The sequence below is a fragment of the Proteiniphilum sp. genome (genome assembly GCF_040307845.1).
GTDB lineage: Bacteria > Bacteroidota > Bacteroidia > Bacteroidales > Dysgonomonadaceae > Proteiniphilum.
Genome location: NZ_JAWRIS010000039.1, coordinates 57,672 through 115,342, shown reverse-complemented (window position 1 = coordinate 115,342; position 57,671 = coordinate 57,672). Strand labels below are relative to the sequence as shown.

Sequence of the window (57,671 nt, the reverse complement as noted above, 5' to 3'; positions counted from 1 at the left end):
GCCCATATCAAGAACTTAAAATCCAAATTGGCAGATGCCGGGTGCGCCAATTGTATTAAAACAATCTACGCAACAGGATACCAATGGCTCGATTAAAATCACTTACCACCAAAAGCCTTTTCAGGTTTTTTATTTTTACGGTAGTCATCCTGCTGTGCTGCTTTCCTTTGTTGTATAAGTTAATGGAAAATAAATATGCGGAGGATCTTGACGAACTGATACAATTCCGGGCGGAAGAATTTAAGAAAGAGAAACTTCCTTCGTTTACCGCCAATGATATCGGGCTATGGAATGAATATAATGAAGACCTCTATATACTTCCGCACAGCGAGAAATACTCTCGCGAAATAGTCAGACTAGAAGAATATTTTAATAAATCGGAAGGACATGCAATTGATTACCGGATATTCTATACTGATATTTTTATTGAAGGTGAGCCTTATACATTGGTATCGAGGGTACCGATGATTGAATTCCACGATCTTTTTAATATGCTCCTTACCCAATATGGAGTGGTATTCATTATATTGATTATTTCTTTATCGATAGTGTATGTTTTTGTCTCGAAACGGCTCTGGAAGCCTTTTTATAATACACTTCAAAAAATTGAACAGTTTAACCTTGCGTTGGGCAAAGAACCGGAATTTAAATCTACTGATATCAGAGAGTTTGTCAGCTTGAATGAGCAATTGAGCCGGTTGATCAAGGAGAACTTGAAAATATACAAACAACAAAAGGAGTTTGTGGAAAATGCTTCGCATGAGTTACAGACCCCTTTGGCGGTTTTTCAATCGCAACTCGATATGCTTCTTCAACAACCGGATTTGACGGAAACGGAGACTAATATCATTCAATCTCTTTATTCCACCTCCTCACGCATGACGAGATTAAATAAAAACCTGCTTCTACTGGCAAAAATGGATAATGAACAGTTTCAACAGCGGGAAACGGTCAATTTTCCCACAGTACTGTTCGACCAATTATCTCCGTTAAAAGAAATGGCAGAAAGCAATGGAATAGAGGTTATAGTTGAATCAATGAGTCCGCTTATGATAGATGCCAATTTAATACTCCTGGAAAGCCTTATCAATAACCTGATCGTGAATGCAATCAGGCATAATGTGAAAGGCAAGGGAATTATCCATATAGCATTGAAAGATAATATCTTCTCCATTTCGAATACTGGCCAACCCGAACCTTTAAATCCGGATAAAATTTTCAGGAGGTTTAGCCGTACTTCGGAAGAGAAAAAGGGAAATGGATTAGGCCTGTCGATAGTCCGGCAGATTTGCATTCTTCACAACTGGGAGATCATTTATGCATTCAGAGATAACAGGCATTGTTTCAGTGTTGTTTTCATAGAATTATAAAACTATAATGAGGTAAGGACCCGTTTTGTATTGCTCTTTGCCCGATATGACAGATTGTATCGGGGTGTCATTCAATACTGCCTTTTCGGGCAACAGTAGGAGTTGCCCGGATAGTGTGTCGCTTAGTATATCCTCTTCGGAAGCGACCATAACTTCTTTTCCGAGAAAAACATCCATACTTCCGGGTCGTGGAATTTTATACACATAATATTCGGTAGTGTCTTTTTCTTCTGCAATCCGCATTGCTTCCTTGCATAAGGTATTCCATCCCATATAAGGATTCAACCGGGGCAAGGCTAATCCGGCGATGAAGATGGCCGATAAAAGGGTGAAAGTCATTGCACGGATAGACTTACGGAGGGCTTTTTTCTTAAAAAGCAGATATAAAACCGTGAGTCCGCCAAGGGAGATGACAGCTGCCGCCGCATACACCAGCGGTACGGCTATATAAGAAATTCCGTCAATCCTTTTTATGTAGAAAAGGGCTGGCAGTGCAACTGCGAAAATAAGGGCCGGTACTGCTACCGAAAGCCGCAACCAGATATTTGTCTCATCGAATTTATCGAGCAACATGGCCGGGAGATAGATCAGAAAAGGTATGGCGGGAAGCAGATAGACAGTCAGTTTGGAGCTGACCAGCGACAACATGACGAAAGTTGCCAGTATGATGGTAAGGAAAAACTTCTCGGTTTCGGTTTGGATTTTTTTACGAACTACTCCGGTAATAATCAGTCCCACCGATAAAAGCATCCAGGGTGCCAATACATACCAGATAGCGATGGCATAGTAGTAGAACGGGGATTTATGATGGAAGGCATTCACTCCCCTTCCTACCGTCTGGTGTACCAGCAGGTTGTAGAGATAGGTGTCGCCACCTTCCAGGTAAACGCCTGTAAACCAGATGCCGCACCCCAGTAGCAGTACCAACCAGCTTTTCCATCCCCAGTACTGTTTCCACGTACGGATTTTACCCCGATAAATCAGGAATATTATTGTGGAGAGCAACGGAACCAGGATACCGACAGGTCCTTTTGAGAAAAGGGCAAGGAAAACATAGACCGGAAACAGGTAAGCGTCCCCTTTTGTTCCTTCACCATTGTATATTTTAAAGAAAGTATAGAGCGAAAGAGTGATAAACATCACCATCAACATATCCATACGGATAGTAATGGTCAAAGCCAGAAAGAAGCCGCCGGTCATCAGCATCAGCAAGCCATCGGGTTGGTAGGCGGAAGACTTTTCCCTTCTCATCCATTTTTCCATCATCATCAGTACTACCAGAGCCGGCAAAAACGATAAGAGCGACAAGAACCACATTTGATGGCTGCCGATCAACGTTTTCCCTGCCATCATCAACCAGAAACTCAGGGGTGGCTTATCTGCATAGATCTCGCCATCAAGCGTGAAAGTAAAGAAATTGCCCTGACGCAAAGCTTCATCGACAATGCTCAGGTAACGCAACTCATTATTGGGAGTATAATCCCGTAAAATCATCACCGGGAGCAGTGCTATGAGCCATAAAAGATAGAGATGCCTGGGTTTCATAAAATTACCAATTACTAATTACCAATTACCAATTACCAATTACTAATTACTAATTACCAATTACCAATTACTTTTCGCGCGAAGTGCACTATCAGCACACAGTGCGTTATCATCATCAACTTTCCCACTTTCCCACTTTCCTACTTTTCCACCTTTCCACTTTTTCACCTTCCCCTTAGCCTGTAAGCCGATCATAATATTACGGACATAAGCTACAAAACCGACAGATTGTCCCAATATGAGAATGGGGTCGTGGCGAATGATCCCGTAAGCGACAATGATGCCTGATCCCAACAGGCTGATGATCCAGAAACCAATGGGTAACACCGACCGATGAAGATGGATTGAATAGATCCATTGGTAGATGAAACGAAATGTAAAAAGCATCTGGCCGGCTGAACCGAAGATCACTAACCAGAGAGGTATATTTTTTTGCCGGAAGAAAAGAGTGGTAAAGGCATCCATGTCACGCATCAGAAAAATCGAAGCAACCACAGGTGTCAATATAAGGGTTGCTCTGAGAACGACAGGTATCCGCTTCCATATATTTTGCATATTGAGGTTCCATAGGTAAATATAATATGCGATGAATTGCCCGAATATAATGGCAAAGTCGTTCCTCAACACTCCGTAGATAAAGAGCAGGTAAGAGCCGAAAATACTCAGGACCCAGAATATAGGAGGCGAGACTATTTTCTTCGCTTTTTCGGTCACTATCCACTGGTAGAGTATTCGTGCCGAGAAGAAGAGTTGGGCTAAAAAGCCAATTCCATAAATCCAGATGCTTGTCCCCTGCATAAATCACTCCAAATTAATATCATTGATCCGGTAATTGATATAGCGTTTTTTTATCCACCGGTAAGCAAACAATACACAAATACAGCCATCGTTTAAGATTTGACTTAAACAGCCCAAAAGTATCCTCCAATTTTGTAGAAATACAGAATTTTCAATTACATTTATCTTAAATCTGGGTTGGGGTACAATTTATTTTGTGTAGAAAGTGGAAAAATGATATATTGTATCTGGAATGTTTGCTATTCAATAAAAAATCTTATTTTTGCAAATCTAAAATAAAAGAATGCTTTGGAAAGGTAAACGGTTAATCGCCTCTGTTCTATTTGTGGTCTTCACATTTTACTATGTGGATATCTGCTTCTTTTCCCATAGCCATACCATTAACGGCACCACCGTTGTCCACTCCCATCTTCACAATAAGGCGCATACCGAAACAGGAACGCACAGCGACAGTGAATTAAAACTGATCTCATCGTTGTCCGCTTTCCATACATTGGCAGCAGATATGTCTCCCGTAATTTTGGGAGTATTGATGTTGTTGGGGATGTTTATCCTGCCATTCTTTGAAGAAAAAATTTACTCCAAACCTGCCGCTTGTATCACCTTGCGGGCACCCCCTTCCTTATTCTAATCAAATCTTATCCTGATCATTTGGCACTGCCTTCCTGTTTATATTGAAAAATAGTTTTCTATTTTCTTCCAAAAGGGTTCAGTGTATCTACAGTTAGTCAAACACACCGCTGACAAACGGAGTGTATTCCATCATTTTATAGAAAAATCATTGTACCATATGAAATGAGCATCAAAACCAATATGGTAGGGCAAGTTTCATTAATACTTATTTTTAATTATATGAATAGATTATTCATACTTGCGGGCCTGTGCATTTTACTGGCTTCGTGCAAACAAAATAACAGTGCACAGGAAGGTGCTGAAGTACAATATAGGGGCGATACCATCGTCGTGAAAGAAGATTCGCCCATTCTGGGACAAATAGTGATAGAGAAAGTGGAGTCCCGCGATTTTTCGGCCGGCTTCAGGACCGTCGGTACCATCCGTCCCGTATCGGGTAAATATGCGGAGATCGCCCCTCCCTTTTCAGGACGTATCACAAAATCATTTGTCGAGTTGGGAAGAAGAGTGAATGCCGGATCACCGGTTTTCGAACTGAGTTCTTCCGAGTTCTTTGAAGCTGTGAAGGCATACTTTGCCGCCCAGTCGGCCAATGAGGTGGCCCAGACCAATTATAACCGCCAGAAAGAGTTGGAGGCCAACGGAGTGGCTTCGAAAAAAGAACTGGAGCTGGCACGCAATGAAGCAAATATTGCGGCTAAGGAGTGGGAACAGGCAAAAGCAACCATGCAGATTTTCAATATCGATGCTAATTCGCTCCAAATGGGACAGGCCCTGAAAATTGTATCGCCTATTGCAGGTGATGTGGTGAAGTATGATATCACCATCGGGAGTTATGTCAGAGAAGATGCGGAACCGCTGGCCATCGTGGCCGATTTGTCCACGGTTTGGGTTACCGCGTTGGTGAAGGAAAGGAATTTCGGCACCATCAAAAAAGGTGAACAGGTAGAGGTATTTACCGATGCTCGTCCCGACCAGGCTATCCCGGGCACTATTTACCATGTGGGTGAGATGCTGGACGTGGAAACCCGCTCGCTGGAAGTGATCATTGCCTGCGATAATGCCGACAGGCAACTGAAACCGGGGATGTTCTGCAAGGTACATTTCCTGAACGCTCCGGCAAAATCCATCGTCCTGCCTGCTACCGCCGTCATGCAGGAACAGGAGAATGATTATGTGCTGATAGAAGCATCGAAGGGCAAATATCTTCGTCGCAAGGTGCAAACCGAGACGGTCAGTATGGAAGAAGTGCTTGTCCTTAACGGTGTCGAAGAAGGAGAGAATGTAGTAGCCAAGGGTGGGATTTTTCTAAATATGTAAATCGATGGAAAAATTAATGAACACCCTGATCCAGCGCCGCTGGCTGATGCTGTCGATATTTATTATTTTGTCGGCCATCGGAATTTATGCCTGGCGGCAGCTCGCCATAGATGCCTATCCCGATATTGCAGACGTGTCAGTCGGCGTGGCCACGCAAGTGCCGGGATTGGCTGTCACCGAGATAGAACAGCAGATCACCATTCCCCTTGAACGTGAACTCAATGGTATTCCCCGCCTGAAGATCATGCGGAGTAAGAACTTTTTTGGCTTATCCAAAATCACACTTGTCTTTGAAGACGGAACAGATGAATACTGGGCGCGACAAAGAGTGCTGGAGCGGATCAACGATATTGACCTGCCTTTCGATGCCCAGCCCGGGCTCGACCCGCTGACATCGCCCACCGGGGAGATATACCGGTATGTGGTCAAGGGAAACAGGAGCCTGCGGGAACTGACCGAACTCAATCACTGGGTCATCATTCCCCGCCTGAGGCAGATACACGGCATTGCCGATGTATCCAACTTCGGCGGTATCACCACCCAGTTCCAGATAGAGATAGATCCCAATATGCTGACGAAATACAGTCTTTCGCTCGGAGAAGTGACCGAATCGATCGAGCGTAACAACTCCAATGCCGGGGGAAGTACCTTTACCCGCGGCGATTTGAGTTACGTCGTGCGTGGGGTAGGCCTTGTGCAGGATCTTCAGGATATGGGCAATATCGTGGTGAAAACCGTCTCAGGAGCACCTGTGTATCTAAAAGACCTGGGAGAACTGAAATACGGGAACCTCGAACGCAAGGGCATCATGGGCTATGTGGATAAAGAGATAGACTATGAAGACGGGGTACAGGGCATGGTGCAGCTGCTGCGGTATCAGAACCCCTCGTGGGTGCTCGAAGAGATACACCGTGCGGTGGATGACCTGAACGACAATATCCTACCCAAAGATGTGAAGATCCATACCTTCTACGACCGCACCGAGCTGGTGGATGCCACCCTGCACACCATTTCACACACCCTTTCGTTTGGAATCCTGCTGGTGATAGGGGTGTTGATCATCTTCCTCGGAAGTCCCAAAGGAGCACTGCTTGCCACCATCACCATTCCTGTCTCGTTGCTGATCGCTTTTATCCTGATGTTGCTGACCGATATTCCGGCCAACCTGCTCTCGCTGGGAGCGATCGATTTCGGTATTATCGTGGATGGCACCATTGTGATGATGGAGACCATCCTTAAGAAACGGGAGGATAATCCCGAGATGGAACTGGAGGAGTCGAGCATTGCGAAGCGGGCTGCGGAAGTCGCAAAGCCTATTTTGTTCGCAACACTGATCATCATCGTGGCTTACCTCCCGCTGTTCGCATTCGACCGGGTAGAACGAAAGCTTTTCACTCCCATGGCGTTCACGTTATGCTTTGCCCTGCTGGGAGCACTGGCCTCGGCGATGATATTGATCCCCGGATTGGCCTTCTCGGTCTATAGAAAGCCTCAGAAAGTATATCATAACCGCTGGCTCGAACGGCTCACGGAGATATACAAACAGCAGACGACAAAGGTTATTGCCGCACCGAAAAGACTGATAGCCCCTATCGCGGTTGTACTGGCAGCGGTGGTCAGCCTTTCTATCTTCGTGGGAAAGGACTTTTTGCCGGCCCTTGATGAGGGGAGCATCTGGATACAGGTGCAGTTGCCTCCCGGCATGTCGCTCGAGAAATCTTCCGAAATGGCTACCTTGCTCAGGGATAAACTCAAACATTTTGATGAGGTGACTTATGTGATGACGCAAACTGGCCGTGACGACGAAGGGGTTTGCCCGTTCTCTTTTTCACATATCGAAGTGATGATCGGGCTTACGCCTTATAAGACATGGAAGAATGGCCGTAAAAAGTCGGACCTGATCGATGATATGGCAGCGGTGATCGCCACGATGCCGGGCTATGGCGTAGGTTTCTCGCAACCGATCATCGACATGGTGATGGACCAGATTGCCGGTGCGCATAGTGATCTGGCAATCAAGGTCTATGGGGAGGACCTGACCGAAAGCCGGCGTATTGCCGAACATATAGTGGAAGTGATTGAAAAGGTGGATGGAGTGGCTGATGTGGGTATTATGGAAGAGCCTTTCCTTCCACAGTTGCAGATCGTGGCCGACCGCGACAGGATTGCACAGTACGGTTTGAATGTCTCCGACGTGGCTGAACTGATTGAGGTAGCTATCGGTGGAAAAGCTATCTCCCAGGTGTTTATCGACAGTCGTGTCTATGATGTAATTTGCCGCTATAACGAAGCGTCGCGCGACACGCCGGAAAAGATCGGGGAACTGATGCTTACCTCCGCATCCGGGGTGAGGGTACCCCTCTCCACCGTGGCAGAGGTGAAAACGACAACAGGTCCCAGTATGATCTCCCGTGAGATGAACCAGCGTTTCACTACTGTGCGTATGAACCTGAGGGGCAGGGATCTGACTTCATTCGTGAAGGAAGCCCGGTCCAGCATAGAAAAAGAGGTGCAATACGACCACACCCAATTCCATCTCCATTGGGCGGGACAATTGGAAAACCAGCACCGCGCATTCGGACGCCTGGCCGTCATCATGCCCATCACCTTGGCGGTGATGTTCCTGCTGTTATTCTTTGCCTTCGGGAAATTCCGCCAGGCCGGCTTGCTGATCGGGATGTTACCTCTCGCGGTTTTTGGGGGGATGTTGGCTTTGGTAGTCCGCGGGATGAGTTTTAACGTATCATCGGCCGTGGGCTTTATCGCCCTATTCGGGGTTTTTATCCAGAATGGCGTGATCATGATCTCCCATATCAATATCCTGCGGAAAAAAGGAGTCGAACTGAAAGAAGCCGTGATATCGGGTGCATCGCACAGGTTACGTCCGGTATTGATGACCGCCACTGTGGCTGTGCTGGGACTATTGCCGGCATCATTGTCGACCGGCATCGGTTCCGACGTGCAGCGCCCGCTGGCAACAGTGATTGTGTACGGATTACTTTTCGGAACTATCCTTATCCTCTATATATTGCCGGCACTCTATTATATTATGGAAAAAGGAAAAGCCACTCAAACTACGAACCAATGACAAATAAAATATATTTCCTGAAATCCTTCCTGCCGGCTGTATTGTGCCTGCTGGCTCTCACTGCGCATGCACAGGAAAAACATGAAGCGGGAAAACGGATCCTGACATTCAATGAATACATGGAGAACGTCAAGAAGTCCAATATCGACTATCTGGCTGAGAAGTATAATGTGGATATTGCCGATGCGGCGGTGAAAGCATCGAAAGTCTTTCCCGATCCCGAGTTGTCGGTCAGCTATGCCAACAACCAGAACTGGAATCTCGAAATGGGATACAGTGTGGATGCCGAGTTGAGCTATACCCTCGAACTGGGAGGCAAACGGAAAGCACGTATCCGGTTGGCACAAAGTGAGAAAGAGATGACCGAAGCGTTGCTGGAAGATTATTTCCGTAATTTGAGGGCAGACGCGACCATTGCATACTTCGAAGCGCTGAAGCAAAAATCACTGCTGGAAATCCAAAGGTCATCGTACCAGCAGATGGCTGGCTTGGCCCGTGCAGACAGCATACGGTTCCGGTTGGGAGATATCACCGAAGTCGATGCGCTTCAGTCCAGGCTCGAAGCTGCCACCATGCTGAATGATCTGTATGAGAGTGAAAGTCAATTACATGATGCTTTGGTTCAATTGGCATTATTACAAGGCAATGTAAATGTGGAACTGGCAGACTCCATAGGAGGCAATCTTGGTTATTATGAACGTCAGTTCGACCTGCCTGCACTGATTGTCGAAGCACAAAACAACCGAGCCGATTTGCAAGCCGCGTTGAAAAGCAATGAGGTGTCACAAAACAACCTGCGGCTGGCCAAAGCCAACCGTGCCATCGACCTTGGCATCAGCATAGGAGGGACGTATTCCTCTATCGTCCGGAATGAGATAGCGCCGGCACCCGCCTTCAAAGGTATTATGGCGGGGGTCAGTATCCCTTTGAAATTCTCCAATACCAACAAAGGAGAGTTAAGAGCCGCTCAATTTGCCGCGGAACAACAGGAAAGGCAATATGAAGCCATCCAGTTACAGATCAGCACGGAGGTGGTGCAGGCTTACCATCAATATTTAACCGCCCGTCGCCAGGTAGAGCAGTTTAATACCGGATTGTTGCAAGAGGCGGAGACCATCTTCCAGAAGAAGAAGTACAGTTATGAGCGGGGAGAAACCAGTATCCTCGAAGTACTGAATGCGCAGCGCACCCATAACGAGGTGCAGGTAAGCTACAACGAAACGCTTTTTACCTGCGCCGCCGCCCTGGTTGAGTTGGAACGCGCCTGTGGGATATGGGATATTGAAATGGACTAATTCACCAAGACCCTGCTAAAGCAAATGAAGATATTGATTACCTAAAATTTAGGGCTTGGGGTTAAATATTATTTTTTCTTTTACTATTAGCTTCATAGTATCAAATATGATATCAACAGCTTTGTTCATTTCTGTTTTATGTGAAGGATATATGTCTTCAAAGAAATTATGTTCTAAAACAATGGAGCAAGTAAGAAGTAGCTTTACCTCCATATCAGTTCTTTTATACATATCATATACATTTTGCTTGCTTTTGTGAATTAGTTTAGCAAACTCGACGTCTTTTATACCCTTTTCTCTAACAACGCCTTTTATCATTTGACCGATATGTAATTCTTTCGCTTCCATATTATGCTAATTTACAAAGTATTATCATTCCTTCCGTAATAATAAGTATCATTATTTCTTATTTTTATAAGAAATAATTTGTCTATTAGAGAAGTTTTATTTTACTTTGCAGATGTTGAGTTTTTAATGGACAAATGTACGTCTTAAACGTACAGGCATAAATGACATAAATTGACTATTTTTTATTATGATAAGCATTTTGTACAAAATCGAAGTCTGGCTATACCCATATGTTTTGATACACTCCCGGTAATTTTACCGTCCGTCAAGTTCCGGAGTCCTCTTATAAATTACTTAAAATAGACCTAATGATAAGGCATTATATTGATTAAGGAATAAAATAACTAATCAAATTAAAAGAAAAACAATGTTAACATGAGCACATAATTAACAAAACGACTGATATATGAATTACAACAAGCCAATCACCCGGCATACCTTCCGAAAAATGTGTATGCTGTTGTTCACATGCATGCTCATAATGCTATCGTGTGAAAAGAATAACGAAAACAAAAAAGATAACATTGATTATGATTCCAGGAAACCGATAGAACTTTCAGGGTTTTATCCGGATTCAGGCTGGTATCAGGAAAAAGTAATGTTAGAAGGGAAAAATTTTGGTACGGATCCGGCACAAATAAGGGTCTGGTTCAATCAGAAAAGGGCGCCTGTAATCGGCTCTACAGGCACACGTATGTATGTTCAAGCACCCCGCCTGCCGGGAGACACATGCACCATCTCCATAGCCATCGGGAAAGACTCGGTGGTATATGACCAAAAGTTCAGATACTTCGCTTCTGTTACGGTTACCACCGTTGCCGGAACCGGGGAAAGCGGCTACAGGGATGGCGATTTAACTCAAGCTATCGTGGCGCCGCGTTACGTCTGTGTGGACGGTGAGGGCAATATCTTTATTCAATGTCGCTACATGGACGACCAGGGGAACACAGATTATCGTGCCTTTGCCAGAGTTGACGAGGAGGCTAACGAACTGATAACCATAGACAGGACTATGACAGGCAACGTGCCTGTTGCAGACCCTATAACCGGAGTCATTACTTTCCCGACGGAGGCTACTGTGGGTCAGGTTTACTCCTGCGATCCCAGAGAATTTTGGGGACCGCGCAAAAAAGAACTCCGGTTTCCGGACGATTATCCGGGTAAACCCGCGAATGGCTATAAGCATGCTATGGCCTACAACCCTGAGGACGGATATCTTTACTGCCGTTATTATTACGGTGATATCATCAAGATCAACCCAAACACATATGAAGTGGAACGCATCTACAAAACGGTGCAGGGCGACAATTTCGGGCTGACCTTCAGCCCTCTTGAGCCTAATATCCTGTACATGTCGTTCCACAGCAATGCGGGAACATGCGCAAACAGCATATGCAGCATAGACGTTACCGACCCTGACAACACGTTCAAGAAACTCAGCGGCTCCACCGCCGGCGGTTTCCGCGACGGTCCGTTAGAAACAGCCCAGTTCAGAGAGCCAAATCAGATTATGTGCGACAACGACGGGAATATTTACGTGGCAGACAAATTGAACCATTGCATCCGCAGGATAACGCCCGAGAAGATGGTGGAAACTGTTTTGGGCTTTCCCCAAACTGCCGGCTTTAAAGACGGTACCAAAGATGAAGCTTTATTCAACAAACCTACGGGAATCGGCATCGCCAAGGACGGTACGGTATATGTAGGGGATAACGGCAACAAACGGCTACGGAAACTTTCCATTAATTAACCAACTTGGTAAATCATCAAAATATAAAAGCAGAATGAAACATACACTATGCATTTTATTCATCTTATCCACTCTGTTTGTCTCATTAAAGGCAGAGAATAAACAGGATAACAGGACTTTTGTCATCGAAGGTACTGTATATGACGATTTGGACATGCTACTGCCCGGAGTTACGGTTTACATCAGGGATAAAATCAGTGTGGGAACCACAACGAATACAAAAGGGGAATTCAGCATAAAGGCAAACAAAAACGATGTGATTATTTTTTCGTTCGTTGGTTATGAGAAAATTGAACTTCTGGTGACCGAAGAGAAAAAAGACCTCACTATAAAATTTAAAGAAACCTCCCAGGCATTGGACGAAGTGGTTGTGACGGGGTTGGGAACAACGCAACGAAAAATATCTTCCGTGGCAGCCGTCACCAGTATAGATGTGAAGGAACTCCAAGCGCCAGCATCATCCATCAGCAATTTGCTTGGCGGACGTGTCCCGGGGATCATATCCATGCAAACCAGCGGGGAGCCGGGCAGAAATATCTCCGAATTTTGGGTGCGCGGTATCGGAACATTCGGAGCGAACTCAAGCGCGTTGGTACTCATTGACGGACTGGAAGGCAACATCAACTCTATTGACCCGTCGGACATAGAGAGCTTTTCGGTATTAAAAGACGCTTCGGCTACCGCTGTTTACGGAGTTCGCGGCGCTAACGGCGTGGTACTGGTAACAACCAAAAGAGGCGAGGCGGGCAAATTATCCATTACTGGCAGGGTTAACTATCAAATCTCCCGACTCAACCGGACCCCGAATTATTTGAGGGCGTATGATTACGCCCTGCTTGCAAACGAAGCCCGTGTGGTAAGGAATGAATCACCCGTTTATACGGGAGTGGAGTTGGATATTATCCGCGACAATTCGGATCCGGACCTTTATCCCGACGTAAGTTGGCAAGATGAGATATTGAGAAATACAGGTTTCAGGCAATCGTATTATGTAAGCGCAAAAGGCGGTGCCCAGGTAGCTAAATATTTTATAAGCCTGGGGATGAGCAACGAAGCGGCAGCATATAATGTTGACAAAAAAAGTTCATATGCTGCAAATGTGGGATACAACACCTATTCTTACAGAACCAATTTAGACCTGGAACTTTCACCGTCAACCACCCTTTATTTTGGAACAGACGGATTCCTTTCCGAACAGAAAGATCCCGGAGTTGCCAGCACAGATTATATCTGGTACGCCCAATCGAACCTTAATCCACTGCTCCTGCCAACAATGTATTCAAACGGACAATTTCCCGCATCGGGTGAAGGTTCACTCACTTCGCCCATCGTGCAAATCAATTATATGGGCCGAAGGCTGAGTCAGGCGTTTAACGGAAAATTCACCCTCGCACTTAATCAAGATCTGTCCATGATCACCGACGGATTGTCAATAAAGGCGCAGGGAGCATACGACATTGACAGTTACTTCTCGGAGAGCCGTTTGTTAAACCCGCCCCTGTATCAAGCGATTGGCAGGGACAAAGACGGGAAGCTTATCACCGTTCAAAGAGTTTCGGAAGGCGCCATATCTTACAGCCGGAGTACGGATCAATACCGGAAATATCACTTTGAATCCACCTTAAATTACGAACACGTATTTAATACAGATCATCGGGTTTCGGGACTGGTGTATTACTACCTGAGCGATGAAAAGTGGGCGAGCCAATCCACCAATAACCTTACCGCCATTCCATTGCGGTATCAGGGTGTATCCAGCCGGTTGACTTATGGTTTTAAAGACACCTATATGGTCGATTTCAACTTCGGATATACTGGTTCGGAAAACTTTCAGCCGGGAAGGCAATATGGTTTTTTTCCCTCCATTGCTGCGGGATGGGTGCCTACGGGTTATGATTTTTTTCAAAAAACTTTTCCTTTCATCAACTTCTTAAAGTTCAGGGGATCTTATGGCACCGTAGGTAACGACAGGATAAGCTCTACCCGTTTCCCGTATTTGACAATGGTCAGTCTGGGAAGTGGCAATCCGTGGAGTACCTCTGCCGGATTTGAAACCATCGGAGAGACAAGAATAGGAGCCGATAACTTAGAGTGGGAAATAGCGAAGAAGACGAATCTTGGAATTGAAGCCCGTCTTTTCAATGAAAAGATATCGCTGACGGTTGATATATTCAACGACCGCCGCGACGGAATTTTCATGCAACGCGTCCAAGTTCCGGACTATGCCGGTTTGGTTACCAAACCTTACAGCAACATCGGTGAAATGAGCAGCTATGGTTCGGACGGGAATATCGCTTTTACGCAGGAGATAAATAAAGAGATGAGTTTTACCTTGAGGGCCAATTACACCTATTCGAAAAACAATGTGAAACATTGGGAAGAAGCGAATCCCGCATATCCGTACCAGGAGGTCTCGGGCTATCCTTATGGTACCATCCGCGGTTACCACGCCATAGGCTTGTTCAAAGATTGGGACGATGTGAACAATAGCCCCGCCCAGTTCGGCAAAGTCATGCCGGGAGATATTAAATACCGCGATGTCAACGGGGATGGAGTAATCAACACCGACGACCGTACGCCATTGTCTTACAGTAATTATCCGCTATTGATGTATGGATTCGGGGGTGAATTAAGGTACAAAAACATTACCATCGGTATACTTTTTAAAGGTACCGGCAAAACAGATTTCTTCCATGTTGGATATAATGGCAATGGAATAGGCTATGTTCCGTTCTTTAGAGGCGTAAACGGGAATGTGCTGACTATCGCCAATAACCCGTCCAACCGTTGGATCCCAAAAGAATACGCCATTGAACACGGCATTGACTTGAAATACGCGGAAAATCCCAACGCCCGTTTTCCAAGGCTTACTTATGGCTATAACGAAAACAACTCCCAAATATCGGACTTCTGGAAAGGAGATGCACGCTATTTACGGCTTCAGGAAGTAACCATCAATTACAATTTAAAAAATGACTTCCTTCGGAAAATGAAAGTAGCATCAATCGATCTTCAATTAGTAGGGAACAATCTCCTGTTATGGGACAAAGTAAAACTGTTTGATCCGGAACAGGCATACCGTAACGGGGAGGTTTATCCTATTCCCTCCACTTATGCTTTTCAACTATATATTAACTTATAAACAACAAACAAGAAATGAATATAGTGAATTTATATGAAAAGGGTTTAAGGGCGAAAGATATCAACCCGTTAAACCATAATAAATATTGGCCCGGAAAGGTGATCAAGAAAATTTCAGCATCATTCCTGTCATTATTGGGTCTTTTACTTCCATTTTTCTCCTGCAGCGATTATTTGAGCATAGATGATTATTTCAGCGACGAAATAAAGTTGGATTCTGTTTTTGCAAGCACCAGATACATCACGGCGTATATGTGGGGCGCAGCAACCCTGTTCCCGGATGAAGGGAATCTACTCCAGAACAATTACACTCCGGGGCCATTGGCTACCGATGAAGCATTCACCAGTTTCCTTTCCACTACCCATAATTACAATGGAATGGCTTATGTATTGGGGGAAGTTACGGCAAGCAGCATGCGTTCTTTTAATACTTGGGGAAACCTTTATAAAATCATCCGCAAATGCAACACCATTTTCAACAGGATCGACGAGGCCAAAGACATGACCACCAAAGAACGGTTTGAGATACTCGGCACTACCCGTTTTATCAGGGCATATGCCTACTATAATATTCTGGTTGATTTCGGATCCCCGATTCTCTTAGGGGATGAGATCATGGAATCGAACGAGCAACTACCTTATTACGATCGTGCAAGGAGTACCTATGACGAAGCAGTCGAATATATTTGCGACGAATTGGAAGAAGCAGCCCTTTATCTGCCCCTGACAACTTCGCTGATGGAGTTCGGCATTCCCACAAAAGGGGCTGCTTACGGATTGATCGCGCGTATTCGCCTGAACCATGCCAGTCCGTTATACAACGGAGGAGATGCCGCCCGCCGGACATTCGGAAACTGGAAGCGCTCCACAGACAAAGCTTTTTATGTACAACAGACCTATGACGAAGAACGCTGGGCCAAGGCAGCAGCGGCGGCAAAAAGAGTAATGGAAATGCAAAGCGCCGGTGGACAACTGTACAGGCTTCATACCGTAGCCGCAGATTCTGATACACCTCCGCTTCCAGAGGGAGTTACTTACGATCCGGACTATTACAAAGAATGGCCGGACGGTGCAGCCGGAATAGACCATTTTAAATCCTACTCCTATATGTTTACCGGAGAATCGGTTATCCCGGTCAATCCGGAATATGTGTGGGGTAAAAGAAGCGGTGCCATCAGAGAAAATACGCGAATGTCGTTTCCCCAAGGTCTGAGCGGATACAACGGTATGTGCGTTACCCAGAAAGTGATTGACACCTATTCAATGATTGACGGGCGCAGCATCGATAATTCCAGCCCGCAATATCCCTATTCCGAAAGCGGCTTCACAAACAACGTACAGACTTTTTCAGGATACCGGCTTAATTCAGGTGTCTATAACATGTATGACAATCGTGAAATGCGTTTCTACGCATCCATCGGTTTTAGCGAGTGTTTCTGGCCGATGCTTTCGACCACCTCTTCGGGTCAATACAACCAGACTATTTCCTATTATTATGATTCCCGCAACGGAAAGGGCGGAGTTAGTTCGGTAAACGACTATCCGATTACGGGATACGTGATAAAAAAATACATCCACACCGATGATGCCTGGGGCGGCGACAATGCGCGGAGAATGGATAAAGGATTCCCGATTATCCGATATGCCGAAATCCTGCTTTCTTATGCCGAAGCCTTGAATAATCTTGATGGGAACTACACGATTGAGCTTGATGGCCAACAGCAGACTTTTTCGAGAAATATGGATGAGATAAAAAGAGCTTTCAACCAAGTCCGCTATCGTGCCGGAATGCCCGGCTTAAACGGCAGTGAAGACAGGGCCACCGTGCAAAGCATGATCGAAAAGGAAAGGATGATAGAATTTCTCTTCGAAAATCGCCGCTATTACGACGTCAGGAGGTGGGGTATCTACGAAGAAACGGAAAGCGTTCCAATCAAAGGCATGAACGTTGAGGGGACAAAAGAGACTTTCTATTCCAAAGTCGTCCCGAATACATCCCGAATAGGCGCACGAATCGTAAACAAACGCTTGGTTTTGCTGCCCTTGCCGTTAAACGAAGTACGGATAGTGTCCTCGTTAGATCAGAACCCCGGTTGGGAAGATTAATTAAAAATTTGACTCAAATGAAACATATAGAGAAAATGCATAATAATATAAAGTGCGAAAGGAAGAATATTCACTTTATGCGCAAGCCGAAAATGCAATGGATGTTATTCACGACTTTAGTCCTGATGTATAGTTCTTGCAACAATGATGATGTTTTTGAGAAAGAGCAGTATAAGAATGTTTTTGCATTAATCAGCAGCAGCGGCAATGTGTCCAGCAAATACCATCCTTTGGGAGGTGAAACCGTGGGATACGTCGCGGCCTCTTTGGGCGGAACGAGTCCGACAAGCAAAGACATCAGGGTTAAGTTGGTTGAAGATGCTTCTTTTATCGACGAATACAATACAATAAATTACGACGTCGATAAAACGAAATATGTATTGGCTTTGCCTCAGGAGAATTATAGTATCGACAGCTATGAATTTACGATACCCGCGGGCGAAATAAGTGGCAGGTTACCTGTCCGCATACGCCCCGACGGGTTGTCGCCCGACCGTAAATATGCTTTTGCGCTCCGGGTTGAATCCTATTCCTCATATGAAGTAAATCCCGAGAAGAATTATATTATATACAATGTGGAAATCAAAAACCGTTGGGCGGAAGGGGGCGGCATAACCGTCTATAACATGACCGGGAAAATGACCGAAGTAGGGACGACCTACGAGTTGCAAATGCCCGGAACCAAGGTGGTGCAGCCTATCAGTAAAAATCAGGTAAGGATTTTAGCCGGAAACGAGAAAGACAGCAAGTTTTATCTCTTGCTGACGATTGACGACGCCGGTAAGGTAACAATCTCGCCTTATAAGAACGCGGAGGTTACGCAGATAAACGACGATACGTTTTATTCCAACACATTTTTCATCGAAGATGACGGATTCAATACCTATAAAACGTTTCGCTTGAAATACGAGTATAAATCCGGAGATAAAACCTATGAATTTCGGGAAGAGTTGCGTTTGCAGTTTAACGCGGATGAAGAAGCCGAAGAAGAACTCGCCGGATAAGTCTTCTCTTTTTAAGTAAAATTTAAACAACAGATAAGTCAAAAGATAAAAACAATGAGAACATCATTTTTTAAATACGGCATCGCCCTTTTACTGGTTTCATGGTTCTGCTCGTGCGATGATGAATATGTAAGAACGGAAGTCGATAAAGCCATATCCGTGAACATAACAGCCTTGAATTCGTTTGTGGGTGACGAAATTCAGCTTATAGCAAGCCCCACCGACGGGACTTATAAATATAGTTGGTCGAGCGAAGACAACGCCATTGCAACGGTAGACAACAACGGTTTAGTTATTGTTGTGGGTGAAGGAAACACCAACATCGTCGTCAGCAACGGCGATATTGAAACAAAAGTGCCCGTAACAGCCATAGAAAGGATACCACTCCGGGATGTGATACTGAGCAGCGACGTGCTTGAAATGTTTCCGGGGAATTCAAAAACCGTATTCGTTACATACATGCCGGAGAACGCCAACGATATCCCTGCGGACGAATGGGTTTCCGAAGATGAAAACATTGCCGCTGTAAACGCCAACGGAGAAATTTCGGTTGCAGGCGAGGGCATAACAAATATCACCTATCGGGTAGGTACGATAGTTAAAACGGTTAAGGTTGATGCGGCTTACAGCCGTCCTTTTAAAGGTCCCCATATCCTATCCGCCGATGCACCTTATGAATTACTTGCCGCCAATTTCGATACCGGAGGTGAAGGAAACGCTTTTCATGATGATGCCACCATACGAAACAATACCTATAGAGCGAACAACGGCGATCCCGGAAGCCCTCAGGTAGATATTGAAGGAGACGGTACAAATATCGGATATACCAATGCGGGAGAATGGTTGATCTATACGTTAGATGTAAAAGATGCGGGTACATATAAAGTTGAGGTAAATCTTTCCGCGAACGCTACTACAGGAGCATTCCATCTTGAGATAGACGGTCAAGATGTTACGGGTACAGTTAGCGTACCCAATAATGGCAGTTGGAATAGCTGGCGCTACATTTCCGATCCCAAAATGGATAATATAAACCTGTCGGAAGGGCGTCACAGAATGAAATTTTATTTTGAAGGAGCTGGGTTTAACCTGAGGGGTTATAGATTTACTAAGATTTGATACATTCAGAATATCCGATACCAGAGGATAACATGAATTTCAGATCACTGGAGGTCACAAAAAAGTAAATTGGCAATTGGCAAAGCGTTCTTTTATTTATTGGTTTACACGTTTTTTTTTGTGTAAACTCATAAAATAAACAATTAATAATTGGCAATGTGCACATTAATCAACAAATTAGCATATTGCCAAATCAGCATATCATCATTACCCGCGGGTTGTTTGTTCGGCCTGCGGGAACATAGAAAAAAGAAGGTGAACGAAAAACATTCGGAATGTATGAACGCTTCCCGCCTGCGAAAAAAGGAATATACCCGCATAAAACGAAGGGAACGGAATAAGGGGTAACCTTCTATTATTTTACCCTGAAAAATTCACAAAAACTTAACCGCATTTTTCGGAAAAATCGAGGGGGTTTGTCTTTCTTTACATTCCAGATGTATTAGATTTATCAACCTCAAAATTTCGGAAAAATGAGTAAAAAATCTCTTCTTGCGCTTTTCCTGTTTCTTGTGTTTTCTTTGAGTGTATTCTCCCAACAGACTTTTATAATTGAAGGAAAAGTAACGGATACGGACGGAGAAGCCCTGCCGGGTGTGAATATCGTCATAGACGGAACTTCCCATGGCGCTGCCACCGATTTGAACGGACAATATCTCATCAGAAATGTTCCGGCCGGCAGATACACGCTTTCCGCGCTCTATGTAGGATATGAAGCACAGGAAAAAAGCGTTGAAGTCAGAAATAGCCTGACCGTAAACTTTCAGTTGAGTTCGGGGATTGTACTGGAAGGATTGGTTGTTACGGCTCAGAAAAGAGAGCAATCCATCAAAGATATCCCCTCGGCGCTCACGTCTCTCGGCAGTCAATTCATTAAAGAGACCGGACAATCCGAAATAAATGAATTGGCTGCATACATTCCCGGCCTGGAAGTTCAGGTGCAGAGCCCCAACAATCCCGGATTTGTAATCCGCGGTATTACAAGTGATGACGGTGCGGCAAATATCGAACCGAGGGTTTCAATTTTTCAGGATGGCGTTTCTATCAGCAAATCGAGAGGTTCCGTTATCGAAGTTTTCGATATGGAGCGTATCGAAGTGCTGAAAGGTCCGCAAGGAACACTCTTTGGACGCGGAGCACAGATCGGGGCGTTGCATTTCATCCAAAACAAACCGAAAAACTTTGTAGATGCAGGTGCGACGCTCGGTTTGGGAGATTTCGGATATAAACATGCCGAAGGATTTGTAAACGCACCGGTTGTAAAAGATCAGTTGCTGTTTCGCGCAGCCGGAATTTATAAATTCAGGGACGGATTCATCGACAATCTTTCGGGCGGCACATTGAACGGAAAAGATACCAAAGCCCTTCGTGCATCGCTGGCTTACCGTGTGACTCCTAAAACCAATTTCACGCTCATTTATAACTATCAGAACGATACGCCTCCGGGAACCTCCTTCAAAAGCGGGACGTACGCGCCCAAAGGCGGTGATTTAAGCCCGAATACGTTTGCCGATCTGGAGCAGGGGGAAAATCTCGGTTTAGACCGTACCGTGTGGGGACTTACATTGCAGGGTAGACATCACTTTCATCCTAATCTATCGTTGACATCCATCACCGCTTATCGCGAATTTGATTCGAATGAGCAATTCGATGCGGACGGAACCGTGGCTCCGGCGTTGTTTTTTGCGGAAGAGGCTTACGGACGCCAATTCAGCCAGGAACTTCGCATGAATTTCAATATCGGGAATAAATTTCAAGGTTTTGCCGGAGCAAACTATTTTAGTGAGAACGGATGGCAACGGGTTCCGTTGCAGACCGATGAGCGTAGTTTCCTGGCATTGGTATCGCCGTTGGCTGCACCGGCATTAAACCCGTTGCTGAAGAAGAACTTCGGCGATTTGGCCGAAGCATTGACCTTAATGGGTCAAGGTGCCGGATTGCCCGATGCTGCCATTAACAATATGATTACACAATTGGGATTGAACAATATTGAATTTACGGCTGTCCCATTGATCGATAACGACGGAAATGCCGTTCTGCCCGCTTCCGTAGGTGATTTGATTAACTTTACGCCATTGTTGAAAGCTATTTTAGCAGATCCATCGCCTACAAACCCTGTTATCGCGCAAATAGCAACAACCGATCCGGTAACGGCGGCTATTTTGCAACAGGCATTAAGTAATCCACAACTTGCAGAAGCGTTGAATGACCCAACGCTGAAACTGTTACAGGCTCCGTTAAGCGAGACGCATAAAGAATATTACAAGAATTACGGTAATAATTCGTCTTTCGAAGTTTTTGCGGACGGCACGTATGCCATTACGAGAAAATTGAAAGCGACGGCAGGTATCCGTTATACATTTGAAAACATCGAGTCGGGATTTGAGGCAGGCGGAAGCGATATCGCACATTTGGGTATGTTGCGCCAAGCCGGGACCAACCTGCTGTTTATGCCTACTGACGGTAAACTCACCCATGGGAAAAAGTTTCATTCCGTTGTTGGTCGTGCGGCTTTGAACTATGCTATCGATCCCAATTGGGAAACATATGCCACGTTTGCCCACGGCCGTCGCCCCAACGTGATCCAGTTTAAATCGAATCCGAATACGGACGGGCTGACAAGCAGTTATGAACCGCAGGTATTGCACGATGAGTTGGTAAACAGTTATGAGGTAGGAGTGAAAGGGTTGGCCCTGAACGGCAATTTATATGTGGACGGCGCTTTCTATTATTATAAATATTCACATTTCCAGACCGGTACTATCGACCCCCAGTCGCTTCAATCCATCACGGTAGATGCAGGCGACGCCACCTCGTACGGATTGGAGACATCGTTTAAATGGCAGCTGACCCCCGGTTTCCAAACATTTGGCAATTATGCCTATATACATGCCACTTTCGATGACGAAGACGCAAACGGAAACAAGCAGGAATATGCCGGAAACACGTTCCGCCTGACGCCGGAAAACAGCTTTGCCCTCGGATTTGACGCTTCCGTTGGTATCGCGCGCAATGTTGCCTTTTTCATACGGCCGGTATATCAATTCAAATCGAAAGTCTATTTTGAAGAGGACAATCAGGAAAACGAATCACAAGAAGGATACGGATTGTTGAATATTCGCACCGGATTCCGCTTGCCTAAGCAGCATCTTCATCTGACTTTCTTTATGAACAACATATTCAATGAAAAATATATTATCGACGCCGGAAATACCGGTAGGAATTTCGGTATTCCGACCTATATAGCCGGTTCTCCGCGTATGTTCGGTGTGGAAGTGAGTTATAGTTTAAAATAGTTGCGCAATATGAGCAGAATTTTGAAAACAACTGGTATCATATTGATTTCAATATTGATTCTACTTGTCGTTTTTTTCTTTTGGGCAAAAAGTCCTACTGTTCCCGAAAGCGATTACAATATACTTTACCAGGCAACGGCTACGGATACCGGACATCGGAACGATAGTATTTTATGTGTGGTTACCTATAACATCGGTTATCTGTCGGGCATGACGAATAATACGCCGCAACGTCCCACCCGTGAATTTTACGCGAATAACGAAAAACGGATTATTCCCGCGCTTCGCGCCCTGAATGCCGATATTGTCGGGTTTCAGGAAATCGATTTCAATAGTGAACGCTCTTATCGCACGGATCAGGCGAAGATGATATGTGATTCGTTGTTTCAGTATGGCGCTTTTGCAGTTAATTGGGATAAGCGGTATGTACCGTTCCCGATGTGGCCGCCGAAAGTGCATTTCGGAAAGGTACTTTCGGGGCAGGCTGTTATGAGTGCATATCCGTTACCCGATCAGGAGGTCCGTCGCCTAGAAAAAGTAAAAAGCAATCCGTTTTATTACAACGCGTTGTATCTGGATCGTTTGGCGCAGATCGTAACGGTGAATCATCCGGTAAAACCATTTAGAGTAATCAACCTGCATGCCGAGGCTTTCGATGCTGAAACACGCCGGTGCCAACTGAACTATATTTACGATCATTTACCTTGTATGTCGGTGCTGCGAATAAAGTAATATATTTTAAATAATAGCAAGTTGCGTCATTATAGAATTCTGTGATATTGTTTATTGATTGAACAAAAGCAAGCTAAAATGGTTTCAGTATAAAAAGATCTTATTTGTATTAATTTAAATAAAACTATACTGTTATGAAGGTTTTTAGTTTGGTTGTTTTTCTGACTTTGATAAGTTCGATACTTGATCCGTCTGCTTACGCTTGCACACGTGTTGTATATAAAGGGCCGGAGAATACTGTGATAACAGCCCGCTCAATGGATTGGAAGAGTGAAATAGACGCTAACTTATGGGTATTTCCCAAAGGGATGCAACGCAATGGAGAGGTAGGTCCACTTTCTGTAGAATGGACATCGAAGTATGGTAGCATCATTGCGAGTGCATGGGATATTGCAACGGCAGACGGTATGAACGAAAAAGGATTGGTGACCAATGTATTATGGCTTGTTGAGTCAGAATATCCTCAATTCGATCCCAACGGTACAAAACAGGGGATAGCAATCTCTCTATGGGCCCAGTATGTGTTAGATAATTTTGCGACAGTAGAGGAAGCTGTTAAGCGGTTGAAAGATGAACCATTTGTCCTGGTGAGTGATTACATACCCGGCACTGATAAGTTTACGACCTTACATTTATCGATATCCGATGCGCATGGTGACAACGCAATTTTTGAATATATAAATGGAAAATTGGTTATTCATCATGATCCTTCTTATGTGGTTATGACCAACTCTCCTGTTTTTGATCAACAACTGGCATTGAATGAATATTGGAAAGGAATACCCGGGACGATGATGCTTCCGGGAACTAACCGGGCTGCCGACCGTTTTGTCCGTGCCTCCTATTACATTCATGCTATTCCTCAAACCGACGATATCCGCACTTCTATAGCCAGTGTCTTTAGCGTCATTCGGAATTGCTCTGTGCCGTTCGGCATCTCTTCCGAAACAGAACCTAACATTTCATCTACCCGTTGGCGGTCTGTATCGGATCAAAAAAATTTAGTCTATTTCTTCGAGACTGCACTGACTCCCAATACATTTTGGGTGAATCTGACAGATTTTGACCTGAGTGAGAAGGGAAAAGTGATGAAATTGCATTTGGACAATTTTGAGACATACAGCGGAAAGGCAAACAGCTCTTTTAAACCTGCACCCGCATTTAAATTTATGGGTATCTGAAAAAACAGAGAGGGACATATTATTATAGTTTTTCTAAAAGATAGCTAAAGCCCGCCGAATCGTGAAGTATCTACCTCTTTGCGTTCTTTTTCTTTGTACCCTCCAAACCGGTAAACGAAAGAGAGGGAAAATAACCGGGCGTCCTGAAATGCTTTCAGGCTGCTTTTCTGCCCTTTAAAATCGATGGATGCTCTGGGAATCCTTGTACTAAAGATATCATCGGCTTTCAGGATCAGCCTGGCGCGGTCTTCATGGAACGTCCAGGTGAATGCTCCTGAGAGGTTACCCGAAGCACCCAGGTCATAGATACCCTGTGTGGCACTTGGCGTGGAGACATATCCCGAAATATTCATCTTCAGGTCGGGTCGGGACGCGAGGATGATGTCGTGGTTCATCTGGAATATCCCGACCACAGTCTCCCTGTCGAACGGAATATCAAAAAACTCATTGTCTTTCTCTCTCCAGTATACTCCGTTGGCGATAAACCTCGATGAAATGCGCTTGCCGATATGTAACGGTATCACAGCCATTAACCCGATATTCCGGCGATAGGTATAGTTCTGTTCCAGGAATTCCTGTCGCAGTTCGTGGGGCGATTGATAGGGTAATTGCGCAAAATAGCCGGGAATGTAGTTCAGATAGGGACGGAGCACATACTTCTGCCGGAAGATATAGGTCAATCCCACGCTGTAATCTCTCTGTGGGCGGAGATAAGGATTCCCTATTACTACCCCGTAGGAACTGAAATAAAACATATTCGGACTCATATTCCAGTAAGAGGGATATCTTTTGTCGGACGAAACGGCGAACTGGAAGATATGCATGGGAGCGGGACGGTAGCTTATATTCACCGTGGGAAACCATGCCACATCATTCCAAAGTTGTTTTTCGGTTTCCCGGGACTTTTCTTTGGCATTATAATATTCCATGGCGATAGATGCCTGGGCGGATAATTTGTCGGTGAACGTTTTGGAGAATCCCGCAAAGAAGTTCCAGATATGTTCCTGCTGCCGGGTATCGAAGGTAGCTTCATCATATTCAACGCCATCTTTCAAGGCATCGGATCGGTTTTTGACACGCACTCCCGAATAATTGATCCCATAATCAATGCTCCAATTTTTCTTGAGCAGGTGCGACTGGTTGGCATAGGCTACCACACGGTCGATTTTCTGTCTGGAGGCGTAAGCAAGTTGTTCCGTCACGTCCTCAGCATTCCTGAATGAGTTTTGCATGAGATAGTCCGATCGATCGTTGAAAGAAGTATAATCCGCGCCGATATTCAATCCGAAATGGGCGTTATAATCAGTTTTTATGTTGTGTGTGGAGGAAGAACCTTCGGAGCTGGTCTTCATATCGGTTATCGCTCCTGAAATATCTGTGCCGGCTATCCGGTCAGACTTTCCATCATAAAACATGCCGGTGTAGGCAATATCTATTTTGTCTTTATTTTTCAACGTTTGCTGTAAAGCCAGTCGGGCAGTGTGGTTTTGACCTTTTGATCGCCCCTCGCTGTGTTGTGTGATATCGTACACTCTGCCTTGCAAGGTATGTGCTGCCGTCAGTTCTTCCGAATTGAACCTTTTGCCGTTCCTGTAAGAATAAGATGCATCTACCGAAGTATGTTTTCCCAGGTAGAGGAGATTGGCCCGGCCGTTGCCACCGGCATAATGGCGTTGCATGTAATCGACCGCTGTTTCACCTTGCCATACATCCTGTTCCTTGTTTTCGTCTGAAATCTGTTTCAGTACCACGTTGATCGCTGCACCACGCACATTGTATTGTGGTGGCGCACTGTACATCACCTCAATATTTTCCACGCGTGAGACCGGAATGCCACGTAATGTCTCCATTAATTGCTCATAAGGCAAAGAGCTTTTCTGACCGTTCAAAAGAATGGTCATTCCGTTTGTACCGATGAGAGACAGTAACCCATCCTGCTCCATAACTCCCGGAATTTCCTTAATCGCCTCGTAGGCATTTGTTACCGGTTTGTTTTTTAGAAAGGTAGGGATGTGGTAAATGATTTTCTCCCGATCTACTTTCATTACGGGATGATCAGCCTCCACCACCAGTTCCTCCAATAGGGTGATATCTTTTTCCAGTTTGAAATTGGAGATGACCGGTTCACGGCTATCTGCCGGGATATACAGACCGGTATAAGCTGTTTTGTAACCCATAAAAGAGATCCGCAGCCGGTAATCACCCGGTTTCACGCCGGACAGTTTGTAATAGCCCTCGTAATCGGTTACAGCCCCATAGCCGAATTGGGTTGTGTCGTTGGCAAGGAATAAAACTACATTGGCAAAGGATATTGGCTCATCGTTTTCATCGGTCACCGTGCCGAATATCTCTTGTCGATCCCGTACATATTCAGATTTGGTAATGATGATCAGTTCGTCCGACGGCATCACGAAAATTAACTCCGTATTAAGTAACATCGTATTGAGTACTTCCCTTACCGGTTTATTTTCAGCATAGATCGTTACCCGCAGCTCGTCCGGCACAATCTCGTCGTTGTAGAGGATGCGGTAACCGCTTTTTTGTTGTATCTCAGCGAACACGTCCTTCACGGACGCGTTCGTTGCAGAAACAGTGACGAGGCTTGTCTGCGCCTGCAAACCGGTCGTCAGAAAAAGTAGAGTAATTGAAAGTCGTGTTATTTTTAAATAAAGTGCATTTATATGTTGCATATATGTTCTATTTTAGTTCCCTCCTACATGATGGAAGTGGCAGGGGATATTTTTCAACTCAACGGATAATCACTTCTTTGCCATTTATTTCGTAGGTGAAGGGGTAGGATTGTTTCAGGGCGTCGAGCATCTGCTGCAGTGTCTCGCTCTTGATGCTTCCCGTGAAACGTTGTCCGGCCAACGCGCTGTTTTTTATCTGTATAGTTACCTTGTAGCGCTTTTCCATCAGTTTGGCCAAATCGGAAAACCGTTGTTTCTGGAAAACCAGTGAGCCTTTCAACCATTGTGTTTCAGGGATAATCGTGTCGTTCTCCTGTACTATGTCGAGGACTACGTAACTGCTGTCGCCCGATAGGATATGCCCGTCGCGTACTACGATTTTCTGGTTGGGTTGCAGCAGCACCTCTTTGGAGTTTTTTTTGCGGTTGTCTTTCACGGCTACCAATCCACGGATCAATGCTACTTCAATATCCTGCGAAGCGGCATCCACATTGAAAGCTGTTCCTTTTACCGTCACATCTATGTCACGGGCGGTTACGGTGAGAGGTACTTCGGGGCGGTGTGCCACATCGAAGAAGGCTTCCCCCGTAAGGCGTATTTTCCGGTGTTTCTCTCCGAAACGGTTGTTATAAGCGATCCGGGAGTGTTTATTGAGCCATACCTGTGTACCGTCATCAAGGACTGCGTACAGGTTTTCATTACCTGACTCCATTACCTGGCTATATAGATCTTCCCCGGGCTGAGAATCGTAGTAGGCCAGCCAGCTTAATCCAAGCAGGATCGCTACCGTCGCGGCAATCCGTGCCCATACCGGAATAATATGTTTTCTCGGTTTTGATATACGGGACAACTCTTGCGGATCCCAAACAATGGCGGAAGGTTTTATTCGTTTGCGTTGTTTCAGCCTGTGGTAATCAATTTCAGGTATTTGGGCGATTTTATCCCATACGTCATCCAGTTTGGCATCAATATCCACATCGGTCAACGATTCTTTCTCCTGCATAAAAGTTTCTATTTCATCATAGATACCTTTCAGCCGATGATCTTCTGCCAGAACCCGATGCAGATCACTCCGTTCTTTTTCCGATATATTGCCGCCGATCTCCTTGGATAGCAAAGCGGCGAATGTTTTTTTTGTCATTGCTGTAAAGTTTGTCGTTTATAATGAAGACACAGCAACAACAGGAAATACGTAGCGGGGAGAAAAATTTTGACCAAATAGATAAAAAATAGTCGGGGAAAGTTGCAATATATATCAACTATTCATATATTTGTCCTTTGAAAGTGTTCATATGACCGTAATATAAATTGTATGAGAAGGAAAGTTATTGCTTTTGGGGATTACTATCATACATTTTTACATTCATTGACCGATAAAGAGCAATTGAAAGTAAAATATGTATTATCATTGCTCGAAACTTATGATCGATTGCCTGTCAAATTTATCAAATATATAAAAGACGGTTTGTATGAATTGAGAATAGCATATAGTGGAAATATATTCCGTCTATTTTTTATTTTTGATGGAGATAAAATAGTTGTTCTTTTTAATGGTTTTCAAAAGAAAACGCAAAAGACTCCAACAAGAGAAATAGAGAAAGCATTAAAGATTAAAGCAGCCTATTATGAAAGAGAATGATAATGAAATAAGAGATTTAAGTGCTGAATTGGCAAAAGAATTCGGAAAACCCGGTACCCCCGAACGTGCTGAATTTGATGAAAAAGCTTATGCTTTTTATACGGGGCAGGTTATTTTGGATGCGCGAAGAACTGAAAAGATCACCCAGTCGGAACTGGCCAAACGGCTCGGAGTGGATAAATCTTACATCTCAAAAATAGAGAACGGTATTGTCAATCCGAGTGTAGGATTCTTTTACCGTATCATGAATGCTTTGAATTTGAGAGTAGAAATCACCCGGCAAGTGGGTTGATTTTGAAACTACCACAACACTGCCAGCATCTTTTTCATTTGTTTTTTGCGCGGAGAATAACCTAAATAGAGGAAAATTTCTTCTTCCAGTTTTTTCACGGCTTTATAGAGATGGGTTTCGACAGTCCGTTGTGAAAGATCGAGAATTTTAGCGGTCTGTCGGGCGGATAAACCACTTTCCTTGATCATTTTGAATACCTGCCGCTGCTGGGTGGGGAGATTTTCGATAAGTGCGTGCAGCCTTGCCGATAATTCCTTATGTTCCATTAGTGAAAGCGGCGTATTGTCGGCTGATGGTTGTACAGGTAGCGGTTGTTCATCGATAGGCACGACTTTATTTTTGTTCCTCAATGCGTTCAGACAACGGTTTTTCACGCTTTTAAAGAGATAAATATCCGGAGAATCAATTTCTGCAACTTGCGCACGATTCAGCCAAAGCCAGACGAACAGGTCGGAGACAACCTCTCCGGCTTTTCCGGTATCACCCAGATAGTTCTTCGCAAAACTTAAAAGGGCTTCGTATTTCAACCGGAATAAACGATTAAAAGCTTCCTTGTCACCTTCTTTTATGCGGACGAACAATAGTCGTATGTCGGGTTCGGATCGTTGCATACGGTTTTTAAGATGAAGACACTTCCAAAGTCGACAATACGTATCCGCAAGCTAATAAAAATACAATGATGGGTCAGTGTGGAAATTTTCCCCGAATGAGGAAATAGTTACCAGGAAGCCTCTGCCGGTTGGTATGAATGTCCTATATTTGCAATGGATTCATTGAAAAATAGAATTACGCGCATTGATTTTTTAATCCAACCAAAATCTTAACTATGTTTTTATTTTTTCGTAGTGATACGCAATTTTAAAAACATAGTTATATTTTTTTCTTTCCCCAACAATATATTCGACTCACTCCACCACCGTTACCCATCCGTACTTATCGGGTTCATCGCCATATTGAATAGCCCGCAGTTTATGGTATAGCTTTTCGCTAACCGGTCCCGGTTTGCCGTCTTTTGAAAAATGGTAACTCTTGTTTTCGCTCAGGTCGTCGATCCGTAAAATGGGACTGATCACGGCTGCCGTACCGCAGGCGCCCGCTTCCTCGAAAGTGGCCAGTTCATCTTCCAACACCGGGCGGCGTTCCACTTTCATTCCCAACTCTTCAGCCAGTTGCATCAGGCTTTTGTTGGTGACGGAAGGTAAAATGGATTCCGATTTGGGGGTGATATAGGTGTTGTTCCTGATTCCGAAAAAGTTGGCAGGACCACATTCGTCGATATATTTCTTTTCCCTGGCATCGAGATAGAGCACGGCGGAATAGCCCATATCGTGTGCTTTCTCTCCTGAGCACAGACTGGCAGCATAGTTGCCTCCCACTTTAAACGTTCCTGTACCGAGGGGTGCCGCCCGGTCATATTCACGCATGATGACCATAGGAGTGGGTTTGAATCCCTCTTTAAAGTAAGGGCCTACCGGTGTGACAAAGATCAGGAAAGTGTATTCCTTGGCCGGCTTTACCCCCACCTGGGCACTGGTGCCGATGAGCAATGGCCGGATATAAAGGGATGCCCCGCTTTCGTAGGGTGGTACAAAACGTGCATTTTTCTTTACGGCAAGTAGCACCATCTCTTCAAAGCGTTCTACCGGTAGTTCCGCCATCATGATACCACGGCAGGAGGATTGCAGGCGCAATGCATTCTCCCTCATCCGGAAAATGCGGATTTTCCCGTCTTTCCCGCGAAATGCTTTCAGCCCTTCAAAGGCTTCCTGCCCGTAATGCAGGCTGGTAGCCGCCATGTGGAGGTTGATATATTCTGATGTTTCCAGTTCGATATCACTCCATTTGCCGTCGCGGTAATAACAGCGGACGTTATAGTCAGTTTTCATGTAGCCGAATGATAAACCCGACCAGTCGATTGCATCCATCTTCTTAATATTTAATAGTATTTGAATTAGACTAAATACACTACAAATATAGGGCTTTATTTTTTCAATTAGCATTTTTTTACAGGAAAAATCATTATTTTCGTGCTGCCAAATGATCGATCAGATAACTATAGGACGTATTCAGGATGCGGCACAAATTGTAGATGTCGTGTCCGATTTTGTCACACTCCGCCGGCGGGGTGTGAACTATGTGGGTTTATGTCCGTTCCATGACGACCGTACGCCCTCGTTTTACGTCTCTCCTGCCAAAAATATCTGCAAGTGTTTTGCCTGCGGCGAAGGAGGGACCCCGATACACTTCGTGATGAAGCATGAACAGCTTTCCTATTATGAGGCGTTGAAGTACCTTGCCAAGAAGTACAATATCGAGGTCGTGGAAAAAGAATTTACCGACGAGGAAAAACAGGCGCAGAGTGATCGCGACAGCATGTTTATCCTCAATGAATATGCCCGCGATTATTTTGTAAAGATATTGCATACCCATCCCGAAGGTAAAGCAATTGGACTTAGTTATTTCAAGGAGAGGGGATTCCGGGACGATATCGTGAAAAAGTTCCAGCTTGGTTACAATCTGGAACAACGTGACGCCTTCTCGGTGGAAGCGCAAAAAGCCGGATATAAACGGGATTACCTGCTCAAAACGGGGTTGTCCACCGGTAATGACAATCAGCCGCTTTATGACCGGTTCCGGGGAAGAGTGATTTTCCCCGTCCATACACTTTCGGGAAAGGTAGTTGCTTTTGGCGGGCGTATCCTCAAAAAGGTGGAGAATACGGGGAAATATGTGAATTCTCCGGAAAGTGAGATATATTCCAAAAGCAAGGAACTCTATGGAATCTATTTCGCCAAAAATGCTATAGTAAAACAGGACAAATGCTTCCTGGTGGAAGGATATACCGATGTGATCTCGATGCATCAGGCGGGTATTGAGAATGTAGTGGCATCATCGGGAACGGCGCTTACTTACGGCCAGATCCGCATGATACACCGTTTCTCCGAGAATATTACTGTCTTGTATGACGGCGATGCGGCAGGAATAAAAGCGGCATTGAGGGGAATCGACCTGCTGCTGGAAGACGGAATGAACGTGAAGGTGGTGCTCCTTCCCGAAGGGGAAGACCCCGATTCGTTTGCCAGAAAGCAGAATGCAGAGGGGTTTCATCAATATATCGCTGAGCAGGAGGTCGATTTCATCCGGTTTAAAACACAACTATTGCTGAAAGAAGTAGGAGATGATCCCGTCAAACGGGCCGGATTGATATCGAGCGTGGTAGAGAGTATCGGTTTGATACCTAATACGATTATGCGTTCTGTTTATATACAGGAATGCTCCCAACTGTTGAATACGCAGGAACGGGTACTGATCTCGGAGATCAATAAGATACGTCGTCGCAACTACGAAAGGAAAAAAGACCAAACAGAAAAAGCGCCTGTCTTACCGCCTGATCATGAAGCGGAAGATATGCCCATACCCGGAGAAGAGGCGAAAAGCAAGGTTTTTCAAAAAAGTCCTTACGAAAAATATGAAAAAGAGATACTCCGCTATGTAGTCCGCTACGGTAACAGGCCTATTTACCGGAAGTTTGAGAAACAAAAACGGAAACAAGGTAAGGAGGTCATCGAGGAGGATGTGCTGGTAGAAGAGGGGCCGGGTGTCACCGAGTTTGTGAAGTTCGACCTGGAGCGTGATAATATCACATTTACCACCGGTTTGTACAGACGGGTTTTTGAAGAGGCTGTGGCGTATATTGAGGATCTGGATTTTGATTCCGGCCGCCACTTTCTCTCGCATGCCGATCCGGCTATCAGCAAATTGGCATCGGAGTTGATGAGCGACCGGTATCAACTAAGTAAAATACATGCGAAGATATTGGGTGAAGAACTCGGGGACAAAGATTCCCGACTGCTGGAGGAGAATCTGCTGAATTCCTATGTGCCCCGCGCTACCACGGAGTTGAAGAATGCCTATGTCCTGCAGCAGATAAAACAAATAAAGGAGGACATGAAACAGAGCAATGAGGATGATTCGCTCTCTCTTATTGTCCGGCTACAACAACTTCAGGAGATAAAGAAAATTCTCTCGAAAGAGTTAGGCGAAAGGATTATATTGAAATACTGATAATTAACTTCGCTGATAGTGCGTTTCGCGATAGTAGCTGCGCTGATATTTGCACTTCGTGCGATAGTCCGTTTCACGCGGTAATTGGTCATTAGTAATTAGTAATTAATTGAAAATAGATGTACTTAGAAACCAGAAATGTAGTAAAACAGTATGCCAATCATCTGGCATTGAATAATGTGAGTATTCAGGTGCCCCGTGCCACTGTCTTCGGGTTGTTAGGGCCGAACGGTGCAGGTAAGACTACACTGATCCGCATCATTACCCGTATTACCGCTCCCGACAGTGGGGACGTGATGATCGACGGGAGTCCTTCAAAAGCCGAGGATGTATACAAGATAGGTTACCTGCCCGAAGAACGCGGTTTGTACAAAAAGATGAAAGTAGGGGAGCAGGCGATGTATCTGGCACAGCTGAGGGGCTTATCGAAGAAAGACGCCCATCGGGAACTGATGATATGGTTTAAGCGGTTCGACATTATGGACTGGTACAACCGTAAAGTAGAAGAGCTGTCGAAAGGGATGCAGCAGAAAGTGCAGTTTATCTCCACCGTGATCCATAATCCCGACCTGCTGATTTTCGATGAACCTTTCAGTGGTTTTGATCCTGTCAATGCGGATATTGTAAAAAAGGAGATGCTGAGACTCAAGGATGAAGGGAAGACCATCATCCTTTCCACCCACAATATGGAGTCGGTGGAGGAACTGTGTGATAATATCGCACTGATCCATAAGTCGCAGGTGGTATTGCAAGGAAAAGTGTTCGATATCCGCAAGAAACATCGTCCCAATATTTTCCGCTTCCGCCTGCTGGGGAATGAATTCGACCTGGCACATCCTTCCTTTGCTTTGTTGTCGAAAGAACTTTACCATGAATTTATCGATCTGCGTATCCAAAAGGTAGGTGATATCAGCAACAATGAATTGATGAAATTAATCCTCGACAGATATGAGGTAGTGAGTTACGATGAAGAACTGCCTACCATGAACGATGTATTCATCCGCACTGTAACAAAATAATATAAGATATGAACAAATTAGGCTTAGTTATACAACGGGAATACATCACCAGGGTAAGAAAAAAATCATTCATTATCCTCACGCTCCTTATGCCGGTGCTGATGGTGGCTTTGTCATTAGTACCCCTGTGGCTTTCCACGCTTAACGACGGTAGTGTGAAAAATGTAGCCGTCATAGACAATACAGGCATCTATGCACCTCTCCTGAAATCGACCGATACTTACCAATTTCAAGTCGTAGGCAAATCGGAACAGCAGGATACGGAGTCCCGGTTGGGAAAGGATCTGTTTGCCATTTTGCAAATCACGGAAGACCTGCACAAAGACCCCCGCGCGGTTTCACTTACATCCCAAAAGCAGGCGCCGCAGGAATTGCAGTCTATGATTGTAAGTGCGTTGAGTGAGAAGGTTACACAACAAAAACTGGATGATCTTTCATCATCGGGCAATGTAGATAGGGAAGCCATTACACAGGTCCGTTCCATCGTGGAAGAAGGATCAAGGGTCTCACTGCGCACATTCCGCCTCGACAGCGGCGGGGGTGTCTCAGAATCGTCCACCGAACTGGCGACCATCATTGGAATGCTGTTCACCATCCTCATCTATATGTTTATACTGATGTATGGGAACATGGTGATGCAGGCGGTACTGGAAGAGAAAAAGAGCCGTATCGTAGAGGTGATGGTCTCTTCCGTGAAGCCGGTCAACCTGCTGGTAGGTAAAATAATAGGAATAGGGCTGGTCGGCATTACGCAGCTGGCTATCTGGGGGGTATTGATGGGACTCTTTTTCAGTGGGCTCTCCTTTTTTATGGCCACTCATGGACAAATGGACGCAACTGCCATGACGACCGGGATGGGGAACTTCGATATGGAAGGGATGATGAATACGGTGATGTCTATCAACTGGTTAGAGATTGGGTTCTATTTCATCCTCTTTTTTATCGGGGGATATATATTGTACGCATCAATCTTTGCCATGTTTGCATCCGCAGTGGATAGTGATGAGGATACCGGGCAGTTTATGACACCTGTGACACTTGTGATCGTATTTGCTTTCATGGCCGGAATCTATAGCGTGAACAATCCCGATGGACCGCTGGCCTTCTGGACATCATTGATTCCGTTCAGTTCGCCTATTGTAATGATGGTGCGTATCCCGTTTGGAATTCCATTGTGGGAAAAGCTGTTATCGATCGTATTGCTCTACGGGACATTTATCCTGATCTCCATCCTTGCCGCCAAGATATACAGGGTTGGTATCCTGATGTACGGTAAAAAACCTTCCATCAAGGAAATGATCAAATGGGTAAAGTATAAATAAAATTTTGATTGTATTTTACGCTAAAAATCGACAAAAAGTAGTATTTTTGTAGAAAAATAAACAATTGTCTATTTAAAACGGTTGTTTTGAAACAGGAATGAGGGAGTTATTCACTAAAGCAAATATTTCGTGATGACGATGTCCGACTGACGATAAGCCGGATGAAATATGGATGAGTGAGTATGATAATCTTAAAGCACTTGCCTGATTCTGTGGAATCGCGCAGGTGTTTTTGGATAATAGGTTATTATTTCCGGTTCGGATGTCGTTTTTGTAGGATAGATAAAAAATAGATAATTATGCAATTCGAAAAAATGCAGGCCGCAGGCAACGATTATATTTATGTCAACCTGTTTGAAGAACAGGTAAATGATCCCGAAATATTGTCCCGCCGGATAAGTGATCGCCATTTCGGTGTCGGGAGCGACGGCCTTGTGCTTATCGGGCCTGATACAGAGGGAGATTTTTCGATGAAGATGTACAATGCCGACGGAAGTGAAGGAGCTATGTGCGGCAATGCGGCGCGATGCGTAGGGAAATATCTTTATGAAAGGGGATTGACCACAAAAAAAGAAATCTCATTAAACACCAAGTCAGGGATAAAATATCTTTCATTGACGGTAAATCCTCAGAGCAATGAAGTAGAAAGAGTCCGGGTAAATATGGGAAAAGCGATCTTCTCAGCTTCGGATTCATTACGTTCCCAGGTCACACTTCCGGAAATGGTCAATTATCCCCTGCGGGTGAATGGACAGGAATACCATATCACTTTTGTCTCCATGGGCAATCCGCATGCAGTTATTTTTATGGACGGTATTGATAATCTTGAAATTGAGAAAATCGGCCCGCAGATAGAACATCATCCTCTCTTTCCGGAACGTACCAATGTAGAGTTTATCGAGGTAACCGACCGCACGCATTTGAAAATGCGGGTATGGGAGAGGGGAAGCGGGGAAACGCTTGCCTGCGGAAGCGGTGCCTGTGCTTCGCTGGTCGCCGGAGTGATCACAGGCCGATGTGAACCGAAAGCTTCTGTACAGTTAAAAGGCGGCACCCTTGAGGTTGAGTGGGAGAAAGACAATAACCAGGTCTTCCTTACCGGAGACGCCCATTTTGTGTTCCGGGGCGAAATTTTTTAAAGTGGTTAAGTGCCTGAGTGGTTGGGCAATCCCAAACTTCTTGACTTCTCAACTTCCGACTTCTTTTCTAATTAGTCTTATTGGCATATTATTCACATCAGCACATCAGTAAATCATCAAATCAAATATATGTTCCAGATCAACGAAAACTACCTGCAACTGAATGAAAGTTATCTGTTCAGTACTATTGCCAGAAGGGTAGAGAATTTCAGCGCTTCACATCCCGAAGCCGATATTATTCGGCTGGGGATCGGTGATGTGACATTACCTTTACCACCCTCCATACTCAGTGCCATGCATAGTGCGGTGGATGAAATGGGTGTAAAGGAGACTTTTCGCGGTTATGGTCCGGAACAGGGATATGCTTTTTTGCGGGAGAAGATCTCGGAGATCGATTTCAGGCGGAGAGGGATTGATATCTCACCCGACGAAATTTTTGTGGGTGACGGCTCTAAAAGCGATACCGGTAATATCGGGGATATCCTGGGGGATGACAATGTGGTGGGTATTACCGATCCGGTCTATCCGGTTTATCTTGACACCAATATCATGCGCCTTGGGAAGTCCTCCCAAATTGTGTTACTCCCCTGTAATGAGGAGAATGGATTTTTACCCGGAATACCCTCGCACCACTTGGATGTGATTTATTTATGCTATCCCAATAATCCTACGGGTACGGTGATGGACAGGAAACAGCTTAAACAATGGGTGGAATATGCATTGGAAAACAGGAGCCTTATCCTGTTCGATGCCGCCTATGAAGCTTTTATCAGGGATAATGATGTGCCCCGGAGTATCTACGAAATTGAGGGTGCTACAGCATGTGCCATCGAATTCCGTTCTTTCTCCAAAAATGCCGGGTTTACCGGTCTGCGGTGCAGTTATACGGTGGTACCAAAAGCACTGAAAGCAAGGTCTGTCGATGGGGATGAGCTCCCGATCCATAGCTTGTGGAACCGCCGCCAGTCCACCAAATTCAATGGTACGCCTTACATCGTACAAAAAGCGGCCGAAGCGGTGTATTCGCCCCAGGGACAGCGGGAAGTAGGCGACATGGTCGCTTACTATATGCAGAATGCCGAGATGATCAGGGGAGGGTTGGCAGAGAAAGGATGGACTTTTTTTGGCGGCGAGAATTCACCCTATATATGGTTAAAATGCCCCGATGGCATGGATTCATGGACTTTCTTCGACCGCCTGCTCCAAGAGTGCCATATTGTAGGCACCCCCGGCGTAGGATTCGGCTCCGAGGGCGAAGGCTATTTCCGTTTAACCGCCTTCAACAGCCATGAGAAGACTGCTGAAGCGGTAGAACGGATCAAGAAATGGGGATGTTGAAAATTTCACTTATTCAGTAGACTATTCATCGATACCCAAAAGAAGCGCGGTTTATAAATAGATGCGTCACTATATAAATCGGGGATATTTTTCGCATTTATGCAATAACTTACCAATAAATTGTCATCCGGACCATATTGGGGATGTGCCATCGCATTATAGGTAAATAATGCTGGATCTTCTCCTTCGGGTATAGTATAAATAAGCTTCTTATTCGACCAGGGTCCTTGAGGTGTATCGGCAATAAAAGTATAAATTTCGGGTTTGAACCTGTCTTGTGTCAACAGGATGAATTTGTTATCCTGCTTAAAGACACTGAATTGTTCCGAAACAGGAATGTCAATACCTGGCAACGATTTGCTCTCTTTCGCATCGTGCACCCAGTTGTTGCCGTCAAAATACTCCCAATCTTGTAACTTATCATTTACCAAGCGGGCGCGTGCCACATGTAATCCCGCGGTGAGGTCTGGTTGAGGATTTGAACCATATACGTAATAAAAGCCATCATGTTCGGTGACCCCAAACCCGAAATGCGCGTTTGTCTGTTCTACAGTCAATAATTCCTGTTGGTCGATAACTGATAAATCTGAAAGATTCAATCGGTAGTACACGGTTGAATACCAGTAAAAATCCCAGGTTCCCGTCCCTGTCTGCACAATAGTGGACATAAATACGTGGACTATATCGTTCTTTACAAAACCGTGCATAGGCCAAAGGATGGCCGGATATCCGTTTACTTTTTCTGTTGTTAACAATGATTCCGGATTTAGGGGGCTACCTCCGGTTATGGTTTTTACTGTTTCTCCATCCAGTAGTTGCCATACATTACCCATGATAAACGTGGACGATTCCGGCCTTTTGTTATCGGTGACTTCACCTAAAAAAGAATCACCCCATAACCAGAAACTTTTGGAGTTATCTATCTGGATGGATATGGCTCCATCACCTCCAGTAAGGATATCTTTTTCGGGAGGAAATAAAAATTCCAACATTTTGGTATCAATCACTATTTCCCCATCTTCAATGGAAAAATCATCTTTAGTTGTCTGTTTGTCCGGTTGTTGACAGGAAAGAACAAATAGTAAACTCGATAATAAAAATAATTTGATTTTCATTTTTGTAATGATTTATGTTAATTAATACCCATCATTCTGGGTTAATCTCCCGTTAGAAATAATCCTGTCATTATTAGGAATCGGAAACAAGAAGTTGGCTTCTCTTGGAACAACTCCGGGTTTCGCTGTGCCTACCAATTCTTTTATTTCGTCCAATGTGCACATTCTTACCAAGTCGTGCCAACGATGTCCTTCTATAGCAAATTCCATACGCCTCTCCGCTAAGACAGCCTTTTTGAAGTCCGTGTAATTATTGGCCGGGGTATCACCTAATCCCGCGCGGCGACGAACGGCATTTAATGCATCTTTGGCCGCCTGGGTCGGATTTTGATTGATTTCATTTAATGCTTCCGCTTTTATCAGGTACATTTCAGCGGTACGAAGATATGGGTATGTGGCATTGGATTCATTTCCTTTGGGCTCGGCTATTCTGTCCCAATACTTGCAAAAATAGGGAGCATCGAATGTTTCTGTGGATCCATCGGTGTAAGTGAATGATTTGAACAATGTCACGTCACGGCGTGTATCGTTCGGCTCAAAAATATTGTAGAGGTTGTCAGTTGCGGCAACCCATCCTTGGGCATTGTTAGGCCCTCCCTTCTCTGTATCCATTTTAGGCAATAACCGGACGAGGAATTGGTTTCCTTTCCATCCCTGGCTTAACGATGCATTGAAATTGACTTCCCATATCCGTTCTCCTTTAAATCGATTCTCCAGTTTAAACAGATCTTCATAAGAACCCATTGGAAAAGCAGGAATCACCGCATCAGCCTTTGTTACCGCATTCTGGAGATAAGTGTTATTCTTCTCTTTCTGGCCCAACGTCAGATATACCCTCGCCAATAAAGCAGATGCTGATAATGCATAAGGACGTCCGTTACCCAAGCGATCTTCATATTTCAGGTTCTTTTCGGCAAAATCGAGATCCTCCAGTATGACAGGATAGATCTGGACTACAGATGTCCTTGGAATCTGGGCTTCCGAAACACTTTCGGTTGGAACCGTATGTAAAGGGACATCTCCGAAGAAACGGGTCAACTCGAAATAGCACAATGCACGGAAGAATTTAGCTTCGGCGATCAATTGATTTTTTTTGACTTCATCCGTAAAGCTAATATCGGGAACTTTTGCAATTACCGTATTACAAACATTAATCGTTGTATAAAAATCACGCCATAGACAGGCAACCCGGATGCTATATGCGTCTACTTGGAATTTATCAATAGACTGATATTCAGGAGACGACTGTTTGGAGACTGCATTGTCGGACATTAACTCCGGCAGTTCCCAAAAGTCATTGTAAAATAATCCCCCAAAGTTATCACTCCACAGATTATATGCATCCGCGTCAGAGATCAGGTAGCTGTAAATGGCATCCGTAGCGGCAACGGCATCGGACTCGGTTTTGTAAAAATTCTTATCGACTTGGCTTCCTTTCGCTTCTTCATCAAGGAAATCGGAGCAAGCAGAAAATATTCCTATGGATGAAATCCAGATTGATAAATATAAATATGTTTTTTTCATCGTGGTAGTCTTTAGAAATTCATTTTAAGCCCTAACATATATAATTTTGGTACAGGGTAAGAGCCGTAATCGGCGCCCATACTCAGGTTGTTCTGTCCGAAGCGGCTTACTTCAGGGTCGTATCCCGAATAGTTGGTAAATGTGTGTACGTTTTTTGCACTTATATACACCTGTAATGCGTTACAATTAAACTTTCTTGTCAGATTTACCGGAAAGTCATATGACAAAGTAACATCTTTGATTCTCAAATAGGAACCGTCTTCCACTTGATGGTCAGAAAATACATTGGACATAGGCGAAGCATTTGCCCTCGGATAGTCATTGGTGGGATTATCGGTTGTCCATCGCTTCAACGCGGCTGTTGAATTATTCTTTTGTCCATCAAAACTTTCGAGTGAGAATAGGTTGAAATTGGCAATAGAGTTACCTTGCACACCTTGTAAATAGAGATTCAAATTGACAACACCTTTATTTTCTCCCAGTTTCAATGAAAATGTGTTATTCCATCCGTATGTGAAATCGGGATTGGCGTTTCCCAGTTCAAAAAGATCATCCTCATTCAGCACGTCACTGGTTCCTTCTCTATTCACATACTTTCTGTCACCGTACGTGATGGTCCTTCCAGGGAAATGGACAATTTGAGAAAGGTCTTCTCCCAGTTGTACAATTCCGTCCGTTTTATAACCATAGATGGTTCCAATGGGTTTGCCTTCCATAATTTTTGTCCAATAATTGATCCCCATGATACTTGTGCCGGAAATACCGTTTTCATTACCCGGCAGGTTGGTCACTTTATTCCGGTTAAGCCCGAATGTCAGGTTCGACTCCCATTTGAATTTGCTGTTGTCTACTGGTGTCGCATTGAATGTGAAATCGAATCCTTTATTCTCAAGATTACCCACGTTTTGCATCGCCACGTCGTATCCGATATGCGATTCGGTGGGCATGGTCAGTAGCAGGTCCTTTGTTTTCTTGATATAGTAATCAGCAGATAGGGAATACCGGCCATTATACACACCGATATCGAAGCCGACATTGAATTGAGCGGTTGTTTCCCATTTCAGATCTTGGTTACCGAGTGTATAGGGAGATTGACCCTTTATGATTTGGGATGTGCCGATGTAGGCTTCTGTTCCTTGCAATAACCCCATGGAACTGTAGGGGGAGATTCCTTCATTTCCTACTAATCCGTAGCTTATGCGCAACTTCAGGTTGTCTATGGTGGTTTGACCTTTCATAAAAGCTTCTTCAGAAATACGCCATGCAAACGCAGTGGAGGGGAAGAACCCATACTTGTTATTTGTGCCGAACTTGGAGGATCCATCCACTCGGCCGGTCAATGTCAGCAAATAGCGGTTGTCATACCCGTAATTTACGCGGGCCAGATAAGACAACATTTGCCATGAGCTATATCCCGTATTTGCCAATTGAATCTTGGTTCCCTCCTGGATAGAGTGATAACCCAACCGCCCATCTTCAATGCCCGATCTGGATACCAGAAGCGGGGTACCTTCATATTGCTGTGTGGTGATACCGGCTACAGCATTTACCGAATGTTTTTCGGCGAATGTGTTGTTATAATTCAGGGTATTTTCCCAAACCCAGGTATAACCATCTGCCTGTCCCACAGTAGCGATACCCTCACTGGCCTCTCCCCGTTTAATATTGACAGGCGCAAAACTCAGGTCTTTTACGTTATAATAGTCGAGACCAATACTTGTCCTGAAGTTTAATCCTTTCACAATGAACAAATCGGCATACATGTTACCGGTTATTCGAAGCGTTTTGTTCAATTGCTCATAGGTATTGGCATCCTCCACCGGATTACCCACAGCCGGATTGGATATATTGTTTTCATATACATAGGTTCCATCCGGGTTATGCACCGGCAATCCAGGATTCATTTCTAAAGCCCAGGATGTGATACTGGAAGCGATGGCGCCTTCATAATTGGTTACCACACCGTTGGACTGACTGTAAGTGACATTCATTGTATTTCCGATTTTTATCCGTTCGCTTAATTCCTGGTCTAAATTAAAACGAAGGCTCCCTTTTTTATAGTCCGATCCGAGAATGATGCCGTCCTGAGAGAAAAAATTGGTTGATAGGAAATAGGCTGATTTGTCGCTTCCTCCTGAAAAAGCTAATTCATAATTCTGGATAGGAGCTACACGGAAAATTTCATTCTGCCAATCCGTACTTTGTTTTCTCAAGTTGTTCAAATCGGCAAATACCAGTTTCCGGTCGATATTGGCATTATCTGTCGCTTCATTCCCCAGAATTGCCAACTGTTCGGCATTTAGCATATCCATCTTTTTGGCGATGGTCTGTACTCCGTAATATGCGTTTGCCGATGTCCGTACTTTACCTTTACTTCCCCGTTTGGTAGTTACCAAAATCACACCATTCGCTCCGCGTGCTCCATAAATTGCCGTGGCGGAAGCATCTTTCAATACCTCGATTGATTCCACGTCGTTTGGATTCATCAGTGCCATGGGATTCAAGGGAGGGGTATTCATGGCTCCCGAGTTCGCACCCCCATTAATGACAGGTATTCCGTCAATCACATACAACGGCTCGTTTGTCCCCATGACGGAACTTGTACCACGGATGCGAATGGAGGTTCCCGCACCCGGTTGACCGGAGGTATTGGTCACTACTACACCCGCAGCACGTCCCTGAAGTCCCTGGTCTATAGAGGTGATCGAAGTTTTTACTAAATCATCTGATTTTACGGAAGCTATTGCAGCCGTCAGGTCACTTTTTTTCATTTGTCCATATCCGACAACAACCATTTCATTCAAATAAATGGATTCGTCATTCATGGTGATTGAGAGAGAGGTATTATTTGTTAATTGTACTTCAATCGTTTCATATCCGACATACGAAAAAACGAGATAATCACCTGGCGATGCCTGTAGGGTAAATCTTCCATCGATATCGGTTACAGTGCCATTGGTGGTATTTTTTACCAGCACACTTACACCAATAAGGGGTGTACCGTCATTTTCTGTTACAATACCTGAATAATCTTTGTGCTGTGCATATAGGCTACCCCATAGACAAAGATATAATAATAAACAACATAATTTTAAGGGTCTCATGTGCATCATTTTTAGATATATACTAAGTGAAAAATTATTGTTCTGTTCCCCAGTTTTTGTTGGGTGCTGAGTCCAGCCAGATCTCCAAATATCCTCCGGCTCCAAAATCTTTGTGATCGATCCAATATTTGTTGTAATCTTTCCCATTCAGTTGTGTTTTCTGGATGAAACAGTTCTTTTTTGAGTTGTTATATGTCCTGATCTTAAACTCGTTTCCTCTATAGTATGTAGGATTAAGTTTGATTGTAATTTCATCAAATACAGGACTTGTAATCTCATACGAAGGATTTTGAGTGCTGGTTCCTTGCACACTGAATAATCCCAGTGCCATCAAAGCACTTACGCCTCCCATTTGTCCCTGATCTTCGTCATGACCTCCATATCCCCGGTCGGGTGTAATTGCACCGTAAGCCTGTGCTCCGACTTTTCTTACCCAATATTGGGAAAGCCATGGATGACCTGCCAGATTGAAGACGTGTGCATTTGAACATCCGGGTTGATTGGCATAACTCACATATCCGCTGCCGTATCCAAATATGAAATCATCTTTTTCAGACTGTTCAAAGGCATAATTCAATTTTTCACACAGCAGGTCATTTCCTCCCATCAACCGGGCCAATCCGGGAATATCGTGCGATACTCCCCATGTAGCCTGCCAGGCATTGGCTTCAACCCAACCTTTATTACTTAACGGATCCGATGTTATCCACTCTCCTTTTTCATCTTTCGGAAAGAGTAATTTCTGTTCGGGATTGAATAATTTTGTCCAACCCTGGGAGCGTTTCAAATAATAGGCTGCATCCTTTCTTTTACCCATTCTGGCAGCCATTTGAGACAGTGCCCAATCCTGAAACGCCGCTTCGATAGTAATTCCGGCATTGCCGGGATAATATCCGTTTTTAATGTAAAAATCAATTTCTTTTACGGGGCCGATCATTCCGCCCGGTTTATGATTCCTGACTATTGCTTCGTATGCCTTTTCGGGTTTTGTCTTGGTCAGCATGTTTTTTTGATAGGCACTTGTGATCAAATTGGTTGCCGGGCAGCTTGTCATAATATAGGAATATCCGCCGGCATTGGGGCCGCGGGGCAGTAATCCGCCGTTATCGGCATACTGGACAAGACAGGCGGCAAAATCATCCAACACTTCCGGCCAGGCCAGTCCCCAAAGGATATTCAGGTTCCATTGTGTTAACCAAAAGGCGTCGGAGTTATACATATGGAAACGAACCGAACTGTCAGTTTTTTGGGGTAATGTACGCACAATTAACTGGGCATTGATAGTGGCATTCCCAACCCGTTCACCTTGGGTATAATCGGGATAATCGCCCGAAACATCATCCAGCTTATGTCTTCCAAGCAATACATGCCATAAGTCGGTATAGAATTTAATTTGTTGTTCATATGTGCCCCCTTTTACATCGATACGTCCAAGCCAATCATTCCATTCTTGTCGTGAATCCTCCCTGACAGCTTCGAAATCCCAACCAAACCGGTCACTTTCCATGTTTTTGCGGGCATTCTCTATGCTTGTGTAAGAAATGGCAAATTTGACTTGAATTTCATCACCGGCCTTTACATCATATATGGCGCTGACACCGCAGGTAGGAGCATCATAGTAACTTTCATTTGCATTCCGGGCTGTTTTTTGGTTTACCCCCTGATGGGATGTGATATTCTTGAGGATTTCTTTATCATCCCACGCATCTAATTGCTGAAATGGTTTGTCGAACTCCATGACAAAAAATATTCTCACATTATCGGGCCCTCCCCAGAAACGTCCGGTGGTATTCACTGAGCCTTCAATTTCGGTATTGCTCACTTTGGTAACACGACAATCATTCATTGTTGTGGTTGCCAGATATCCGCCTAAATTGAGCAATACATTTGAGGTATTGTCTTTCGTGTAACGAAGTTTATAATAACTCACTCTGTCGGTTGTGGTTTGTTCCACCCAAATGCCGTAATCTTCTAAAAATACCCGATGATATCCCGGCTGTACAATTTCACCGTCATGTGAAAATGCAGATTTCCAGTGTTGCTCACCTAATATAGGATTGATATCACCGGTAGTCGGCATCAGGCTGATACCCGATAACATCCAGCAGTGTATCTGGGGAAATCCGAGTATTTCCAGTGAATTATAATTATAACCGCCTCCATACTGATTCTTATTACGGGTCATTGGGGCGGCGCTGATCATGCCGAACGGACGGCTTCCTGTCACAAAGAAGAAATAACGTCCGCGAGCTGATTCCACATATGGGTCCACTTTTGAAACATAATCGATGTAATCCTCAGGAGCTGGATATACTTCAATTTCAGACAACCCGATATTTAATCCGTCGCCGTCGGTAGTTTCGAATTTTACCCACGTTACTTTTTTGGTTGGAAAATTGACTGCCTTTGGCCTCCCGTCGTTAGGAATCTGATTGACGAAAATAGATGTACCATCGCTAAAATGTAAAGTGCCGCCCGCTATATGACTTTGTTGTATCGGCCGGTCGTACAGTATGATCCGATTGATGTTTTGCGGTTTCTCCCATTCTAATTTGATCCACGGATAATCAATCGCTCCCCAGGACGTTTGTCCGCTTGCCGAAGCCCATTCCCCCTGATTTTCGATACCTATCAGTCCATCCACCGCTTTTTGTGCCGAATATTCGGCGTTCTTTTCGGAAGATACCGTTACTCTGGCTGAAGGTGTGATATTATCAGGCCCTGCAAACAGGCAAAAGCTGTATCCGACAAACATAAATAGGATGAATATGTATTTGCTCATAAAACTTGATTATTTAGTAATTGCCTGGAGTACAAGGAGCCCAACTGTAATTTGTAGGATTTTCGCCTCTGTAAGAAGTAAAATTGGACGATTTGGGAATGGCTACATATTTTTCAACAACCGGAGTTTCCTCTGTGTAAGGATCGCCCAGCCACGACAAGTCCATAAAGGTTTGTATCCATAAATTGGCATCATCTAACCTCAATATCTCATATTTGTCAATAGTAGGCGTAGTGGATAAGAATCCAAATCTTATCAAATAAACAGAATCTGCTTTTAACTCTGTTCCGATATACTTCCATGCGCAGTACTGATTTAAGACATCCAACCCTGCTCCTGCCGGATCACCCCAATCATATTCCCAACTCAAATCATTATTTAACCGGTACACATTGTCTAACATGGCATCCATTGTGGTGTCGTCACCATTTGTTGTTTGTTCGGTCAAATTCCAATCAAATTTTGACAACCGTCCAAAATCGGTCAATGTCACCGAAATAGCCAGGTCTGAAGCATCAATCAATTTATTCTCTACCGAATATCCGCTAAAAGTGTAAATCAATGTACCTTCTTCGTCACCCACTTCAATTTCCTGTTCGAATTCATAGGTATCCGACATATTGTTTACCGGAACATTTATCTCGTATCCGGAAATTTGTTCTCCATTTACCCATTTTGTGATTACCAGTTTCTTTATATCGGAGTTCCCATATGTTACAGTAGCTCTGACCGTATCGCCGGTATATCCTGAAAAAAGTAATTTATCGAGAATTACTTTAGCATCATGATGAATACTTTCATTTTTCTCGCAAGAAAAGAACATAAGCAACATACATGAAATACATCCAATAACTTTACATACGTTTTTCATTGTTTTTGTTTTTTGAATTTATGGTTCTATGCGTTTTATATAATATTTTTGAACTCAGTATCTTGATGTTCCCGGTTGTTGTTTATTTGTATTTTCCGGAATATTTTATGGTTTAGGATAACTGATTCAGTGCAAAATTATATGCCCCAATGGCAATGGCTCTGCTTGTTCCTAGCATGCTTGTGCTTACTCCGATCTTCTTTACCGCATGATATATGGCGGTTTTGTAACTATCGGGAATTGTCACGCTTTCTGATTCATTCTTCAGGAAGATCGCTTTTTCGTTTTCATCTTCGAGATTGTAAGCTTTCATTTGCAATCGGGGGAAGATGTCTCCATTGACGGTTTTTCTGATCCCGTTCATTTCTTTGACCATCGCCGGGAGGATGTATTTCTGCGCATTCGCAATCCCACCCCCAATGACCACTATTCCATCCACAATATTCAGTGATTCCGAAATAGTGAAACCGGCAATCTCTCCCAGCCTTTCAAAGCTTTGGATGGCGGCTTCTCGGTTACCGGCCTTTATACCTTCGGCAATGTCAAATATTTCTTTAGGAGAGAGGTTTGATTCATCTCCCGATAATTCACGGTATGCCCGTTTTATGGCACGGATACTTACACCCTCTTCGGCGATAAGATGGTTATCATATTTGTTTGCCGATAACCAGACATCACCTCCGCAGCCATTGTCACCCGTTAAAAGCTTGTTATCTATTACCACACCGCCACCAAAACCTGTACCAAGGGTTACGGCGAGCAGGTTACGGTATCGCTTGGAATTTCCTGTAGCTTCCAACTCTTTGTTAATCTCGGGTAATGTCCCCGCAAGGGCTTCACCATAGGCGAAAAGGTTCCCGTCGTTATTGATAAAGACAGGTAAGCCAAATTTTTCTCTTAAATAAGGACCCAATGCAATTCCTCCCCTGAAGGCGGGGAAATTGGGCAGGTCCCCGATAATACCATTCTCATAATCAGCAGGACCCGGAAAGGCAAAACTGATGGCCGCAGGAGTGTTATCTATTCTTTGCATTACTTCCTTGAACCCGGTGACAATAGAATGTAAACATTGATGCAAATCGTCAGGATATGCCGGAAGTTCTACCGGGTCAATGATCTCCCGGTTATCTTTTATGGCAGAAAACACAAAATTGGTTCCTCCCGCATCGAGGGTTAATACGGATCTTTTATCTCTATGGTACATTTTCTTTGAAAATATTGGTGAGTAGTAAATTTATAATCAGGCAAAAAAGAAGGACGGACAGGGCGGCTGTTAATCCGAAATTATCATTCATCAGTCCCTGGAGAGGTAAAATAACGGCTCCGCCCGAAACGCCCATGATCATCAGTGCTGAGATCTCGTTGGAACGTTGCTGGTCCTTTTGCAATGCGAATGAGAATACTATCGAGAAAACATTGGCGCAAGTAAACCCGATGATGAATATCAGGATCAGCGCCACCCAGAGATTTTGGGCAAATATCAACACCGCAAAAGCAAGAATGGCTATAATGAGCGATGATCTCAAAAAACGTAGAGGAGAAAATTTTAGAAGGAGCAGGGCACCCGCGAAAGCACCCGTGGTTTTCGCCGCAAAATACACACTACTGCCCAGTCCTGCACGGCTTAAATCCAATTCCATCCTTTTCATAAGTAGTTCAGGTGCCGAAGTGTTTATTCCCACATCGAGACCGACAATAAACAGGATACTTAGAAAGCAATACAAGATGTATTTATCTTTTAAGAGAGTCAATACACTTTTGAATGAGGCCTGCCTGCTTTTGAATCCCTTCTCTTCTGTTTTAGAGAATAATAATAATAAAACGGAGAGTAAGGAGCTAAACGAAAAAATAACGAAAGTCATTTTCCAGTCTGAGAAATAGTTGGCTGTTGCTCCCGCGATTATAGGTCCCAATAGTGAGGATATAGCTTTGATAAACTGGCCGGCAGTCAGCACACTCGCCGTTTTCTCCTTTGTAAACATGGCGGCTACCAAGGGATTCAGTGAAACCTGCAGGATGGTATTACTGATACCCAGTAACGCAAAGGCTGACAAAATTGAGGGGAAAGTGTAACTGATAAACGGTATGATCATTGCCACGGTGGTGATGGTAAGGGAGAGCAGAACCGTCTTTTTCTTACCGATCCGTCCCATCAGTATCCCTGCCGGAATGGAAAAAACAGCAAACCATAGGAATACCATCATGGGAATGGTATTGGCAAGGGTGCTCGATAAATCAAAATCGACCTTGATGTAATTGGTGGCAATACCCACTACATCCACAAATCCCATAATGAAGAAGCCGAAAAATACAGCTGCTTTAGGAAGCCATCCTGAATTTGCTCTGTCGCTGTTCATCTTGTATCTGTTTAAAATCTGACGCTTGCCTTGATGGTCACGCATTTCCGACCTGCCGATTTACCATGGGGCCTGATGGTATATTCTTTTACCGAAGCCGGCACAATAAATGTCTCGGCATAATGCACAACAAGGGGTTCAAAATGGCTATCCGGACTTTCCACAATGATCTCATCTCCTTCTACCAGATTCAACACGTTGACCGAATCGTTGGTCATATGTTGCACTGGTCCTGTAAAGGTATGCCTTCTTGTTTCTATAAACTCCGTCGGGTGTAAACCGGTTCTTTCTTCCATCCATCCATCGTTTCGTGCTACCTCCTCAAACTGATTTACCAATTGGGATGTGACATACTCTGCATCCCTGTCCCACTGAATGACCTGTTTCCCCCTGTCTATATTGATGGGTCTTGGTTTTCCGTCCAATCCGAGTCGCCCCCAATCCCATAGTTTGAAGGTAAACAGGTTAGGAGTGGCACTGATTTCCAATACTAACGAGTTTTTACCGGAGCAATGGATCGTCCCGGCGGGAATCAGAAAATGATCATGTTTCTTTGCAGGAATGCTGTGGATGTATTTTTTATCATCGAAACCGAAGTCCGGGTTATTATTCGCATTTTCCAACTCATTGATCATGGCCTTACCGTCAATACCTGTTTTCATCCCCAGATATACAACCGCGTCATCTTTTGCCTCGATCATATAATAACTTTCGTCCTGCGTGTAGGGTAATCCGAAGTTATCTTTTGCGAATTGGAGGGTAGGGTGCACCTGAAGGCTCAGGTTTCCTCCTTCCATGGTATCCAGAAGATCGAAACGAATAGGGAAGTCTTGACCAAACCGGGCTTCTACCGGCTCTCCCAATAGCTCCTTGGCTTTTAGGTGTACTAAGTTGACCGATGGCATCTCAAAAGTCTCTCCGTCAATCTCAAATAACAAACTGTTTTCTTCGGGAACACAATCGAAACACCAGCCGAAATTTGTCACTGATTTGTCCAGGTCGCAGACCGTCTTCATCCATTGTCCGCCCCAAGGTGCGGGGTCAAAGAAAGGGACTACCCTGAAAGGTTTATTCGCCGTTTTTTCTATACCTTCAAAAAAAGTTTTTTTGTCGATAAGTTTTGGTACTTCTCCGGTGCTGTCCAGCCAATAATCCACCTGTTTATACAATGTCTTCTTATGCTTGTCCAATACTCTCCAGTCATTGAAATAACCCCGCTTATATTGAAGGGAAAATGCTTCGTTTTTGTTATCGACGCCCAGACCTGCCACTTCATTTCTTCGCATCCTTTGCTGTATTTCCCAGCGGGGCATATCGGCATACACCAGCATATCCGGTTTAGTAATACACGAGCTTCCGTAACCAAATAAAACGATGTTTCCGTTTTTTTGTATGGATTTTATTTCCTGATTAACAGCCAATATTTTCTCTTTATCAAAATAATCTACGATGGATAAATTACTCAGGTAGCCGAACAGAATATCTTCTTTCATAAAATTTTCAGTGATTCGAAGAATTTCATTTTCCGACCTGAAAAGTTGGGCAGTATCCATAAAGAATACATGTGGTATATTTTTGAAATAAGAGAGAAGTTGTTCGTAATAAATGCCGGTGTAACATTCAATAACGATTATGTTGTTGCCAGTCTCCGGAGTGATTTGTTGTAAAATATTTTTCCAGCCTTTCACGAGGGTACCCTTTTCTATGGAAGTGGCAGGATATTTGTCATACTTAGACTTATTTTCTTGCATATGATTGAACATGTTGGATATTTGTTTGAACATATAGATGCGACAAATGTATAAAAGAAAATAAATAACACCAAATTATTTTGAATATTTTTTTATTTTTCATTCCTTTGCCGGAAAAATGGGTTATAATAAACTACCTCTGCACAAACAAGCTGAGCTCTATCTCAGGAGGTTGATAGAGCAGGATGAATTCAGGGACGGTAGGCTGCTTCCTAACGAGGTTGAATTGTCTGAACAATTGAAAATGTCCAGAAATACGCTGAGACAAGCCATCAATACGCTGGTCAGTGAAGGACTTCTTATTCGCAAAAGAGGCGTAGGGACAAGGGTTGCGGAGAAAAATATTTATAGTGAAGCGACTAATTGGTTAAGCTTCTCTCAGGAAATGAAAGTTTTAGGTGTGGAAATTGAAAACTTTGAATTCCATATAAGTAAACAGATATCCAGTGATGAAGCAAGATCCTTTTTTTCCATTCCGGAGAATACTAAGGTGTGGCGCATAGAGAGGCTTAGGGGAAAGGTGAATTTCCCGTTTGTTTATTTTGTTTCCGAATTTAATCCTGAAATCCCTTTAGACGGAACGGAAAATTTCAATAGGCCGCTCTATGAGATTCTTAGAAATGACTATCACATTGTAGTAAAAACATCAAAAGAAGAAATAAGCGCTGCCCCTGCCAATAATTTTATCGCGTCAAAATTAGAGATTGAAACCGGTGATCCCATATTGATCCGGAAACGGGCAGTGAGTGATACAAACGGACTACCCATAGAGTATAATATCGGTTGGTATCGAGCAGACTCATTTACCTATAAAATAGAATCTGTCCGTAATGGTATATAATCCATCGGGACTTTCCTTATTTCTTCCTCCATTATGGTAGACCTATCCTGACTGGCGCAAAAAATACTCATTAATGGTAAGTAAAAGGTAAAAATGGATGTGTGAATACCTAATTATTGCTATTGTGAGGAACAACACCGGCTTGTACCTTTGTACCTTGGTAAAATCAGCTTTTTATCGTTTTCCATGACAACCATGTTGTGGAACATGAGGTTATGTGATTTTGTATCGATGATATAAAGGAGGTTATTTGAGAACGCTTATTCTTACACTTGTTTTGCTTGTCTGTGCGGTGGTATCCCTGTTCGTGGGGGTGGCAGATATCTCTATGGCTCTGATTTCCATCAGCCGGATTCCCAGGACTGTTGCATTGATACTGGCGGGAGTGGGGATGAGCATATCGGGGGTGATCATGCAGCAGATGACGCAGAATAAGTTCGTGGCCCCCACTACTGCCGGTACGCTTGAGGCGGCCAAGATGGGGTTGCTTATCTTCCTGATTTTTATTCCTACCGCAGGAGCTGCCCTGAAGATGCTGTTCGCTTTCCTGTTTACATTTATTGCCAGTTTGATTTTCCTGGCTATTGTCCGGAAGATACGTTACCGGAATGTGGTGTTTGTGCCGTTGGTGGGATTGATGTTCGGCGGGATCATCGGGTCGATATCTACCTTCTTCGCTGTCAGGATGAATATCGTACAGGATACCAATGCATGGATGATGGGTGATTTTTCGGGTATCCTGCAGGGACGATACGAGTTGATCTATCTTAGCTTGCCCGCCATCATCATCACTTACCTCTATGCCAATAAGTTTACCGTAGTGGGAATGGGGGAGGATTTCTCCAGGAACCTGGGATTGAATTACAGGGCAATCATGAATATCGGCCTTTTCTGTGTGTCGCTCACCGTAAGTGCCGTGGTGATCACTGCCGGAGCTATCCCCTTTTTGGGGTTGATCGTGCCGAATGTGGTGAGCCTCCTCTTTGGGGATAACCTGAAGAAGACATTGCCGTTGGTGGCCTTGTCGGGTGCTATCTTCCTGTTGTTGTGCGATATTGCCGGACGGATCGTGATCTATCCCTATGAAGTGCCTATCGGCGTGACGGTAAGTATTATCGGGGCAATTATTTTTCTCATATTGATCATAAGGAAGAGATGAAGGGGATAAAAAAGAATTTTCTGATCACGGTCCTGTTGCTGTTAGCAGCGGTTACCCTCTACCTGTTCTATAATATGGGAAGCAATTGGGAGTTCGCACTACGCCTACGAGGTGTAAAAGTGGCGGCCATCATTGTTGTTTCCTGCTGTGTGGCATACTCATCCGTTGCTTTCCAGACTCTTACCAACAACCGGATACTCACTCCCTCCATCATGGGGTTTGAGTCGGTCTACCTGCTGATCCAGACCTTGATCGTCTTCATGTATGGCGATCTGACTTTTCAGGTACTCTCCGGCTGGGGTAATTTTCTGTTGTCGGTGCTGGGGATGATAGGTTTTGCCTTCCTGCTTTATATATTGATATACAAGAAAGGGAAGGATAACCTCTACCTGTTGCTATTGGTGGGGATTATACTGGGAACTTTGTTCAACAGCCTTAGTTCGTTTATGCAGTTGCTGATTGACCCGAGTGATTATTTTATCGTGCAGGGAAAGATGTTCGCTACCTTCAACAAGATTAACCGTGATCTGCTATGGCCTTCCGCGGGAGTGTTGGCGGTGCTACTGGTTGTTGGCTTCCGTACTGCCAAGTATTTGGATGTGCTGGCGTTGGGGAGGGATCAGGCGATTAACCTGGGACTGAATTACAACCGTATGGTCCAGCTGTTCCTGGTAATTATCGCTATACTGGTTTCGGTCTCCACCGCTTTGGTCGGGCCGATTACTTTTCTGGGTTTGCTGGTGACCAATCTCACCTATGAATTATTCAAAACGCACCGGCATGATGTGGTTATTGCCGCCTGTTGCCTGGTTACTGCCGTCACCCTGTTGAGTGGGCAGTTTGTAATGGAGCGGCTCTTTCATCTCTCTATCCCGGTAAGTGCTATTATCAATCTTGTGGGGGGATTGTATTTTATGTTTTTATTGTTACGAGTAAGGAAACTATGATTGAAATAAAAGATATATCGAAACATTACGGCAGGAAAATTGTGCTGGATGGTGTCGACCTGCAATTTCCCATTGGAAAGATCACCTCGCTGATCGGGAGCAACGGTGCCGGGAAGAGTACCCTGCTTTCCATTGTCAGCCGGTTGCTGGCACAAGACGGCGGTGTGGTGATGGTGGATGGAAAAAATGTAACGGACTATAAGAACAAGGTATTGGCACAACGGCTTTCCATCCTTAAACAGTCCAATCATGTACGGTTGAAACTGACGGTGCGGGAATTGGTGTCATTTGGCCGGTTTCCTTATTCGCAGGACAAACTGACCGATGAGGACAATGAAAAAGTGAATAGGGCAATCCATTTTTTGGATTTGGAAGATATCAAAGATGCCTATATCGACGAATTGAGCGGGGGACAGAAACAGAGGGCCTATATGGCGATGGTGGTAGCGCAGGATACGGACTATGTGTTACTCGACGAACCGCTGAATAACCTCGATATGAAGCATTCGGTGCAGACAATGAAGACTTTGAAGCGACTGGCGGATGAATGGAAGAAAACTATCATCATCGTGTTGCACGACATCAATTTTGCATCACATTATTCCGATTATATTGTCGCCCTGAAAGATGGAAAAGTAAAATATTGCGACACAACCGACAACATTATCAACGAGAAAGTGTTAGAGGATGTGTTCGACATAAAGATCTCCGTTACGGAGTTTAATAGTAAGAAAGTGTGTAATTATTTTATGTAAGAATAAAGAGTAAAGAATAAAGACTTTTAGAGCCAAGAACCAAGGACCAAGATTCGAGACTGGGAGTAGTAACTAGGAGAAGATAATTGGCACATTGGCATATTAGTAAATTATTAAATTAAATTTTTATGAAAACAAAAATATTCCTTTTCGTGTTGGGCGCCATTGTCGCCCTGTCCGGTTGTACCGGTGGTAATCAAAAACAGAAAGAGGCAACAGGTGAGACTGTTACGGTAACACACTCTTTGGGTACGGTAGAAGTGCCCGTAAACCCGCAGCGAGTGGTAGCGCTTGATTTTTCTGCTTTGGAAAATCTCGATTATCTGGGTATTAAGCCTGTCGGCATTCCTAAATCGGGAGTGCCGAGTCATCTGAGTAAATATAAAGATGATCCTTCCATAGCGGATGTAGGTACTGTGGTGGAGGTCAATCTTGAAAAGATCAATGAACTGCAGCCCGATCTGATCATTATCGGGGGAAGACTGGCCGATTCTTATAACGACCTTTCAGCCATTGCTCCTGTAATATATCCTACCGTGATGGGCACGACCGATTTCCTTGGTGCTTTTAAATCCAATCTGGATGATCTTGGACGGATTTTCGATAAGCAGGATGAAGTAGACCGGGCGTATGTAGGGATCGTAAAGAAAGTAGAAGAAGTGAAAGCAAAGATAGATACTTCGGACGATAGGGCGCTTATCCTGCTGCACAACAGGGGACGGTTCAGCGCTTATGGGAGCGGTTCACGTTTTGGTATTATCCATGATGTGCTGGGTTTCAAGGAAGCCGAAAAAGGGTTAGGTACACAGATTCATGGAACTCCCGTATCGAGTGAATTTGTACAGAAAGCCAATCCGGATGTTATTTTTATTGTCGACCGGAGTATGATTGTAGGAAATGGTGTCATGGACAAGGATGAGGTGGAAAATAAGTTGGTGAAACAAACCAACGCCGCTCAAAACGGGAAAATCTTCTACCTGAACCCCGAAGTGTGGTATCTTGCCGGTGGTGGAATTGCATCTGTGAACATGATGATAGACGAAATATCGCAGGCACTCTAAAAAATAAAATATGTGGTGGGTATATGCTCTCCTATCCGCTTTATTCGCTGCGCTTACGGCCATCTTTGCCAAGGTAGGCGTAGCGAATGTCAATTCCAATCTCGCAACGGGTATCCGTACCATTGTCATCCTGATCATGATCTGGCTGATTATTTTCAGTCGGGGTGAAACCAAAGGATTGTATACCCTTTCGCGGCACAACGTTATTTTTCTGGTTATTTCAGGAGTGGCTACCGGCCTTTCCTGGATTTTTTATTTCAAGGCACTACAACTCGGAGATGTCACCCAGGTTGCCATGCTGGATAAACTCAGCATCGTCCTGACTATCCTGTTGGCAGCTATCTTTCTGGGTGAAACCATCACTTTGCGTACGACTATCGCCGCGGTACTGATCGTAGCCGGAACATTGCTGCTGGTCGTGAAATAAGATATAAGGCGATAATCATTATCTTTGCATCAGACTGATTTGACACTTGATGCCAACAGCATTATTTCAAAACTGATTATCGTATGAAACTGAAAATAACCCTGATCCTTTGCTGCTGTGCTGTTTTACTTTCTGCACAGGAGAAGCCTTCGCAGCAATGGCTCGACCGCAAGTTCTCCATGTTTATCCATTTTGGCTTATATTCCGTGTACGGGGGGGTATATGAAGGTGAGCCGGTCAGGCGGGGTTACAGTGAACAGATCCAGTCGTTCGCTGGTATCTTCAGTGACTGGTATGGTAACACAGCCAATGAGTTTAATCCCGTCAAATGGAATCCTGACAGTATTGTCTCACTGGCAAAGCAGGCGGGCATGGGATCTATTGTCTTTACTTCCAAGCATCATGACGGGTTTTGCATGTATCATTCCGCTTATACTGATTATAATATTGTGGATACTACCCCTTATGGCAGGGACTTGATGAAAGAACTGGCTGAAGCATGTGAACGGGGTGGGATTGCCTTCGGAGTTTATTTTTCACTGATCGACTGGCATTTCCCGCAGGCTTATCCCATTTCAAGTCATAATGCCGATCCGCTTACGCCGGAACATTATGCGTTCAACCTGAAGCAGGTGGAGGAAATTATGACCCATTATGGCCTTCTCTCCGAGATTTGGTTCGATATGGGTTCGCTGACACCCGGACAAAGTAAAGGGTTGTATGAACTGGTCAACCGGTTGCAACCAC

At 44.3% G+C, this 57,671-nt stretch carries 43 protein-coding genes (2 of these 43 cut by a window edge); 28 read left to right on the top strand and 15 right to left on the bottom strand.

From position 1 onward, the window contains the following. Together ABV001_RS10345 and ABV001_RS10340 are read left to right on the top strand one after the other, a co-directional pair. Positions 1-96, top strand: partial view of a response regulator transcription factor gene (locus tag ABV001_RS10345; protein ID WP_352422728.1) — the end only. It extends 579 nt beyond the left edge of the window; the window shows 96 of its 675 coding nt (coding positions 580-675); its start codon lies beyond the left edge, outside the window; the stop codon is at positions 94-96. Continuing rightward, entirely contained in the window at positions 84-1,370 is a 1,287-nt protein-coding gene (locus tag ABV001_RS10340; RefSeq protein ID WP_352422727.1) for a sensor histidine kinase, read from the top strand. The genes ABV001_RS10345 and ABV001_RS10340 overlap by 13 nt, the downstream gene beginning before the upstream one ends. On the opposite strand, the gene ABV001_RS10335 is transcribed toward ABV001_RS10340, so the two are convergent. Both ABV001_RS10335 and ABV001_RS10330 read right to left on the bottom strand, forming a co-directional pair. Further along, positions 1,365-2,915, bottom strand: coding sequence for an ArnT family glycosyltransferase (locus ABV001_RS10335; protein ID WP_352422726.1), 1,551 nt, complete (start codon positions 2,913-2,915; stop codon positions 1,365-1,367). The two genes, ABV001_RS10340 and ABV001_RS10335, sit on opposite strands and share 6 nt — an antisense overlap. A 60-nt stretch (positions 2,916-2,975) precedes the next feature. After that, the gene (locus ABV001_RS10330; RefSeq protein ID WP_352422725.1) at positions 2,976-3,713 is read right to left on the bottom strand and encodes a lipid-A-disaccharide synthase N-terminal domain-containing protein; all 738 of its coding nucleotides are present in this window, start codon (positions 3,711-3,713) and stop codon (positions 2,976-2,978) included. 283 nt (positions 3,714-3,996) lie between these two features. Between ABV001_RS10330 and ABV001_RS10325 the strand changes: the two genes are divergently transcribed. The 4 genes from ABV001_RS10325 (at position 3,997) to ABV001_RS10310 (ending at position 10,049) form a co-directional block, all read left to right on the top strand. Further along, entirely contained in the window at positions 3,997-4,344 is a 348-nt protein-coding gene (locus ABV001_RS10325; RefSeq protein ID WP_323424440.1) for a DUF8478 family putative metalloprotein, read from the top strand. Between the two features lie 221 nt (positions 4,345-4,565). After that, positions 4,566-5,666: an efflux RND transporter periplasmic adaptor subunit gene (locus ABV001_RS10320; RefSeq protein WP_352422724.1), complete on the top strand. Its 1,101-nt coding sequence runs from the start codon at positions 4,566-4,568 to the stop codon at positions 5,664-5,666. Between the two features lie 4 nt (positions 5,667-5,670). Continuing rightward, positions 5,671-8,754: an efflux RND transporter permease subunit gene (locus tag ABV001_RS10315; RefSeq protein WP_352422723.1), complete on the top strand. Its 3,084-nt coding sequence runs from the start codon at positions 5,671-5,673 to the stop codon at positions 8,752-8,754. Next, the gene (locus ABV001_RS10310) at positions 8,751-10,049 is read left to right on the top strand and encodes a TolC family protein (protein ID WP_352422722.1); all 1,299 of its coding nucleotides are present in this window, start codon (positions 8,751-8,753) and stop codon (positions 10,047-10,049) included. Before ABV001_RS10315 ends, ABV001_RS10310 begins: the two co-directional genes overlap by 4 nt. Positions 10,050-10,097: 48 nt before the next feature. On the opposite strand, the gene ABV001_RS10305 is transcribed toward ABV001_RS10310, so the two are convergent. Further along, the gene (locus ABV001_RS10305) at positions 10,098-10,397 is read right to left on the bottom strand and encodes a hypothetical protein (protein ID WP_352422721.1); all 300 of its coding nucleotides are present in this window, start codon (positions 10,395-10,397) and stop codon (positions 10,098-10,100) included. A 406-nt stretch (positions 10,398-10,803) separates the two neighbouring features. Between ABV001_RS10305 and ABV001_RS10300 the strand changes: the two genes are divergently transcribed. From ABV001_RS10300 to ABV001_RS10265, 8 genes are all read left to right on the top strand, one after another. Next, the gene (locus tag ABV001_RS10300; protein ID WP_352422720.1) at positions 10,804-12,147 is read left to right on the top strand and encodes an IPT/TIG domain-containing protein; all 1,344 of its coding nucleotides are present in this window, start codon (positions 10,804-10,806) and stop codon (positions 12,145-12,147) included. A gap of 34 nt (positions 12,148-12,181) precedes the next feature. After that, positions 12,182-15,289 carry a SusC/RagA family TonB-linked outer membrane protein gene (locus ABV001_RS10295; protein ID WP_352422719.1) on the top strand — a complete coding sequence of 1,036 codons (3,108 nt, stop codon included), beginning with the start codon at positions 12,182-12,184 and terminating at the stop codon, positions 15,287-15,289. A gap of 14 nt (positions 15,290-15,303) precedes the next feature. After that, the gene (locus ABV001_RS10290; protein WP_352422718.1) at positions 15,304-17,394 is read left to right on the top strand and encodes a RagB/SusD family nutrient uptake outer membrane protein; all 2,091 of its coding nucleotides are present in this window, start codon (positions 15,304-15,306) and stop codon (positions 17,392-17,394) included. Positions 17,395-17,411: 17 nt separating this feature from the next. Next, positions 17,412-18,398 (top strand): BT_3987 domain-containing protein, encoded by a 987-nt coding sequence (locus ABV001_RS10285; protein ID WP_352422717.1) that lies wholly within the window; start codon positions 17,412-17,414, stop codon positions 18,396-18,398. Between the two features lie 54 nt (positions 18,399-18,452). Then, positions 18,453-19,517, top strand: a complete 1,065-nt coding sequence (locus tag ABV001_RS10280) for a carbohydrate-binding protein (protein WP_352422716.1) — start codon at positions 18,453-18,455, stop codon at positions 19,515-19,517. Positions 19,518-19,990: 473 nt separating this feature from the next. Next, positions 19,991-22,813, top strand: a complete 2,823-nt coding sequence (locus ABV001_RS10275; protein WP_352422715.1) for a TonB-dependent receptor — start codon at positions 19,991-19,993, stop codon at positions 22,811-22,813. Between the two features lie 9 nt (positions 22,814-22,822). Next, positions 22,823-23,545, top strand: a complete 723-nt coding sequence (locus ABV001_RS10270; RefSeq protein WP_352422714.1) for an endonuclease/exonuclease/phosphatase family protein — start codon at positions 22,823-22,825, stop codon at positions 23,543-23,545. Positions 23,546-23,679: 134 nt separating this feature from the next. Next, positions 23,680-24,726, top strand: a complete 1,047-nt coding sequence (locus ABV001_RS10265) for a linear amide C-N hydrolase (RefSeq protein ID WP_352422713.1) — start codon at positions 23,680-23,682, stop codon at positions 24,724-24,726. A gap of 44 nt (positions 24,727-24,770) precedes the next feature. On the opposite strand, the gene ABV001_RS10260 is transcribed toward ABV001_RS10265, so the two are convergent. Next, entirely contained in the window at positions 24,771-27,416 is a 2,646-nt protein-coding gene (locus tag ABV001_RS10260) for an outer membrane beta-barrel protein (RefSeq protein ID WP_352422712.1), read from the bottom strand. Positions 27,417-27,474: 58 nt separating this feature from the next. Beyond that, the gene (locus ABV001_RS10255) at positions 27,475-28,557 is read right to left on the bottom strand and encodes a FecR family protein (protein ID WP_352422711.1); all 1,083 of its coding nucleotides are present in this window, start codon (positions 28,555-28,557) and stop codon (positions 27,475-27,477) included. A 171-nt stretch (positions 28,558-28,728) separates the two neighbouring features. Here ABV001_RS10255 and ABV001_RS10250 point away from each other — a divergent pair, with 171 nt between their 5' ends. Both ABV001_RS10250 and ABV001_RS10245 read left to right on the top strand, forming a co-directional pair. Next, positions 28,729-29,055 (top strand): type II toxin-antitoxin system RelE/ParE family toxin, encoded by a 327-nt coding sequence (locus ABV001_RS10250; protein ID WP_352422710.1) that lies wholly within the window; start codon positions 28,729-28,731, stop codon positions 29,053-29,055. Further along, the gene (locus ABV001_RS10245; RefSeq protein ID WP_352422709.1) at positions 29,042-29,347 is read left to right on the top strand and encodes a helix-turn-helix domain-containing protein; all 306 of its coding nucleotides are present in this window, start codon (positions 29,042-29,044) and stop codon (positions 29,345-29,347) included. The genes ABV001_RS10250 and ABV001_RS10245 overlap by 14 nt, the downstream gene beginning before the upstream one ends. A gap of 8 nt (positions 29,348-29,355) precedes the next feature. Here the strand turns inward: ABV001_RS10245 and ABV001_RS10240 are convergent, their stop codons facing one another. Further along, entirely contained in the window at positions 29,356-29,958 is a 603-nt protein-coding gene (locus ABV001_RS10240) for an RNA polymerase sigma-70 factor (protein WP_352422708.1), read from the bottom strand. 294 nt (positions 29,959-30,252) lie between these two features. Then, on the bottom strand, positions 30,253-31,272 hold the full coding sequence (locus ABV001_RS10235; RefSeq protein ID WP_352422707.1) for a branched-chain amino acid aminotransferase: 1,020 nt from the start codon (positions 31,270-31,272) through the stop codon (positions 30,253-30,255). Between the two features lie 112 nt (positions 31,273-31,384). Between ABV001_RS10235 and dnaG the strand changes: the two genes are divergently transcribed. From dnaG to ABV001_RS10210, 5 genes are all read left to right on the top strand, one after another. After that, positions 31,385-33,412, top strand: a complete 2,028-nt coding sequence (dnaG, locus tag ABV001_RS10230; protein WP_323424454.1) for a DNA primase — start codon at positions 31,385-31,387, stop codon at positions 33,410-33,412. 119 nt (positions 33,413-33,531) lie between these two features. Beyond that, complete coding sequence (locus ABV001_RS10225) at positions 33,532-34,431, top strand: ABC transporter ATP-binding protein (protein WP_323424455.1); 900 nt, start codon at positions 33,532-33,534, stop codon at positions 34,429-34,431. Between the two features lie 8 nt (positions 34,432-34,439). Continuing rightward, positions 34,440-35,753 (top strand): ABC transporter permease, encoded by a 1,314-nt coding sequence (locus tag ABV001_RS10220; protein WP_323424456.1) that lies wholly within the window; start codon positions 34,440-34,442, stop codon positions 35,751-35,753. Positions 35,754-36,052: 299 nt separating this feature from the next. Further along, on the top strand, positions 36,053-36,892 hold the full coding sequence (gene dapF / locus ABV001_RS10215) for a diaminopimelate epimerase (protein ID WP_352422706.1): 840 nt from the start codon (positions 36,053-36,055) through the stop codon (positions 36,890-36,892). 129 nt (positions 36,893-37,021) lie between these two features. Beyond that, complete coding sequence (locus ABV001_RS10210) at positions 37,022-38,230, top strand: LL-diaminopimelate aminotransferase (protein ID WP_352422705.1); 1,209 nt, start codon at positions 37,022-37,024, stop codon at positions 38,228-38,230. Between the two features lie 5 nt (positions 38,231-38,235). On the opposite strand, the gene ABV001_RS10205 is transcribed toward ABV001_RS10210, so the two are convergent. From ABV001_RS10205 to ABV001_RS10170, 8 genes are all read right to left on the bottom strand, one after another. Next, positions 38,236-39,345: a DUF5005 domain-containing protein gene (locus tag ABV001_RS10205; RefSeq protein ID WP_352422704.1), complete on the bottom strand. Its 1,110-nt coding sequence runs from the start codon at positions 39,343-39,345 to the stop codon at positions 38,236-38,238. 21 nt (positions 39,346-39,366) lie between these two features. Beyond that, positions 39,367-40,869: a RagB/SusD family nutrient uptake outer membrane protein gene (locus ABV001_RS10200; protein ID WP_352422703.1), complete on the bottom strand. Its 1,503-nt coding sequence runs from the start codon at positions 40,867-40,869 to the stop codon at positions 39,367-39,369. A gap of 11 nt (positions 40,870-40,880) precedes the next feature. Then, positions 40,881-43,973 (bottom strand): SusC/RagA family TonB-linked outer membrane protein, encoded by a 3,093-nt coding sequence (locus ABV001_RS10195; protein WP_352422702.1) that lies wholly within the window; start codon positions 43,971-43,973, stop codon positions 40,881-40,883. 34 nt (positions 43,974-44,007) lie between these two features. Continuing rightward, a complete protein-coding gene (locus ABV001_RS10190) occupies positions 44,008-46,755 on the bottom strand; it encodes a GH92 family glycosyl hydrolase (RefSeq protein ID WP_352422701.1) in 2,748 nt (915 codons plus the stop codon). Between the two features lie 13 nt (positions 46,756-46,768). Further along, positions 46,769-47,626, bottom strand: coding sequence for a hypothetical protein (locus ABV001_RS10185; RefSeq protein WP_352422700.1), 858 nt, complete (start codon positions 47,624-47,626; stop codon positions 46,769-46,771). A gap of 112 nt (positions 47,627-47,738) precedes the next feature. Then, positions 47,739-48,830, bottom strand: coding sequence for an ROK family protein (locus ABV001_RS10180; RefSeq protein ID WP_352422699.1), 1,092 nt, complete (start codon positions 48,828-48,830; stop codon positions 47,739-47,741). Continuing rightward, complete coding sequence (locus ABV001_RS10175; RefSeq protein ID WP_352422698.1) at positions 48,820-49,983, bottom strand: MFS transporter; 1,164 nt, start codon at positions 49,981-49,983, stop codon at positions 48,820-48,822. The genes ABV001_RS10180 and ABV001_RS10175 overlap by 11 nt, the downstream gene beginning before the upstream one ends. A gap of 11 nt (positions 49,984-49,994) precedes the next feature. Further along, positions 49,995-51,734 carry a class I mannose-6-phosphate isomerase gene (locus tag ABV001_RS10170; RefSeq protein ID WP_502929871.1) on the bottom strand — a complete coding sequence of 580 codons (1,740 nt, stop codon included), beginning with the start codon at positions 51,732-51,734 and terminating at the stop codon, positions 49,995-49,997. Between the two features lie 118 nt (positions 51,735-51,852). Between ABV001_RS10170 and ABV001_RS10165 the strand changes: the two genes are divergently transcribed. From ABV001_RS10165 to ABV001_RS10135, 7 genes are all read left to right on the top strand, one after another. Continuing rightward, positions 51,853-52,575 (top strand): GntR family transcriptional regulator, encoded by a 723-nt coding sequence (locus tag ABV001_RS10165; protein WP_352422696.1) that lies wholly within the window; start codon positions 51,853-51,855, stop codon positions 52,573-52,575. A 250-nt stretch (positions 52,576-52,825) separates the two neighbouring features. After that, positions 52,826-53,734, top strand: a complete 909-nt coding sequence (locus tag ABV001_RS10160) for an ABC transporter permease (protein WP_352422695.1) — start codon at positions 52,826-52,828, stop codon at positions 53,732-53,734. Then, positions 53,731-54,681: an iron chelate uptake ABC transporter family permease subunit gene (locus ABV001_RS10155; protein WP_323424469.1), complete on the top strand. Its 951-nt coding sequence runs from the start codon at positions 53,731-53,733 to the stop codon at positions 54,679-54,681. The genes ABV001_RS10160 and ABV001_RS10155 overlap by 4 nt, the downstream gene beginning before the upstream one ends. Then, positions 54,678-55,436: an iron ABC transporter ATP-binding protein gene (locus tag ABV001_RS10150; protein WP_352422694.1), complete on the top strand. Its 759-nt coding sequence runs from the start codon at positions 54,678-54,680 to the stop codon at positions 55,434-55,436. Before ABV001_RS10155 ends, ABV001_RS10150 begins: the two co-directional genes overlap by 4 nt. A gap of 128 nt (positions 55,437-55,564) precedes the next feature. Beyond that, the gene (locus tag ABV001_RS10145; protein WP_352422693.1) at positions 55,565-56,497 is read left to right on the top strand and encodes a siderophore ABC transporter substrate-binding protein; all 933 of its coding nucleotides are present in this window, start codon (positions 55,565-55,567) and stop codon (positions 56,495-56,497) included. A 10-nt stretch (positions 56,498-56,507) separates the two neighbouring features. Further along, entirely contained in the window at positions 56,508-56,924 is a 417-nt protein-coding gene (locus tag ABV001_RS10140; RefSeq protein WP_294081718.1) for an EamA family transporter, read from the top strand. An 83-nt stretch (positions 56,925-57,007) separates the two neighbouring features. After that, positions 57,008-57,671, top strand: partial view of an alpha-L-fucosidase gene (locus ABV001_RS10135; protein ID WP_352422692.1) — the 5' end (the start) only. Its footprint extends 1,427 nt past the window's final position; 664 of the gene's 2,091 nt are visible here — the first part of the coding sequence; the start codon lies at positions 57,008-57,010; the stop codon falls past the right edge of the window.

Excerpts from the sequence above, each read along its gene's own strand:
- ABV001_RS10150 (WP_352422694.1), top strand. The coding sequence starts at position 54,678 with ATGATTGAAATAAAAGATATATCGAAACATTACGGCAGGAAAATTGTG.
- ABV001_RS10300 (WP_352422720.1), top strand. The coding sequence starts at position 10,804 with ATGAATTACAACAAGCCAATCACCCGGCATACCTTCCGAAAAATGTGT.
- ABV001_RS10245 (WP_352422709.1), top strand. The coding sequence starts at position 29,042 with ATGAAAGAGAATGATAATGAAATAAGAGATTTAAGTGCTGAATTGGCA.
- ABV001_RS10305 (WP_352422721.1), bottom strand. The coding sequence starts at position 10,397 with ATGGAAGCGAAAGAATTACATATCGGTCAAATGATAAAAGGCGTTGTT.
- ABV001_RS10180 (WP_352422699.1), bottom strand. The coding sequence starts at position 48,830 with ATGTACCATAGAGATAAAAGATCCGTATTAACCCTCGATGCGGGAGGA.
- ABV001_RS10140 (WP_294081718.1), top strand. The coding sequence starts at position 56,508 with ATGTGGTGGGTATATGCTCTCCTATCCGCTTTATTCGCTGCGCTTACG.
- ABV001_RS10260 (WP_352422712.1), bottom strand. The coding sequence starts at position 27,416 with ATGCAACATATAAATGCACTTTATTTAAAAATAACACGACTTTCAATT.
- ABV001_RS10225 (WP_323424455.1), top strand. The coding sequence starts at position 33,532 with ATGTACTTAGAAACCAGAAATGTAGTAAAACAGTATGCCAATCATCTG.
- ABV001_RS10235 (WP_352422707.1), bottom strand. The coding sequence starts at position 31,272 with ATGGATGCAATCGACTGGTCGGGTTTATCATTCGGCTACATGAAAACT.
- ABV001_RS10340 (WP_352422727.1), top strand. The coding sequence starts at position 84 with ATGGCTCGATTAAAATCACTTACCACCAAAAGCCTTTTCAGGTTTTTT.
- ABV001_RS10285 (WP_352422717.1), top strand. The coding sequence starts at position 17,412 with ATGAAACATATAGAGAAAATGCATAATAATATAAAGTGCGAAAGGAAG.
- ABV001_RS10165 (WP_352422696.1), top strand. The coding sequence starts at position 51,853 with ATGGGTTATAATAAACTACCTCTGCACAAACAAGCTGAGCTCTATCTC.
- ABV001_RS10200 (WP_352422703.1), bottom strand. The coding sequence starts at position 40,869 with ATGAAAAAAACATATTTATATTTATCAATCTGGATTTCATCCATAGGA.
- ABV001_RS10270 (WP_352422714.1), top strand. The coding sequence starts at position 22,823 with ATGAGCAGAATTTTGAAAACAACTGGTATCATATTGATTTCAATATTG.
- ABV001_RS10320 (WP_352422724.1), top strand. The coding sequence starts at position 4,566 with ATGAATAGATTATTCATACTTGCGGGCCTGTGCATTTTACTGGCTTCG.
- ABV001_RS10255 (WP_352422711.1), bottom strand. The coding sequence starts at position 28,557 with ATGACAAAAAAAACATTCGCCGCTTTGCTATCCAAGGAGATCGGCGGC.
- ABV001_RS10155 (WP_323424469.1), top strand. The coding sequence starts at position 53,731 with ATGAAGGGGATAAAAAAGAATTTTCTGATCACGGTCCTGTTGCTGTTA.
- ABV001_RS10170 (WP_502929871.1), bottom strand. The coding sequence starts at position 51,734 with ATGCAAGAAAATAAGTCTAAGTATGACAAATATCCTGCCACTTCCATA.
- ABV001_RS10275 (WP_352422715.1), top strand. The coding sequence starts at position 19,991 with ATGAGTAAAAAATCTCTTCTTGCGCTTTTCCTGTTTCTTGTGTTTTCT.
- ABV001_RS10185 (WP_352422700.1), bottom strand. The coding sequence starts at position 47,626 with ATGAAAAACGTATGTAAAGTTATTGGATGTATTTCATGTATGTTGCTT.
- ABV001_RS10315 (WP_352422723.1), top strand. The coding sequence starts at position 5,671 with ATGGAAAAATTAATGAACACCCTGATCCAGCGCCGCTGGCTGATGCTG.
- ABV001_RS10335 (WP_352422726.1), bottom strand. The coding sequence starts at position 2,915 with ATGAAACCCAGGCATCTCTATCTTTTATGGCTCATAGCACTGCTCCCG.
- ABV001_RS10265 (WP_352422713.1), top strand. The coding sequence starts at position 23,680 with ATGAAGGTTTTTAGTTTGGTTGTTTTTCTGACTTTGATAAGTTCGATA.
- ABV001_RS10145 (WP_352422693.1), top strand. The coding sequence starts at position 55,565 with ATGAAAACAAAAATATTCCTTTTCGTGTTGGGCGCCATTGTCGCCCTG.
- ABV001_RS10210 (WP_352422705.1), top strand. The coding sequence starts at position 37,022 with ATGTTCCAGATCAACGAAAACTACCTGCAACTGAATGAAAGTTATCTG.
- ABV001_RS10290 (WP_352422718.1), top strand. The coding sequence starts at position 15,304 with ATGAATATAGTGAATTTATATGAAAAGGGTTTAAGGGCGAAAGATATC.
- ABV001_RS10295 (WP_352422719.1), top strand. The coding sequence starts at position 12,182 with ATGAAACATACACTATGCATTTTATTCATCTTATCCACTCTGTTTGTC.
- ABV001_RS10195 (WP_352422702.1), bottom strand. The coding sequence starts at position 43,973 with ATGAGACCCTTAAAATTATGTTGTTTATTATTATATCTTTGTCTATGG.
- ABV001_RS10240 (WP_352422708.1), bottom strand. The coding sequence starts at position 29,958 with ATGCAACGATCCGAACCCGACATACGACTATTGTTCGTCCGCATAAAA.
- ABV001_RS10205 (WP_352422704.1), bottom strand. The coding sequence starts at position 39,345 with ATGAAAATCAAATTATTTTTATTATCGAGTTTACTATTTGTTCTTTCC.
- ABV001_RS10280 (WP_352422716.1), top strand. The coding sequence starts at position 18,453 with ATGAGAACATCATTTTTTAAATACGGCATCGCCCTTTTACTGGTTTCA.
- ABV001_RS10310 (WP_352422722.1), top strand. The coding sequence starts at position 8,751 with ATGACAAATAAAATATATTTCCTGAAATCCTTCCTGCCGGCTGTATTG.
- ABV001_RS10325 (WP_323424440.1), top strand. The coding sequence starts at position 3,997 with ATGCTTTGGAAAGGTAAACGGTTAATCGCCTCTGTTCTATTTGTGGTC.
- ABV001_RS10190 (WP_352422701.1), bottom strand. The coding sequence starts at position 46,755 with ATGAGCAAATACATATTCATCCTATTTATGTTTGTCGGATACAGCTTT.
- ABV001_RS10220 (WP_323424456.1), top strand. The coding sequence starts at position 34,440 with ATGAACAAATTAGGCTTAGTTATACAACGGGAATACATCACCAGGGTA.
- ABV001_RS10250 (WP_352422710.1), top strand. The coding sequence starts at position 28,729 with ATGAGAAGGAAAGTTATTGCTTTTGGGGATTACTATCATACATTTTTA.
- dnaG (WP_323424454.1), top strand. The coding sequence starts at position 31,385 with ATGATCGATCAGATAACTATAGGACGTATTCAGGATGCGGCACAAATT.
- dapF (WP_352422706.1), top strand. The coding sequence starts at position 36,053 with ATGCAATTCGAAAAAATGCAGGCCGCAGGCAACGATTATATTTATGTC.
- ABV001_RS10175 (WP_352422698.1), bottom strand. The coding sequence starts at position 49,983 with ATGAACAGCGACAGAGCAAATTCAGGATGGCTTCCTAAAGCAGCTGTA.
- ABV001_RS10330 (WP_352422725.1), bottom strand. The coding sequence starts at position 3,713 with ATGCAGGGGACAAGCATCTGGATTTATGGAATTGGCTTTTTAGCCCAA.